The 56715-nt window shown below is 53.7% G+C and carries 56 protein-coding genes, 5 tRNA genes and 1 riboswitch (1 of these 62 running past the window's edge); of the genes, 47 read left to right on the top strand and 14 right to left on the bottom strand.

The window, feature by feature from the left end:
• From MKZ35_RS13730 to MKZ35_RS13700, 7 genes are all read left to right on the top strand, one after another.
• A protein-coding gene (locus tag MKZ35_RS13730; RefSeq protein ID WP_482513811.1) for an NAD-dependent epimerase/dehydratase family protein crosses the window boundary here: on the top strand, positions 1 to 741 show its 3' portion. The gene continues 285 nt to the left of window position 1, outside the view; only the last 741 of its 1026 coding nucleotides appear in the window; its start codon lies beyond the left edge, outside the window; the stop codon is at positions 739 to 741.
• 88 nt (positions 742 to 829) lie between these two features.
• Complete coding sequence (locus MKZ35_RS13725; RefSeq protein ID WP_482513810.1) at positions 830 to 2227, top strand: tetratricopeptide repeat protein; 1398 nt, start codon at positions 830 to 832, stop codon at positions 2225 to 2227.
• A gap of 104 nt (positions 2228 to 2331) precedes the next feature.
• Complete coding sequence (locus tag MKZ35_RS13720; RefSeq protein ID WP_482513809.1) at positions 2332 to 3162, top strand: phosphosulfolactate synthase; 831 nt, start codon at positions 2332 to 2334, stop codon at positions 3160 to 3162.
• A 182-nt stretch (positions 3163 to 3344) separates the two neighbouring features.
• Complete coding sequence (locus tag MKZ35_RS13715) at positions 3345 to 4676, top strand: PQQ-dependent sugar dehydrogenase (protein WP_482513808.1); 1332 nt, start codon at positions 3345 to 3347, stop codon at positions 4674 to 4676.
• A gap of 168 nt (positions 4677 to 4844) precedes the next feature.
• Positions 4845 to 5903 (top strand): bile acid:sodium symporter family protein, encoded by a 1059-nt coding sequence (locus MKZ35_RS13710; protein WP_482513807.1) that lies wholly within the window; start codon positions 4845 to 4847, stop codon positions 5901 to 5903.
• Positions 5904 to 5994: 91 nt separating this feature from the next.
• Positions 5995 to 6651 (top strand): DedA family protein, encoded by a 657-nt coding sequence (locus tag MKZ35_RS13705; protein ID WP_482513806.1) that lies wholly within the window; start codon positions 5995 to 5997, stop codon positions 6649 to 6651.
• Between the two features lie 114 nt (positions 6652 to 6765).
• Positions 6766 to 7506, top strand: a complete 741-nt coding sequence (locus tag MKZ35_RS13700) for a shikimate dehydrogenase family protein (protein ID WP_482513805.1) — start codon at positions 6766 to 6768, stop codon at positions 7504 to 7506.
• A gap of 106 nt (positions 7507 to 7612) precedes the next feature.
• Here the strand turns inward: MKZ35_RS13700 and wrbA are convergent, their stop codons facing one another.
• On the bottom strand, positions 7613 to 8227 hold the full coding sequence (gene wrbA / locus MKZ35_RS13695; RefSeq protein ID WP_482513804.1) for an NAD(P)H:quinone oxidoreductase: 615 nt from the start codon (positions 8225 to 8227) through the stop codon (positions 7613 to 7615).
• Between the two features lie 356 nt (positions 8228 to 8583).
• Here wrbA and MKZ35_RS13690 point away from each other — a divergent pair, with 356 nt between their 5' ends.
• From MKZ35_RS13690 to MKZ35_RS13630, 13 genes are all read left to right on the top strand, one after another.
• Positions 8584 to 9063, top strand: coding sequence for an RNA polymerase sigma factor (locus tag MKZ35_RS13690; RefSeq protein ID WP_482513803.1), 480 nt, complete (start codon positions 8584 to 8586; stop codon positions 9061 to 9063).
• 5 nt (positions 9064 to 9068) lie between these two features.
• Positions 9069 to 9266: an RNA polymerase sigma factor gene (locus MKZ35_RS13685; protein WP_482513802.1), complete on the top strand. Its 198-nt coding sequence runs from the start codon at positions 9069 to 9071 to the stop codon at positions 9264 to 9266.
• Complete coding sequence (locus MKZ35_RS13680) at positions 9247 to 10890, top strand: hypothetical protein (protein WP_482513801.1); 1644 nt, start codon at positions 9247 to 9249, stop codon at positions 10888 to 10890. Before MKZ35_RS13685 ends, MKZ35_RS13680 begins: the two co-directional genes overlap by 20 nt.
• An 18-nt stretch (positions 10891 to 10908) precedes the next feature.
• Positions 10909 to 11574, top strand: a complete 666-nt coding sequence (locus tag MKZ35_RS13675; protein WP_482513800.1) for a hypothetical protein — start codon at positions 10909 to 10911, stop codon at positions 11572 to 11574.
• 57 nt (positions 11575 to 11631) lie between these two features.
• Positions 11632 to 11979 carry a DUF6970 domain-containing protein gene (locus MKZ35_RS13670; RefSeq protein ID WP_482513799.1) on the top strand — a complete coding sequence of 116 codons (348 nt, stop codon included), beginning with the start codon at positions 11632 to 11634 and terminating at the stop codon, positions 11977 to 11979.
• A 166-nt stretch (positions 11980 to 12145) separates the two neighbouring features.
• Entirely contained in the window at positions 12146 to 14179 is a 2034-nt protein-coding gene (uvrB, locus tag MKZ35_RS13665) for an excinuclease ABC subunit UvrB (protein WP_482513798.1), read from the top strand.
• A gap of 184 nt (positions 14180 to 14363) precedes the next feature.
• Positions 14364 to 14795 (top strand): hypothetical protein, encoded by a 432-nt coding sequence (locus tag MKZ35_RS13660; protein ID WP_482513797.1) that lies wholly within the window; start codon positions 14364 to 14366, stop codon positions 14793 to 14795.
• A 448-nt stretch (positions 14796 to 15243) separates the two neighbouring features.
• Positions 15244 to 18309, top strand: a complete 3066-nt coding sequence (locus tag MKZ35_RS13655) for a T9SS-dependent M36 family metallopeptidase (protein ID WP_482513796.1) — start codon at positions 15244 to 15246, stop codon at positions 18307 to 18309.
• Positions 18310 to 18478: 169 nt separating this feature from the next.
• Positions 18479 to 19924 (top strand): hypothetical protein, encoded by a 1446-nt coding sequence (locus MKZ35_RS13650; protein WP_482513795.1) that lies wholly within the window; start codon positions 18479 to 18481, stop codon positions 19922 to 19924.
• A gap of 335 nt (positions 19925 to 20259) precedes the next feature.
• Positions 20260 to 21177 carry a L,D-transpeptidase scaffold domain-containing protein gene (locus MKZ35_RS13645; RefSeq protein WP_482513794.1) on the top strand — a complete coding sequence of 306 codons (918 nt, stop codon included), beginning with the start codon at positions 20260 to 20262 and terminating at the stop codon, positions 21175 to 21177.
• Positions 21174 to 21719, top strand: coding sequence for a L,D-transpeptidase family protein (locus MKZ35_RS13640; RefSeq protein WP_482513793.1), 546 nt, complete (start codon positions 21174 to 21176; stop codon positions 21717 to 21719). The genes MKZ35_RS13645 and MKZ35_RS13640 overlap by 4 nt, the downstream gene beginning before the upstream one ends.
• A 561-nt stretch (positions 21720 to 22280) precedes the next feature.
• On the top strand, positions 22281 to 23492 hold the full coding sequence (locus tag MKZ35_RS13635) for a PAS domain-containing sensor histidine kinase (protein WP_482513792.1): 1212 nt from the start codon (positions 22281 to 22283) through the stop codon (positions 23490 to 23492).
• 86 nt (positions 23493 to 23578) lie between these two features.
• The gene (locus tag MKZ35_RS13630) at positions 23579 to 24001 is read left to right on the top strand and encodes a response regulator (RefSeq protein ID WP_482513791.1); all 423 of its coding nucleotides are present in this window, start codon (positions 23579 to 23581) and stop codon (positions 23999 to 24001) included.
• Between the two features lie 457 nt (positions 24002 to 24458).
• Here MKZ35_RS13630 and MKZ35_RS13625 read toward each other — a convergent pair.
• Positions 24459 to 24531, bottom strand: a tRNA-Gly gene (locus MKZ35_RS13625).
• Positions 24532 to 24668: 137 nt separating this feature from the next.
• Between MKZ35_RS13625 and MKZ35_RS13620 the strand changes: the two genes are divergently transcribed.
• From MKZ35_RS13620 to MKZ35_RS13605, 4 genes are all read left to right on the top strand, one after another.
• Positions 24669 to 24932, top strand: a complete 264-nt coding sequence (locus MKZ35_RS13620) for a hypothetical protein (protein WP_482513790.1) — start codon at positions 24669 to 24671, stop codon at positions 24930 to 24932.
• A gap of 59 nt (positions 24933 to 24991) precedes the next feature.
• Complete coding sequence (locus tag MKZ35_RS13615; RefSeq protein WP_482513789.1) at positions 24992 to 25156, top strand: hypothetical protein; 165 nt, start codon at positions 24992 to 24994, stop codon at positions 25154 to 25156.
• Positions 25153 to 25527, top strand: coding sequence for a GNAT family N-acetyltransferase (locus MKZ35_RS13610; protein WP_482514749.1), 375 nt, complete (start codon positions 25153 to 25155; stop codon positions 25525 to 25527). Before MKZ35_RS13615 ends, MKZ35_RS13610 begins: the two co-directional genes overlap by 4 nt.
• 85 nt (positions 25528 to 25612) lie before the next feature.
• The gene (locus MKZ35_RS13605) at positions 25613 to 27070 is read left to right on the top strand and encodes an alpha/beta hydrolase family protein (RefSeq protein ID WP_482513788.1); all 1458 of its coding nucleotides are present in this window, start codon (positions 25613 to 25615) and stop codon (positions 27068 to 27070) included.
• 34 nt (positions 27071 to 27104) lie between these two features.
• Here MKZ35_RS13605 and MKZ35_RS13600 read toward each other — a convergent pair whose 3' ends face one another.
• The 4 genes from MKZ35_RS13600 to MKZ35_RS13585 form a co-directional block, all read right to left on the bottom strand.
• Entirely contained in the window at positions 27105 to 29426 is a 2322-nt protein-coding gene (locus MKZ35_RS13600) for a B12-binding domain-containing radical SAM protein (protein ID WP_482513787.1), read from the bottom strand.
• Positions 29427 to 29581: 155 nt separating this feature from the next.
• On the bottom strand, positions 29582 to 30151 hold the full coding sequence (locus MKZ35_RS13595) for a helix-turn-helix domain-containing protein (protein WP_482513786.1): 570 nt from the start codon (positions 30149 to 30151) through the stop codon (positions 29582 to 29584).
• Between the two features lie 184 nt (positions 30152 to 30335).
• Positions 30336 to 30680: a hypothetical protein gene (locus tag MKZ35_RS13590; protein WP_482513785.1), complete on the bottom strand. Its 345-nt coding sequence runs from the start codon at positions 30678 to 30680 to the stop codon at positions 30336 to 30338.
• Between the two features lie 32 nt (positions 30681 to 30712).
• Positions 30713 to 30898, bottom strand: a complete 186-nt coding sequence (locus MKZ35_RS13585; protein WP_482513784.1) for a thioredoxin domain-containing protein — start codon at positions 30896 to 30898, stop codon at positions 30713 to 30715.
• A gap of 164 nt (positions 30899 to 31062) precedes the next feature.
• Between MKZ35_RS13585 and MKZ35_RS13580 the strand changes: the two genes are divergently transcribed.
• Positions 31063 to 31368 carry a hypothetical protein gene (locus tag MKZ35_RS13580; RefSeq protein ID WP_482513783.1) on the top strand — a complete coding sequence of 102 codons (306 nt, stop codon included), beginning with the start codon at positions 31063 to 31065 and terminating at the stop codon, positions 31366 to 31368.
• Between the two features lie 145 nt (positions 31369 to 31513).
• On the opposite strand, the gene MKZ35_RS13575 is transcribed toward MKZ35_RS13580, so the two are convergent.
• Both MKZ35_RS13575 and MKZ35_RS13570 read right to left on the bottom strand, forming a co-directional pair.
• Positions 31514 to 32524: a YncE family protein gene (locus MKZ35_RS13575; RefSeq protein WP_482513782.1), complete on the bottom strand. Its 1011-nt coding sequence runs from the start codon at positions 32522 to 32524 to the stop codon at positions 31514 to 31516.
• A 26-nt stretch (positions 32525 to 32550) separates the two neighbouring features.
• Positions 32551 to 34524 carry a TonB-dependent receptor gene (locus tag MKZ35_RS13570; protein ID WP_482513781.1) on the bottom strand — a complete coding sequence of 658 codons (1974 nt, stop codon included), beginning with the start codon at positions 34522 to 34524 and terminating at the stop codon, positions 32551 to 32553.
• Positions 34525 to 34684: 160 nt separating this feature from the next.
• Positions 34685 to 34912, bottom strand: a riboswitch (cobalamin riboswitch).
• A 113-nt stretch (positions 34913 to 35025) separates the two neighbouring features.
• On the opposite strand from MKZ35_RS13570, the gene MKZ35_RS13565 reads away from it, so the two are divergent.
• Positions 35026 to 35631 carry a DNA-3-methyladenine glycosylase gene (locus MKZ35_RS13565; protein WP_482513780.1) on the top strand — a complete coding sequence of 202 codons (606 nt, stop codon included), beginning with the start codon at positions 35026 to 35028 and terminating at the stop codon, positions 35629 to 35631.
• A gap of 144 nt (positions 35632 to 35775) precedes the next feature.
• Here the strand turns inward: MKZ35_RS13565 and MKZ35_RS13560 are convergent, their stop codons facing one another.
• Positions 35776 to 36993 (bottom strand): class I SAM-dependent methyltransferase, encoded by a 1218-nt coding sequence (locus MKZ35_RS13560; RefSeq protein WP_482513779.1) that lies wholly within the window; start codon positions 36991 to 36993, stop codon positions 35776 to 35778.
• Positions 36994 to 37030: 37 nt separating this feature from the next.
• On the bottom strand, positions 37031 to 37612 hold the full coding sequence (locus MKZ35_RS13555; RefSeq protein WP_482513778.1) for a hypothetical protein: 582 nt from the start codon (positions 37610 to 37612) through the stop codon (positions 37031 to 37033).
• Between the two features lie 158 nt (positions 37613 to 37770).
• Here MKZ35_RS13555 and MKZ35_RS13550 point away from each other — a divergent pair, with 158 nt between their 5' ends.
• Both MKZ35_RS13550 and ahcY read left to right on the top strand, forming a co-directional pair.
• Positions 37771 to 38511, top strand: coding sequence for a DUF4397 domain-containing protein (locus MKZ35_RS13550; RefSeq protein ID WP_482513777.1), 741 nt, complete (start codon positions 37771 to 37773; stop codon positions 38509 to 38511).
• A gap of 124 nt (positions 38512 to 38635) precedes the next feature.
• Positions 38636 to 39946, top strand: a complete 1311-nt coding sequence (gene ahcY, locus MKZ35_RS13545; RefSeq protein ID WP_482513776.1) for an adenosylhomocysteinase — start codon at positions 38636 to 38638, stop codon at positions 39944 to 39946.
• A gap of 63 nt (positions 39947 to 40009) precedes the next feature.
• Here ahcY and MKZ35_RS13540 read toward each other — a convergent pair whose 3' ends face one another.
• On the bottom strand, positions 40010 to 41209 hold the full coding sequence (locus MKZ35_RS13540) for a hypothetical protein (protein WP_482513775.1): 1200 nt from the start codon (positions 41207 to 41209) through the stop codon (positions 40010 to 40012).
• 135 nt (positions 41210 to 41344) lie between these two features.
• On the opposite strand from MKZ35_RS13540, the gene MKZ35_RS13535 reads away from it, so the two are divergent.
• The 7 genes from MKZ35_RS13535 to nadD all read left to right on the top strand — a co-directional run bounded on the left by MKZ35_RS13535 (position 41345) and on the right by nadD (position 46682).
• Positions 41345 to 42112, top strand: coding sequence for a glycosyltransferase family 2 protein (locus MKZ35_RS13535; RefSeq protein WP_482513774.1), 768 nt, complete (start codon positions 41345 to 41347; stop codon positions 42110 to 42112).
• A complete protein-coding gene (locus tag MKZ35_RS13530; RefSeq protein WP_482513773.1) occupies positions 42109 to 43149 on the top strand; it encodes a glycosyltransferase family 9 protein in 1041 nt (346 codons plus the stop codon). Before MKZ35_RS13535 ends, MKZ35_RS13530 begins: the two co-directional genes overlap by 4 nt.
• 4 nt (positions 43150 to 43153) lie before the next feature.
• A complete protein-coding gene (locus MKZ35_RS13525) occupies positions 43154 to 44461 on the top strand; it encodes an O-antigen ligase family protein (RefSeq protein ID WP_482513772.1) in 1308 nt (435 codons plus the stop codon).
• A 76-nt stretch (positions 44462 to 44537) separates the two neighbouring features.
• Positions 44538 to 45182 (top strand): sigma-70 family RNA polymerase sigma factor, encoded by a 645-nt coding sequence (locus tag MKZ35_RS13520; protein ID WP_482513771.1) that lies wholly within the window; start codon positions 44538 to 44540, stop codon positions 45180 to 45182.
• Positions 45183 to 45204: 22 nt separating this feature from the next.
• The gene (locus MKZ35_RS13515) at positions 45205 to 45489 is read left to right on the top strand and encodes a hypothetical protein (protein ID WP_482513770.1); all 285 of its coding nucleotides are present in this window, start codon (positions 45205 to 45207) and stop codon (positions 45487 to 45489) included.
• Positions 45490 to 45498: 9 nt separating this feature from the next.
• On the top strand, positions 45499 to 46083 hold the full coding sequence (gene gmk / locus MKZ35_RS13510) for a guanylate kinase (protein ID WP_482513769.1): 585 nt from the start codon (positions 45499 to 45501) through the stop codon (positions 46081 to 46083).
• Positions 46083 to 46682 carry a nicotinate (nicotinamide) nucleotide adenylyltransferase gene (nadD, locus tag MKZ35_RS13505; protein ID WP_482514748.1) on the top strand — a complete coding sequence of 200 codons (600 nt, stop codon included), beginning with the start codon at positions 46083 to 46085 and terminating at the stop codon, positions 46680 to 46682. The genes gmk and nadD overlap by 1 nt, the downstream gene beginning before the upstream one ends.
• 55 nt (positions 46683 to 46737) lie before the next feature.
• Here the strand turns inward: nadD and frr are convergent, their stop codons facing one another.
• The 3 genes from frr to MKZ35_RS13490 all read right to left on the bottom strand — a co-directional run bounded on the left by frr (position 46738) and on the right by MKZ35_RS13490 (position 48748).
• Complete coding sequence (gene frr / locus MKZ35_RS13500) at positions 46738 to 47301, bottom strand: ribosome recycling factor (RefSeq protein WP_482513768.1); 564 nt, start codon at positions 47299 to 47301, stop codon at positions 46738 to 46740.
• A 99-nt stretch (positions 47302 to 47400) separates the two neighbouring features.
• A complete protein-coding gene (pyrH, locus tag MKZ35_RS13495; RefSeq protein WP_482513767.1) occupies positions 47401 to 48177 on the bottom strand; it encodes a UMP kinase in 777 nt (258 codons plus the stop codon).
• A 67-nt stretch (positions 48178 to 48244) separates the two neighbouring features.
• Positions 48245 to 48748: an acyl-CoA carboxylase biotin carboxyl carrier protein subunit gene (locus MKZ35_RS13490; RefSeq protein WP_482513766.1), complete on the bottom strand. Its 504-nt coding sequence runs from the start codon at positions 48746 to 48748 to the stop codon at positions 48245 to 48247.
• Between the two features lie 96 nt (positions 48749 to 48844).
• On the opposite strand from MKZ35_RS13490, the gene MKZ35_RS13485 reads away from it, so the two are divergent.
• From MKZ35_RS13485 to rplL, 12 genes are all read left to right on the top strand, one after another.
• Positions 48845 to 51445 (top strand): M1 family metallopeptidase, encoded by a 2601-nt coding sequence (locus MKZ35_RS13485; protein WP_482513765.1) that lies wholly within the window; start codon positions 48845 to 48847, stop codon positions 51443 to 51445.
• A 252-nt stretch (positions 51446 to 51697) separates the two neighbouring features.
• Positions 51698 to 51780 (top strand) — tRNA-Tyr (locus MKZ35_RS13480).
• A 95-nt stretch (positions 51781 to 51875) separates the two neighbouring features.
• A tRNA-Gly gene (locus MKZ35_RS13475) sits at positions 51876 to 51948 on the top strand.
• Between the two features lie 14 nt (positions 51949 to 51962).
• Positions 51963 to 52034, top strand: a tRNA-Thr gene (locus MKZ35_RS13470).
• Between the two features lie 173 nt (positions 52035 to 52207).
• A complete protein-coding gene (tuf, locus tag MKZ35_RS13465; protein WP_482513764.1) occupies positions 52208 to 53398 on the top strand; it encodes an elongation factor Tu in 1191 nt (396 codons plus the stop codon).
• A gap of 117 nt (positions 53399 to 53515) precedes the next feature.
• Positions 53516 to 53586, top strand: a tRNA-Trp gene (locus MKZ35_RS13460).
• 51 nt (positions 53587 to 53637) lie between these two features.
• Positions 53638 to 53832, top strand: coding sequence for a preprotein translocase subunit SecE (gene secE / locus MKZ35_RS13455; RefSeq protein WP_133271645.1), 195 nt, complete (start codon positions 53638 to 53640; stop codon positions 53830 to 53832).
• A gap of 11 nt (positions 53833 to 53843) precedes the next feature.
• A complete protein-coding gene (gene nusG / locus MKZ35_RS13450; RefSeq protein ID WP_482513763.1) occupies positions 53844 to 54404 on the top strand; it encodes a transcription termination/antitermination protein NusG in 561 nt (186 codons plus the stop codon).
• A gap of 129 nt (positions 54405 to 54533) precedes the next feature.
• Positions 54534 to 54977 carry a 50S ribosomal protein L11 gene (rplK, locus tag MKZ35_RS13445; RefSeq protein WP_084445961.1) on the top strand — a complete coding sequence of 148 codons (444 nt, stop codon included), beginning with the start codon at positions 54534 to 54536 and terminating at the stop codon, positions 54975 to 54977.
• A 21-nt stretch (positions 54978 to 54998) separates the two neighbouring features.
• Complete coding sequence (rplA, locus tag MKZ35_RS13440; protein WP_084445964.1) at positions 54999 to 55694, top strand: 50S ribosomal protein L1; 696 nt, start codon at positions 54999 to 55001, stop codon at positions 55692 to 55694.
• Positions 55695 to 55711: 17 nt separating this feature from the next.
• Entirely contained in the window at positions 55712 to 56266 is a 555-nt protein-coding gene (rplJ, locus tag MKZ35_RS13435) for a 50S ribosomal protein L10 (RefSeq protein WP_482513762.1), read from the top strand.
• Between the two features lie 68 nt (positions 56267 to 56334).
• The gene (gene rplL / locus MKZ35_RS13430; protein ID WP_084445969.1) at positions 56335 to 56715 is read left to right on the top strand and encodes a 50S ribosomal protein L7/L12; all 381 of its coding nucleotides are present in this window, start codon (positions 56335 to 56337) and stop codon (positions 56713 to 56715) included.

Below are 56715 nucleotides of genomic sequence, written 5' to 3'. Positions count from 1 at the left end.
GATGCCTGCCTGGAGCAAAGCTCAGATATCCGGCTGTGCCATGTGTCGTCGGTGGCGGCGTTGGGCGGGGCTTCAGTGGATATGAAGAAGGGCCGGGGGGCAAATATGATGGTAGATGAAACGGCCAAATGGGATTTGGGGGCTGGCCACAATGCGTACGCTACCTCTAAATACTTTGGCGAGCTGGAAGTGTGGCGCGGGATTTCAGAAGGTCTGTCCGCTGTTATTGTGAATCCTTCGGTAGTACTTGGGCCCGCCGATTGGCAGCGCAGCAGTACCCGACTCTTTCGTTACGCGCATCAGGAACATGCTTTCTATACCCCCGGCAGCCTGAATTATGTAGATGTGCGCGACGTTGTGGAGGCCATGCTTCGCTTAACTTTTCAAAGTGAAGTCGCTGGAGAGCGGTTTATTCTGAGCGGTGGCGTCGTGCCTTTGCGCGATTTTCTGGTTCAGGCGGCTAAATGCTTCGGCAAAAAGCCCCCCACGGTGGCTGTGCCCAACTGGGCGGCCGAAACGATCTGGCGCCTAGAGCATGTGCGCTCCGTGCTGACGGGTGCACGGCCGCTTATCACCAAGGATACAGCTCGAGCGGGCCGGCGACCAGTGGTATACAACGCGGCCAAAGTGAAGACGGCTACGGGCCTGCGCTTCCGGCCACTGGCCGAAACGATTAAGTGGTGTTGCGCAGGCCTGACAGCAGCGAACCAGCCTTCGCCCGGTGTGGTTATTGTATCTTAAGCCAGCAGTGTTATCTTCCGTGATTCCGTCGCCGGGCGCCAGCAAGTCTGCCGTTTTGGCGACCTTTGAGTCTTGCATACGAATGAGAATGAACGAAAACTTTGAAGAAAGGCAGCAAGTGCTGGATACCGTGCGCCGGTTTGAGCACATGGTAGCCCAAAACGAGTCTGTCTTTTTTGATTTGGCCGATTTTGAGAATATCATCGACCATTATACGACCAACACGCAGTATGACAAGGCGTTACACGCCTGTGAGACTGCTATAGCGCAATATCCGTTTTCCACTGAGCTGCTCATCGACCGCTCGCAGGTATTGGCCATGAAAGGCGAATACTCCGCCGCGGCCCGGCAGATTGAAGACGTAGCTCAACTCGACCCAACTAATCCAGATGTGGCCGTTACCCGCGGCATTATTGCCACGCAGAAAGGCGAGTTTGCCGAAGCGGTAGCTTTTTTCCATGATGCGGCCGAGCATTCGCCGGAGCGCGAGGATATCTATTTCAACCTCGGCCTGGCTTATCAAAGCTGGCAGAAGTTTAAGAGCGCGGCCAAGTACTACAAGATGAGCCTGCGCCTAAGCCCCGACAACGACATGGCGGTGCAGGAGCTGCTTTACTGCCTAGAGGTGAGCGAGCGGCTGGAGAAGAATCTGGAATTTTTCCGTCGCTTTACCGACGAGGATCCTTACTCCGCTACGGCGTGGTACAATCTGGGGCAGGCCTATTATCGGCTGGGGCAGTACGACCAGGCAGTGGCGGCTTTTGAGTACGCCATTCTGGTCGACGCTACCTTTTATGAGGCGCATGCTTTCCTGGCCAGCACGTATGTAAGCCAGGAAAAGTATCAGGAGGCTATTGCTGAGTTCAACCTGAGCTATTCTGCTGGTGAGCCTACGGCCGAAGCGCTGTGTAACATTGGCGAGTGCCACGAGAAAATGACCGAATGGGACCAGGCGCGGCGCAACTACCAGCGAGCCATTGATCTTGATCCGGAAATGGACGAGGCTTGGTTTGGTATGGGCGTGGTGCTGAATGCCCAGGAACGCTGGTTTGAAGCCGCTCATTTCTTCCGCAAAGCCACTACTCTTTACGACGAAAGCGTGGAGTATTGGCTGGCCTTAGCTGCTGCCGAATATCAGGTTGGCAATGTGGTGAGTGCGGTGGAATGCTACGACCGCGCTACGCAGGTGGGCCCTGACAATAAGGACGCGTGGCTGAACTGGAGTATTATTCTCTACGAGCAGGGCAACTACGATGGCGCCATTGATCTGATGCGCAACGCGGTGGAGATACAACCGGCTGAAGCTGAGCTACACTACCGCCTGTGCGCCTACCTGCTGGCCGCTGGCCGCTACCGGGAGGCTTACGAGAATCTGGAAAATGCGCTAGTTTTGGACTTCGATAAGCATCGTTTGCTTTTCGAGTACTTCCCTGAGCTGGAGTCGCAACGGGCCCTGGCTCGCCTGATTGATCAGTACCGGAAATAAATGGCTGAATGGTTAGATGGGTAAATGGCTGGTCGTTCTGTCACTTGTTGAACGACCAGCCATTTACCCATCTAACCATTTAGTAATAAAGTTATTCAACCCACATGAACTATCACCTCGATCAACTCCCCGAGCGTACCGCCAAACCCCGCGAACAAGGCTACACCATGGTTATGGATAAAGGCCTGAGTATTCGCGAAGTAGAAGACTTCCTGGAAGTTGGCGGCGAATACACCGACATCGTAAAGCTAGGCTGGGCTACCTCGTATGTAGTGCCCAATTTGAAGCGCAAGCTGGAAGTGTATAAAGCGGCCGGCGTGCCAGTGTACTTCGGTGGAACCTTGTTTGAGGCCTTTATCATCCGTAATAAATTCGATGACTACCGCCGGCTGCTGTCTGAGTTTGGAATGGAGTACGCCGAGGTTTCGGACGGCTCTTTGGAGTTGCCCCACGATAAGAAGTGTGAGTATATCCGTACGCTGGCCAAAGACTTGAACGTGTTGTCGGAGGTTGGCTCGAAGGATGCGGAGAAAATTATTCCGCCCTACAAATGGATTGCCCAGATGCAGACCGAGCTGGACGCTGGCTCTATCAAGGTAATCGGGGAGGCGCGTGAGGCCGGCAATGTGGGCCTGTTTCGGAGTACCGGCGAGGTGCGCTCGGGTCTGGTAGAGGAAATTCTGACCAAGATTCCCTTCGAGAAAATTCTGTGGGAAGCCCCCCAGAAGGCTCAGCAGGTGTGGTTTATTAAGCTACTTGGCAGCAACGTGAACCTGGGCAATATTGCGCCCAACGAAGTGGTGAGCCTGGAAACCATTCGGTTGGGCTTGCGCGGCGACACCTTCACGCATTTCCTAGATATGGACGCCGTAGATCCTATGTTTAAGCCTGAAATCAAAACCGGACGGCCCGGCACCTCTATGCCGCGCGGCTAGACTGTTTAGCTTTATTCCATCAAAAAAGCCCCCCAGCCGCTGTAATGCACAGCAGTTGGGGGGCTTTTTTGCGTCAGCTGGCAAGGCACGGCCCTGATAAGACAGAAGCAACAGTATTAACTCTATAGGCAGGAGTGCGTAAGCGGGTGTTGCACATAAGCAACCCTTGCTTACTTCTTGCCATGAAAAACTACCTGCTTTATCTACCGTTAGCGGCCTTATTAGCTTGCAACCAATCGTCGCCTCAGACGGAAGAAACAGTGGCTGCTACTACCTCTACAGATTCGGTGGCCACGCCGGCACTGCCCGAGCCATACGCCACACCGTCGGCAAAGAATTTCAGCAAGGTGATTGGCTGGCCGGAGGGCAAAATGCCCACGGTACCGACCGGGTTTACTATCACGGAATACGCCGCTGACTTGCAGAATCCGCGCTGGATGTATGTGGCTCCCAACGGCGATATTTTTATTGCCGAATCTAACTCAGTCCCAAAAACCTCCACGGCCAAGGGCGAGAAGGCGAAAGGCCTGAAACAGTCGGGGTCGATGAAGGAAACCAGCGCCAACCGCATCACACTGCTGCGCGACGCCAATAAAGATGGCAAGCCGGAGGTGCGCGAAACCTTCCTGACGGGCCTGAATCAGCCTTTCGGGATGCTGGTGGTTGGCGACAACTTCTATGTAGGCAATACCGATGCGGTGCAGCGCTTTCCTTACAAAGCTGGTCAAACCAAAATAACGGCTGGGGGGCAAAAAATCCTGGATTTACCCGTCGGCGGCTACAACAACCACTGGACCCGTAACCTGTTGGCCAACGCCGACGGCTCCAAGATCTATGTGTCGGTGGGCTCGGGCAGCAACGTGATGGAGAAGGGCGAAAAAAACGATGAGGGCCGGGCATTGATTCTGGAGATAAACCCCGATGGCTCCGGTAAGCGCGTGTACGCCAGCGGCCTGCGCAACCCCGTAGGTATGGATTGGCAGCCCGGCACGCAAGTACTCTGGACGGCCGTGAATGAACGCGATGAGCTGGGCGACGACCTGGTGCCCGATTACATGACCAGCGTGAAGGAAGGCGGCTTCTATGGCTGGCCTTACTCGTATTTTGGCCAGAACGAAGACCCACGCCGCAAAGGCGAGCGGCCTGACTTGGTGGCAAAAGCAATAGTGCCCGATGTAGCTTTGGGACCGCATACGGCGTCGTTGGGTCTGGCCTTTTATGATGCTAACGCCTTCCCAGCCAAATACCAGAGCGGCGCTTTCATTGGGCAGCACGGCTCATGGAATAGCTCGGAGTTCACCGGATATAAGGTCGTATTCGTGCCCTTTCAGAACGGTAAGCCCGCCGCACAGCCCGAGGATTTTATGACGGGGTTTGTAGCGAATGAAAGCACGAAGGAAGTGTATGGCCGGCCGGTTGGCGTGACGGTTTTGCCTGATGGCGCTTTGTTGGTGGCCGATGACGCGGGGGGCAAAATATGGCGCGTAACCGCAAATCAAGGCACGAAGTTATAAGTTGAATTGGGCATAACGTTGAATAAGCACGTCATGCTGAAGAATCGAAGCATCTCTATTGGTTAGTAATCAGATGAAGCGGTAGAGATGCTTCGATTCCTCAGCATGATCGGCTTGTTTTTAGCTTAAAACTTTAATTCAAAATGTGTTTATAGATTCAACATCTTCATGCTTCCATTTGCCCCAACCGCTAAAAAGCCCCCCAGCAGTCCGGTGCGCCGCCTGCGGGAACTCGCGCAGCGGGCCGGACTCGATGGGTTTCTCTTGGGCCTGATCGGGGTTATCGGCTTGGCTTATTTGTGGCCGGAGTTTGGGGCAGAAGATGGACCGCTGCCGCTGGGGCGCATTGCGCACTATGGCGTATCTGTTATTTTCTTTTTCTACGGCCTGCGCCTGAGTCGCGAAAAGCTAAAGGCCGGCTTGAGCAACTGGCGCTTGCACCTGGTAGTGCAGGGCACCACTTTTCTGCTGTTTCCGCTGCTCTTGCTGGCTGTGCGGCCGCTCTTCGATGCTGAAAAAAATCAATTACTGTGGCTGGGGGGCTTTTATCTGGCTGCCCTGCCTTCCACGGTTTCCTCCTCCGTCGTGATGGTTTCGATTGCCAAGGGCAATCTGCCGGCGGCCATTTTCAATGCCAGTATTTCCAGCTTGCTGGGCGTATTCATTACGCCGGTTTGGATGGCCTTATTTCTAACTCCCGGCACCTCCGGCGGCCTGGGTTCCACCATTCTCGATCTGGCCTTGCAGGTGCTGCTGCCTGTAGCGGTGGGCATTGTGTTACACTCGCGCCTGCACCAGTTTGCACAGCGCTTCGCCGGGCCCTTGCGCCTGCTCGATCAGGCAATTATTCTGCTCATTGTCTATACCTCGTTTTGCGAGTCGTTTGCCCAGGGCATTTTTCGGGGCTACTCGGCGGCCAACCTTATTGGGCTGGGCGCGGCTATGCTGACCTTGTTTTTCCTGGTGTATGGCTGCGTGCTGCTGCTGAGCCGGCTGGTAGGCTTTAACCGCGAAGACACCATTACAGCGCTGTTTTGCGGCTCCAAAAAGTCATTGGTTCAGGGCACCGTAATGTCGAAGGTGCTGTTCCCGGATGCCCGCACGGCCGGCCTGATTCTGCTGCCCCTGATGATCTATCACGCCCTCCAAATTCTGGTGGCCAGCATTGTAGCCCAAGCCCTGAGTCGGCGGGCCGAAAATCAGGCACCCATAAGCCCTGCTATGTAATAAAGCCGCTCGAAAAAGCTCCCCGGTCAGCAACTTTGGTGGCAGCCTGCTTTCTTTGCGGTATAATATCTTCGTCTACTATTCCTGTTTCATGGAAATCCTCAAGGACATCATTGAATTCATTCTTCATCTCGATAAACATCTCGGGGCCATTATCCAGGACTACGGTACGTGGACGTACGCTATCCTCTTCCTGATTATTTTCGTGGAAACGGGCGTCGTGGTATTGCCCTTTCTGCCCGGCGACTCGCTGCTGTTTGCGGCTGGCTCGCTGGCGGCGCTGCCCGGTTCGCCCCTGAATGTGTGGGTGATGATGGGCCTGCTCATCGTAGCGGCGGTGCTCGGCGACACGCTCAACTACCATATCGGCGACTATCTGGGGCCGCGCGTGTTCCGCGAGAATTCCCGCTTTCTGAAGCGGGAGCATCTTATTCGTACCCAGCAGTTTTATGAGAAGCACGGCGCCAAAACCATCATCCTGGCCCGCTTCATTCCCATCATTCGCACGTTTGCGCCCTTCGTGGCCGGCGTAGGCACCATGAGCTACACCAAGTTCCTGTCGTACAATGTGGTGGGGGGCGTTTTGTGGGTTGTTCTGCTCACGGGCGCGGGCTATTTCTTTGGCCAAATTGAAATAGTGCAGAAAAACTTCTCACTGGTCGTATTAGCCATTATCGGCTTGTCGATACTGCCGGTAATATTCGAGTTTGTGAAGTCGCGCCAAAGCAGCCGTCGGCCAGTAGCTTAATTCCGGATATTTATTTTTCAAATAAACCGCCCCAATGGTAATCCGTTGGGGCGGTTTTCTATTATTGCACCCGGTAAGCTTTTGTGGTCAGTTTAGCTAGTGTGTAATTAGTATATGAAGGAGTTCGGCCTCATTGGCAAGTCGCTTGTCCACTCGTTTTCGCAAACCTATTTCACCCAGAAATTCGAGAATCTGGGCCTCCAGGATCACCAGTACGAACTCTTTGAGCTGCCCACTATCTCGGCCTTACCGGAGCTGCTGGCCCAGCACCCCGATTTGCGGGGCCTCAACGTAACCATCCCGTACAAAGAGCAGATATGGCCGTATCTGAGCGAGATATCATCAGCGGCGGCCCGCATTGGCGCTATCAACGTCATCGACTGCACACCCGATGGCCTCTACATTGGGCATAACACCGATTATATCGGCTTCCGCGAATCACTGCGCAGCTTTTATCCCCTGCGCGGCTCTCAGGCGCGGGCGCTGCTACTCGGTACAGGTGGTTCGTCGAAGGCAGTAGAGGCGGCCCTGCGAGAGTTGGAAATTCCATATTGGTTGGTGTCGCGCAACCCACTCGGCACCGGCCTCACCTATAGTGAACTAACGGCCGACGTAATCGCGGGCCATTCGCTGATCATCAATGCGACACCGCTGGGCACTTTTCCGCAGGTAGATGCCTGCGCACCGATTCCTTATGAGGCGCTCACACCCGCCCACTACCTCTACGACCTGATTTATAATCCCAGCGAAACATTGTTCCTGCAAAAAGGCCGCGAAGCTGGTGCTCAAACCAAAAATGGCTTCGAGATGCTCTGTTTGCAGGCGGAGGCCGCCTGGAAAATTTGGAGTAAGTAAAGAGCGAAGACCATACTAGTGGCTTAAAACACAACAAGCCACCCCAAAAGGATGGCTTGCTGGTTGTTGCAACGTGTGTGTTCAGGATATAGGCCGCAAGTAACGCTTATTTTCTGGAAAGCTTGCTGGCAATTTCTGCGGTGTACTTGCCTTGGTGACGAGCACCTTCCAGTTCGTTCTCACTAGGCTGACGCTCGCCCTGGCCGCCGGCCACGGTGCTGGCGCCGTAGGGCGTGCCGCCGGTTACTTCTTCGTGGCCCATCTGACCCTGCCAAGCGTAAGGCAAGCCCACGATGACCATGCCGTGGTGCAATAAGGCCGTGTGCAAGGCGCGCAATGTCGTTTCTTGGCCGCCGTGCTGGGTAGCGGTGCTCACAAATGCTCCGCCTGCTTTGCCCACGAGGGCTCCTCTGGACCACAAAGCACCAGTCGAGTCGAGGTAGGCCTGAATCTGGCCGCAGGCGTTGCCGTAGCGGGTGGGCGTACCAATGATGATGGCATCGTATTGCTCTAGCTCCTCGGGGGTAGCGACGGGCACATGGTTGAAAGCCTGCTGCGCCTGCGTGGCTCCAATTTTATCGAGAACTTCTTTCGGCAGCGTCTCGGGTACGCGCTTCACAACTACGTCATTGCCTTCCACCTGGCGGGCACCTTCAGCAATGGCCTCAGCTAATTTCCACACGTGGCCATACGTGGAATAGAACAGAACGAGAGTTTTCATGAGGAACAAGTAAAAGATGGAAAGTGAGTTGGGATGAAGGTAAGCCGTTTGGAAAGGCAACTTAAGGAAGTTACCAGCAAATATATGTATGTACATTAAATGTATTGACATTGTTTTGTAAAAAATATTTTTGCTGCTAAAAATGCCCCCCAGTGTTATACAGCGGCTTTAAAAAATATTCGGGCATACGCGTGCAACCCCAAAGGCAGGTAGTAGCCTCTACTCACCAAAGCCCGCCAGTATTCGCGGATTAGTTTATTAATAAGCTATTACGACTCGCAGCGTATGCAGCCACTTTATCCTGGCCCAATCGACTTTATGGTAAGCCACAACGGCCCAGGCGGCCACCCCAAGCGATGAGCGCCCTATCGTTTGCGATGGGTGGCGCAGGGTTGCGCAATTTGCTGGCGGGGGGCAATTCTTCAGCTTCAGTTGCTGCTGTGCCTCCACCTGCTTCTGTCCGTTCGCTCGTGCCACCTTCCCAACTCACCGAAGCCGAAATAATCGACGGTTGCCTGGCTGGGAGCCGACTAATGCAAAAACATTTATATGATCGGTTTGCGGCCCGCATGATGGCTGTATGTCTGCGCTACGCCCAAACCACCTTTGAGGCGGAAGATGTATTGCAGGAAGGCTTCGTAACAGTGTTTACCAATCTCAGCAAATTCCGCCGCGAATGCCCCCTGGAGTTCTGGATTCGGCGCATCATGATAAACGCGGCCCTGCGCCAGCACCGCCGCAACAGCAGCCTGGTGGCTATGAGCGAGGGCGAGTACCCTGAGGATCTGGCGGGGAGGAGTTTACGCTCTCCAACTATGCTTTTGAGGAGCTACTAACGCTGGTGCAGGAGCTGGCGCCGCGCTACCGCATGGTGTTCAACCTATTCGCCATCGAAGGCTATGGACACAAAGAAATTGGCGAGCTGCTGAGTATCTCCGAAGGCACCAGTAAATCGCAGTACTCCCGGGCCCGGGTCATCTTGAAAACTAAACTAGAGCGCCTCGACGCGCATCGCAGCAATGGCACTTTCCGCAAATAATCATACACCCAACGAGTCCCGGCCCACCGGCGACTTGGAGCACTTGTTCCGACAGAAGCTCGGCGAGGCAGAAGTAGTGCCTCGTCAGCACGTCTGGGAGCAGCTCGACCACGAGCTGTTGGTTCGGCAGAACGACTCGTATAGGCGGCGCTTACTGCTGCACCGTTGGGTGGCAGCTGCCTGCGCCCTGCTGGTATTGGGCTGCGGCAGCTGGCTGTTGCTGCACAACGCCCCACATTTGCCCCCCGGCACTGAAATAGCGGCCACTGCGCGTCCTGAGGCAACTGCTGAGACTCCGCTAAGCACACCGCGTAGCAGCGCCACCAATAGCCAGGCGCGCAAAGGCGCTACTACATCTACTGATATGGCAGCAGCTAGCCAGCAGTCAAATTTAGCTTCTACGGCTTCGGCAACCCAGGCTGCAACGCTGCCATCAACAGCGGATGATGTAGCAAGCACCCTGTTGCGGGCCGCTAAATCGGCGGTGGGAATTACAGAGTCTGAGTCAGGTAGCAGCGTGGCTGCAAACAACACCCCATCAGGCTCAGGGAGCGCTACTGGCAGTTCACTTACTGCTACTGAGCGCCAGGCGGGTAATGGTGCCTATGGTTCTGGCTTTGCGCCATCGGTGCTAAGCATAGAAGGCTTGCAAAATGAGCGGGGGGCAAATTGGCTACCCGCACGGCCAGTACCTGCGGCTGCTGAACAAAATACGGTGGCAGCCGCGTCTCAGCGCCCCGAAACGCTACAAGCCGAGTCGCTTCCAGCATTAGCCAGCCTGTTAGGCCAAGCCGCAATAAATGCCACCCAGGAAACCGCCAAAGAGGAAAAACCAGAACGTACGCGTAGCAAATGGCGCCTCAGCGGTGCTTTTGCAGCTAGTGCCTACAATCCGAATATTGATTTTGCCAGCGTAAGCAGCGGGAGCCTTAGAAACTCATCAGGAGGTATAACCCTAAGTAATAACCTTCCTTCCTCAGCCGATTTCCAATTCCAAAACTCTTATCAGGACGGGGCAGCTGAGTACCGCGACAACCTCCAGGCTGGCCCGGCGCAACGTATTGCTTTAGCAGCTGCTTATCCTGTAACTGAGCGTTTGACGCTGGTTACCGGCATCGAAACGGCGCAGCAACGGGCTTCGTCCAAAACCTCTTATGCGTTTAACAATAGTAGCTCAGCTTTCGCTGCACGCTCTGGTTCAGCTCAATCGTACATAGGCCAACGCAAGACGGAGTTTAATTATCGCACGGTGGGGGTGCCAGTTGCTATCCGGTATGGCTCGGCCAAGACGGGCTGGTCAGTGTATGCTAAAGTTGGGGCTGCTGTAAACCTGCTCCTCAAGAGCCGCACGGAAGTAGCCGATAGCGCTGCCTCCGCCCGAAGCTATACCCTCTCATCCTCCGATTCGCCCTACCGCAAGGTCTTGGCGTCGGTGCGGGGCGGCGGCGGCGTCCGCTATCAGCCCACCGATGCTACCTGGAGCCTGGCCCTCGGGCCCGTCGCTGAAGCTGGCTTGAATACGCTCAACCAAAACCCCGGTGGTTCTTTTTTCAGGCGCTCCCGGCCGTATTCTGTCGGTCTGGAGGCCAGCGTGGAGTTTGGGGGCAAAAATCGCCAACGGTAATACGCTAACAGTACAACTATGAAGATTCAATTCTATTTGTTTGCTGCCCTACTAGGCTTGTGCGCTTGTACAAAGAACGATTTAGACGATGTGATTTTGGTTGGGAAGGGCTGTATTAAGCAGGTTGCGACTTCCTCTGATGCGCATGGGATAACCAAGGCAGAGCAGGCAACAGCCGTACGTCTTTTTCAGCAAAACAATATCAGCCTGAAGGATTTACGCTTTACCCGCTTCAGCGAGGAAGACTTGGCCTTGGACGGGAAAACCAACCACTACGTACACGTACACGTTGCTCAGTATGCTAGTGGACTGCCTGTCTTTACTGGTGAGTTAGGCTATCACTTTAAAGAGGGTAAGTATTATTTCCTCATGGGGGAAAAATTTACTACCACAACTTCCCCTAAACCCACTTTGTCCTTAGCTCAGGTGAGGTCATTATTTTTCCAAGAGTTCGTAAACTATAATAAACAGTCTACCAGTTATAAAGCAGAAGATTTCAAGGATGAATGCTTGACTGCGGAGTTAGGCTACTATACATTTCGCAGTAGTGAAACGCCAACCAGAACTGTGCTGGCCTGGCATGTGAAACCCAAAGGTGAAGATTATCCGGAGTCGTATATTAATGATAGTGAGAGCACCACCATCCAATTTTTTGATGGGGTTTGGACTTTCATGCCCAGATAGTTGGTTCTGCTTTGGGGAGCTTGATATTCCCTAAGTCACTATAAATCAAATTTCCCCATGAAACGGCTATTCACGCTTTTCCTTCTAACAAGTCTCCTCAGCGCCTTCCAGTGCGGTGACGAGAATACGGCAGCCTGTCCCAGCTTTGTTGACGCCAAAGTAGCGGAGCTACAGGCCAAGCCCAAGCAGAACCCCGCCGCCGAAATAACCGAGTACACGTTCCAAGGGCAGACGGTTTACCTCGTCTCCAGCGACTGCTGCGACCAGTTTAACTACCTCTACAACGCCTGCGGAGATGTTATTTGCGCCCCCAGCGGCGGAATAACGGGTAGAGGCGACGGGCAATGTCCGGATTTTTCTACGCAGGCCACCAATGCTCGCATGGTATGGCGCGACCCGCGCTAAGGTTCAATTACTCGCCGTCGGGACTGTATGCCTGTTTCTGCCAAAATTTGCCCCCCAGCACCTTCAAAAGCCCGACTGATTTAGTCGGGCTTTTTTTGTTTCCCGGAAACCTCTACTCACGCTACGTAGTTATCATGGGCTATCATTTCTGGCTATATTTCCCTGCATGGAATACAAACTTACTTCCGAGTTCAAGCCTACCGGCGACCAGCCTAAAGCCATTGCCCAACTCGTGGCCGGCGTAGAAAGCGGGGAGCCGGCGCTGGTACTGCTCGGAGCCACCGGCACCGGCAAAACCTTCACCGTGGCCAACGTGGTGGCCCAGACTGGCAAGCCGACGCTGGTCCTCTGCCACAATAAAACTCTGGCGGCTCAGCTCTACGGCGAGTTCAAGGCGTTTTTCCCGAACAATGCCGTCGAGTACTACATCAGCTACTACGACTACTACCAGCCCGAGGCCTACATTGCCAGCACCGATGTTTTCATCGAGAAAGACCTCGCCATTAACGAGGAAATCGAGAAGCTGCGGCTGCACTGTACTGCTACGCTGCTCAGCGGACGCCGCGACGTGATTGTGGTGGCCTCCGTATCGTGCATTTATGGCATCGGTAACCCGGAGGAGTTCAGCAAAAACGTCATTTATATGGCGCCCGGCCTGCGCTACTCGCGCAATAACCTGCTGTACCAGTTCGTGCAGATTCTATACTCTCGGACGGAAGTAGAGTTTACGCGTGGCACGTTCCGGGTGAAGGGCGACACCGTGGACATTTTTCCCGCTTACGCTGATTTCGCGTACCGCCTGTTCTTTTTCGGCGATGAAATAGAAGCCATTCACCGCATCGACCCCGACAGCGGCAAGAAGCTGGCCGATGAGGAAAGTGTGACTTTATATCCCGCCAACCTCTTCGTGACCGGCAAAGACACCTTGCACCAAGCCATTAAGGAGATTCAATTCGATATGATGGCCCAGCAGGGCTACTTCGTGAAGGAGGGCCGCGATCAGGAAGCCAAGCGCATCACCGAGCGCACGGAGTTTGACCTGGAAATGATTCGGGAGCTGGGCTACTGCTCAGGCATTGAGAACTACTCGCGCTACTTCGATGGTCGGACGCCCGGCTCGCGCCCGTTCTGCCTGCTCGACTATTTCCCCCAGGACTATTTGATGGTCATTGACGAGAGCCACGCCACCATTCCCCAGATTCGGGCGATGTGGGGCGGCGACCGGAGCCGCAAAACGGCCCTGGTGGAGTACGGCTTCCGCTTGCCTTCGGCTATGGACAACCGCCCCTTGACGTTCAACGAGTTCGAGAGCATGTATCGGCAGGTCGTCTTCGTGTCGGCTACGCCTTCCGATTATGAGCTGGAAACCAGCGGTGGGGTGATTATTGAGCAGATTATCCGGCCTACTGGTCTGCTTGACCCCGAAATCGATATTCGGCCTAGTACTAATCAGATCGACGACCTGCTGGACGAAGTGGACAACCGCGTGAAAATGGGCGACCGGATTCTCGTGACCACGCTCACCAAGCGTATGGCCGAGGAGCTACAGAAGTATATGGAGCGGCTGGGCATTAAGTCGAGCTACGTGCACTCCGACGTGAAAACCCTGGACCGCGTGGAGATTCTGCGCCAGCTGCGCCTGGGTGTAATCGATGTGCTGATCGGGGTGAATCTGCTGCGCGAAGGCCTGGACTTGCCCGAAGTAAGCTTGGTAGCGATTCTGGACGCTGACAAAGAAGGCTTCCTGCGCGACCAGCGCAGCCTGATTCAGACCATGGGCCGCGCCGCCCGAAACGATAAAGGCAAAGTCATTATGTACGCCGACCGCATCACCGGCTCCATGCAGCGCGCCATCGACGAGACGAATCGGCGCCGCGACGTGCAGATTGCCTACAACGAGGCGCATGGCATCACGCCCCGGACGGTGCGCAAATCGCACGACGAAATCATGGGTCAAACGTCGCTGTCGGATATGCGCCGCATCGAGCCCGCCGCCTACGCTGGCCCCGATACCGACACTTTGACATTGGCTGCCGAGCCGGTCATTGCGCTCATGAAGCGCGATGAGCTGGAAAAAGTCATCAAGAAAACCGAGAAGCAAATGGAAGGCGCCGCCAAAGACCTCGACTTCCTACAAGCCGCCAAGTACCGTGATGAACTGGCTCAACTTCGCCAAATGCTAAAGACCAAGAGAGATTAACAAGAAACTATATAGCACTTCAATTCGCCTTTATTTTTACAAAAAAGCCCCCCAGGTACTTCATTGAGGGGTTTTTTTGTGTTTTATGCAACCTTGATTATAGATTCAGGCCAGAAAATTGATGTTTTCCAGTGCAGTGACCAGCTTGTCTAATCACTGAGGAGTTTAAAAACGAGCCGCTTCTATGTTAACCGCTACCGCACTGCGTGTCTACTTTGAAAATCCGGTTGGCCGGATATTAGAACACCCCGATGGCTACGCCTACGTAATTTATAATGCGGGCGTTCGTAAGCTTGACCATACGAAAGCTTTCCTGACCCATACGAGTCAGCTGCTACAACGGCGCGGGTGGTATAAGCTGTTGGGCGACCAGCGCCTGATGGCACCTTTCACGGAAGAAGAACGACTCTGGATTGTAGATTACTGGATAACGCGCACCGCGGAAGGAAGCCAAATTTATGGGGCCGTATTGATCCCTCAGGATGTATTCGCTCGTTTGTCGGTAAGCCAGATGATGGTAGAAGCCCGGGAGGCCGCCATGACTTACCGGCTTTTTGAAGATGAACTATCGGCGGCAGCGTGGCTGCGCCAGCTGCCCGCTACAGTCATATTGTAGCCTCAACAGTTTATAGTAAGGGGTATTAGTAATTAATAAATAATAAAAAATACAAAAAAGCCCCCCAGCAATTGTGCTGGGGGGCTTTTTTTATGTGGCTTATTAATCTTATACCCAGTGAAAATCCGAATTTTATTCCTGTTGTAATAGTTAATAAACTACTAGTCAAATAGATATGAGTTTATTCCAGCAAAGAAAACGTTCTTTCTCCGCTGGATGACTATAAGAATGTATTATTAAGATATTATAATGTACATAATTATGTTAAATGTAATAAATTATAAGAATGGCTATATAAAAATGATACTTTCAGGGCACTTATTCACCTAATAGCTATAAAATGAAGAAACACTTACTGTATTTAGCGAAGCCAGTGCTCTGGGCTGCTTTGCTAATTGGGGGCCACAACTCATTCAGTCAGAACCAAATAAGTTCTGAGCAAAAACTAGTGCCTCAAGCAGCGCTTCAACACCTGAAAAAAAACAAGGAGGCGCTTCAGCTGACGGATCAGGACATTGCCGACGTGAAGCTCAGCAGTGAGTCCTTCTCAAAGAAAAGCGGCGTAAAGCATCTGTACCTGCAGCAGACGTATCAGGGCATTGCGATTCACAATGCCGTTGCCAATATGAGCCTGGGCAAGGATGATAAGGTCGTGCAGGTAAGTAATAATTTTACGACGGGCGTCAGCAAAAAAATAAAAGCGGCGAAGTCAAGCATGACGGCTCAGGCAGCTGTAGCCGCAGCGGCCAAGCACCTGAATGTGGCCGTCAGCAAACCGCTGTCTGTGCTGAAGAAAGAAGGCGGCAAAAATGAAGCGGTGCTTTTGTCTTCGGGGGGCATTTCGCTGGAGTCGATTCCGGCTAACCTGGTGTATCAGCCCATGCCGGACGGTACCCTGCGGCTAGCCTGGGAGGTGACGATTCATAACCTGGACGCGCAAGACTGGTGGGTAGTGCGCGTAGATGCCGCCACGGGCGAGTTCTTGGAGAAAGACAACCTAGTGGCCCACTGTGAGTTCGACAACGACGGACCCGGCGGCGTGCCCATAACCGACAGCTATAGCTACAAGCGGGCGGTAGAGCCTAAGTCGCTCAACTTCGCGACGACGGGCCTGGCGGCAGACCCTACGACCAATGTATACAACGTATATCCGCTCCTAACGGAGAGCCCCAGCCACGGACCGCGCGTATTGGTAAGCACGGACGCTGCCGACAAAAATGCCTCGCCAAAAGGGTGGCATTATTCTCCGGAGGGCACTTTTACGACCACGCGTGGTAATAACGTGTTTGCCTACGAAGACCCAGACAACAAGAATAACTACACTACCAGCTATAGCCCGGACGGTGGCGCAGGCCTCAATTTCAACTTCCCCGTTGACTTGACCAAGCAGCCCGTAACGTACCGGGATGCTGCTATTACTAACCTGTTCTACTGGAATAATATTGTCCACGATATGTGGTACCAGTACGGCTTTGATGAGGTAAGCGGCAATTTCCAGTACGATACCTTTGGCAAGGGTGGCGCACCAAATGACCCGGTACTGGCCGAAGCACAGGACAGCAGAAATATTCCTGTGCCTCCTCCCGGAGTAACTACTCGTAACAACGCAAACTTCGGAACGCCCCGCGACGGCTTTGCCCCCGTCATGCAGATGTACCTGTGGAATGGTATTCCCGACCAGAACCGGTTTCGCGTTACGTCGCCCTCCACGTTGGCTGGCGCGTACCAGGCCATAGAGGCTGCCTTCAGCCGGCCCCTGACGTCTACGCCCGTAACCGGCAAGCTCGTGGTGGCTGTGGCCCCCGTCACGACGCCGACTGGCAAGAGCGAAGAGGGCTGCGGCGCGCTCACCAACGCCGCTGCCATCAATGGCAACATCGCCGTAGTATATCGTGGTACTTGTGGCTTTGCTGATAAGGTGCAGAACGCGCAGATTGCCGGCGCTATTGCCGTGGTCGTCATTAATAACGCTCCTGGTGCGCCCATCATCATGGGTGGCACCCCAACAGTACCGCAGCCCGCCATCATTATTCCGGCGGTGATGATCAGCCAAGCCGATGGGGCTGGTATTCGCAGCCTGCTGGATGCCCAGACGGAAGTAACGGTTGCACTCAAAAATGACGGCGCCGGTCCTGAGATTGACGGCGATTTTGATAACGGCATCATTGCGCACGAGTACGGGCATGGCATCTCTAACCGCCTCACGGGTGGTCCGGCAAACGTTACCTGCCTCAACAACGCCGAGCAGATGGGCGAGGGTTGGAGCGACTGGTTCGGTCTGATGATGACCATCAAGCCCGGCGACACGGGCAGCAAAGTACGCGGTATCGGCACGTATGCTTCAGGCCAGCCAACCACTGCCCGGGGAATTCGGCCCGCTCCCTACAGCACCGACTTTAGCGTGAACAACGTCACGTATGCCGCTACCAACAACACGGCTGCTATCAGCCAGCCCCACGGTATTGGCTTTGTGTGGTCTACGATGCTCTGGGACATGACCTGGGAGTTGATCAACAAGTACGGATACGACGAAGACCTGTACAACGGCACAGGCGGTAACAACATGGCAATGCAACTGGTCATCGACGGGTTGAAGCTGCAAGCGTGCCGGCCCGGCTTCGTTGATGGCCGTGATGCTATCCTTCTGGCCGACGTTCAGAATAGTGGTGGGGTTGACCAAGAACTGATCTGGAGGGCTTTTGCTAAGCGTGGTTTGGGTTTCAGTGCCAAGCAGGGCTTAAGCACTAGCCGCATCGACCAGGTAGAAGCCTTCGATTTGCCCCCCATATATGCCTGCGCAGCTCCTGTTGTTACCGTGACCCCGATCGGTGGTACCTCGGTTGAGCCCGGCCGCAGCACTATTTACCTGGGCTATGGTCCGCAGAGCATCAGGTTGGAAGCCAGCGGTGATCCTACGTTCACGTATAGCTGGGCATTTGTTCCCGGCCTGAGCGACCTCTCAAGCGCCAGTACCGTATTCACTCCCCGAACTGCCGGAACCTACGAACTCATCGTAACCAGCACCAACAAGGATGGTTGTGCCCGCACAACTACTATACGTGTGGTCGTTCTTGATGTACGCTGTGGCTTTATCTTCCTGCGCAACAAAGTGCTGGTGTGCTATAACGGCCGGCCAATGTGCGTCAATATGGCTACCGTAGCCGACCACTTGGCGCGCGGTGCCTCGCTGGGCGAATGCCAGCGCACATCAAATTCCGGCTTAGTGGCCGAGGCGCAGGTGGCTGCTGAGGAAGTGCTGACCCTGACGGCTACTCCTAACCCCACGAGTGACCAAACCTGGCTTGACTTTACCCTCACCCAGACCGGTAACTATCGTCTGGAGGTAATGAACATGCAGGGAACCGTAGTAGGTGTGGTAGCGGAAGGAACCGGCCGGGCCGGAGAAAACTTCTCCTTCAAGTTTACGAAAGGCCGCTTGGCCGCCGGTATCTATATGGTTCGCCTAACTTCCGGCAAGCAGAACAAGTTTACCCGCATTGTCTTGCAGGACTAATCCGGTAAACAACTAGTAGTATAAAAAAGCCCCCCAGCTATAATGCTGGGGGGCTTTTTTTGTTCGGGCAAACTAAGTCGCACGATATAACCGCTACTTACCTTTGCCTCGTCTTTCCAATAGCAGATTACCTTCCTCAGCGCTTGCCCGCTTCTATTACCAGCTTTACATGAACAAACGGTACGTAGTGTGGCTCTGCGCCCTATTCGTTTTGCTTGACTTAGGCTACTCGGCCATTCAGAATTATCAGATACCGCTGGAGGGCGACTTAGCTGCCATCGTGCTGCCAAGCACTTGGTATAGCCAAGTGCTGCAAGACCCTTTTGGCTGGGCGGTAATAGCCAAAAACGAGGTGTACGCGGGCCCTAACCGGTATTTTGCCCACGCGGCCATGGCTGTCTACTTCAAGTCGGTTCCGCTTTGGCTCCAGCGCTTCACCGAGCCTATCAGTAGCGTTTACGTGGCCTGCGCCTTATTCAAAACGGCTGTGCAGGCGCTGCTGTTGTACCTGCTGGCGGTGTATAGCACCGGAGCGCGGCGCCTCACCGACCGGCGGCTGTGGCTGCCCGCAGCGCTGCTGGTGCCGCTGTTTCAAACGGCTGGCTACAATGGACAGATGGGCGTCATCGACCATTCGGTTACGTACACTTTTTTCTACGCTTTCCCTTTGGCCTTGCTGCTCTTGTTGTTGTTGCCCTTTTACCGGGCTGCCTTCCATCAGCAACGCTTGCAGTTACCGTGGTTTGTCGTTCCTTTGTTCGCCGCCCTCATGGTGGTGCTGGCCTTCAACGGGCCTATCGTGACAGGAGCAGTGCTGGTACTGTTTGTGAGCCTCGGGCTGTACTGGATAAGAAGGTATTGGCCAGCAACTCTGGGCCGGTCAGATGCAATAGGGTGGCTGCTTCAGGCGAAACGAGTGCCTCTTATTTCAGTGCTGTTGTTAGGCCTATTCGGCATTCTGTGCCTGTACTCGCTTTACATCGGCCGCAACAACTTCGAAAACCTGACGGCCACGCTGCCCGTGTGGGAGCGGTATAAATTGGTGCCGCAGGGCGTATTTCGCCAACTCACTGGCAAGCTCGGCTTTCCGCTGCTTGTGCTGATAGGGCTGGTCAATGCTCAGCTAATTCGTCGGTTTTTGCCCCCCAGTGCCGCCAGCCAGCGGTGGCTGCGCATTGGGCAACTGCTGGGCCTATTCACGCTGATCTATATTCTGTTGCTGCCGCTTGGGGGCTACCGCAACTACCGGCCCCTCATCCTGCGCCGCGATTCTATTCTGCCCATTATTCTGGGCCTGATGTATTTCTACAGCGCTTCCACCTATTACCTGCTGCAATATTTAGAGGGGCGGCCTCGCCGCTGGTATATAGGAGGAGTGGTGCTGTTTGCGGCCATCTTTATGAATGCCGATAAGCTCAGGATGACCAACAACAACCAGTGTGAGCGCGCCGCTTTGCAGCAGCTGGCCCATTCGCCCGAGCCAATTGTTCAGCTCGACAGCGATTGCACCGTAATGGCCTGGGAAAAGATAAACGATCCGCTACAATCGGATAATAACGCGCAGCTGCTGGAGTTTTGGGGCGTGACTAAAGGCAAGAAGCTCTATTATCAGTGACCTAAATTCATACAGCTTACAATCGGAGAGCAGTAAAGAAAGTGTAGCAAGGCTTCCACTTTCGCACGAATTTATTCGCGCTGGGCCCTTTCACTTATGGCTGCGATTCGGTAAATTGAAGATATGTAAGAAGCTGATATATGCGGTGTTAAGCTAAGCCGTAATGGGCCTGATTCCTGAGTGGCAATACTATTTGGTAAAGCAAATTGCCGTGTTCATGTGGCTAAAAGCGGCGTTGAAAGAAAATGTCAGCTTAGAGGCTGCCATTGTGGTACTTTTAGTCATAATCATATTTAATAGTTAAATATTGATAATACTATTTATCCCTTTCGGTTATGTTTCCTCGCCTACGCTTCACGTATGCTGTTGCTCTGTTAGTGCTGTTTAAAAGCATCGGTTTAGAGGCCCATACCGTCAGCGATGCTGATGAGCTGTCGGCAGGAGGAGGCCAAACAACGACCGATGTCGCGGTTCAGCTCCGCCAGCTATACGCCACCAAATCTTTATCTGCTGAAGCTAGTATTCAGGAACAAGTTCAGCTGTTTTATACGCTCGTCGATTTCAGGCCGGTATGGACCACCGACGCTGGCCCAACTGAGAACGCGCAGGCAGCGCTTACCCTGCTGTTGCAGGCCCGGCGGTACGGGCTCAAGGCCTCCGAGTATGAGGCCGCTGCCCTGCAATTTTTGCTCGATTCACTACGGACAACGCCCACGCAGGTCCGGCAACGCCTGGCAGCCGAAACCCGCCTTACGGCGGCGCTCATCCTGTTTTCCCAACATCTGAGCCACGGCCGAATACAGGATAGCACGCTTCGGCCCTCGCAGGTGACGGAGAGCGAACTCATCAACGTCGCTATTCACCTTCATCAAGCGCTTCAAAGCAACAATTTTGAGCAGCATATGCTGATGGCGCAGCCCAAGAGTCGGAGCTATGTGCGGCTGCTGTGGGCGTGGCAGCGCTTATTGGCGTCGGATACGGTGGCGGCCCGTACAATGGCGCTTTCCGTGGCTCTCAACCTGGAGCGGCTACGCTGGGAGCCCCGCGCCGATTCTATCTATCTGGTCGTTAATATTCCTGCCTATAGTTTACAGGTGGTGCGCGGCCCGCAGGTAGTGCGCAGCCACCGGGTAGTGGTGGGCAAAGCCGCTACGCCAACGCCTGAGCTGTACAGCGCAATCAACTTTTTCAGACGGCACCCGAATGGCGGATGCCGCATAGCATTGCCACCAAAGAAGTTTTGCCCAAGTTGAAGCGCAATCCTCGCTACCTGAGCTCCCGCCACCTCCGGCTGTACAACCAGGCCGGAGAACGTGTGAATGCCTCGCGGGTGAACTGGAAAACAGTCACACCCGCTGCGTTTCCGTATCAGATCAGGCAGGCGCCTTCTTCGCGCAATGCCCTGGGAAACGTGGTATTTCGCTTTCCCAACCCCCACGAAGTATACCTGCACGATACTCCTGATCGGGAGTTGTTTGAGGCCAACACCCGTGCCCTGAGCCACGGCTGCATCCGGGTGCAGCATGCGTGGGCACTGGCTCGCTTTCTGGTGGAGCGTGATGCTGGCAAGGCGAGTAGCAATTGGGTGGAGAAGATGAGCGATAGTCTCAACGAGGGAGAAACCAGGTACTTTGGGCTGTACGCCTCCGTTCCGCTAATGATACGCTATCAAACCTGCGACGCCGATGGCAGTCAGCTCCGGCAGCTACCCGACATCTACGGCCTCGATAAGGTATTGGCAAAAGCGTGGGATACTACTGTCAGTGAGAACTTAAGCGCAGCCGCTAACCACTAAAGAGGCTTGGCGCTTACACTGTTAAGGATTGCATTGAAAAAAGCCCCCCAACGGCACAATTGGGGGGCTTTTTTGTGTATGAGCGAGAAATGAAGTTCAAACTCGCGACCCCCAGTTTAGAAAGCTGATGAGACGTACCAACTGCTCGCTAAGAAGTATTCTTATGTGGCCTCCAGCATCTTTTCCGGATAGGTAGCTGCCCTGCTTTTACCTTGTCGGCCTCATTAGCAGCTAAGGCTAGCCGCGTGGTCTACGCTCAGAACATGAGTAAGACGACTGATCACGAGGAAGGCAAGGCTACCGTGAGCGTGGTTTACAAAACCTGCCCTAGCCGAAGGCACTCATACCTTTCTGGTGCGTACTACCAAAGACCAAAAGCAGGCTTATGCTTTAGCGGGCTTCCGCTCTATCCCGTTACTGGAACGCGGAGGGGTAAAAGGTGCGGCGGAGTTACCTCAAGGACCAGCGCAAGAGGCTGTTGGCGGGTTGCCGGCTTGATGGGTTCACCTGCCATACCCTCAACTAAAGCCGTACCTTACAGGCCAACTCCTGCTTCTCTTTATGTCTGACGCTCCCTTCCCACCACCCAACCCTGAGTCTCACGAGGCTGAAATCCATGTGCTACGCGAAGAAAACGGTGAACTCCGTGCGGGCCAGGCAGCCGCGGCAGAGCAGGAGTCCCAAAACGATCGATATCAGCAGAGCCAAGCGCGCTTTCGCACCGTGTTTGAAAACTCGCCGCTAGGCCAGAAAATCATTACCCCTGACCTGATGATCCGCCAGGTTAACCTGGCCGTGGTGACCATGTTGGGTTATACCCGGCCCGACGAACTCATCGGTCGGCGCATCCTCGAGTTTGCTCACCCCGACCACCGCGCCGACTGGCACGAGTTGCAGCAACGCTTGTGGAAGCACAAGCTTCCCTATTTCAGCTTGGAAACCTGCCTGGTACGCGCTGATGGTTCTTCCTTTTGGTGCCAGGTTACGTCCGTGCTGTTCCCCGACGAAGGAGCCGAGCTGGGCTATACCATCCTGGAGGATATCTCCGAGCGCAAGAGCTTGGACGCCAAGCTTAAACGCCTCTATGACTCGCAGGAGACTATCCTGCACCTGGCCACCCACGACATGAAGGGGCCCATCGCCCACATCGAGTTGCTCGTCGATTTGCTGCAGCGGGAGGTGGCGGGCCGGGCCGGAGAAGGACCACCGCCCCCGGAAATGGTCCACTACCTGGGCCTCATCCAGCGGGCTTGCGCTCACGCCACTAGCTTGCTCGAAGACGTGCTTTACGTGGGAGACCTCGACCAGCACGGGTTGGACAAGCGCCCGACGGATCTAAGCGCTTACTTGGCGACGCGGCTCGAGTTGCACCGCTTGGCCGCGGAGGAAAAGGGGGTAGCCTTGGCCCTAGACTTGCCGGCGGAGCCTGTACACGGGCGACTCCACCTCGAGAAGTTCGGCCGGGTGCTGGACAACCTGCTGAGCAACGCGCTCAAGTTCACCCCGGCCGGGGGCACCATCACGGTAGGCGCGCGGGCGCACGAGGGCAAGGTTCGGCTGACGGTGCAGGACACGGGGATTGGTATTCCCGGCAAGCTGCATAGCAACCTGTTCGACAAGTTTAACCCCACGCGACGCGCGGGCCTGCAGGGCGAGACTACGACGGGGCTGGGGCTGTTCATCGCCAGGCAAATTGTGCAGCTGCACGGCGGCGACATCTGGCTCGAAAGCCGCGAGCAGGAAGGCACCACCTTCTTTATTGAATTGCCCTAGCGGGCCGCCCCGGCATTACTTTTGCTGCTGCGCGTTTTCTGCAACCCGTTGGTTACGGCCAGCCTTTCCCGGTGTTCTGCTTCTTTATGGTAAAGCTTTCCAGTGTGCTGCTGGTCGACGACGACCCGCTCACCAATGACCTCAACGAACGCCTGCTCAAGCAGCTCGGCGTAGCCGACCATTACCTGGCGGCCACCGACGGCGCGGATGCACTAACCGCTTTGGATCATCTGAGCGCCAACGCGAATCCCAGCAGCCCGGTTCTGGTCCTGCTCGATGTGAAGATGCCGGGTATGGATGGCATGGCCTTCCTCGACGCTTACCAGCACTTGCCCGCGGCTCAGCAGCAGGCTGTGGTTATTGTTATGCACACCGCTTCCATGAGTTCCATCGATCTGGGCCGCATGGAGTCTCTGCCCATTGCCGGCCTGGTCAGCAAGCCTCTGACCAAAGAGAAGATGGATACCATCCTCAAGCTCCACTACCAGCGCCAGTTCGCAATCACGTAGCGCTACGCTTTTCCGCAGATCAACGACGAGCGGCCCGTCCGCTCCGCTCGTTCAGTGTCGCGCCGAACCCTGCTGTAGGCATCTGGTTCCGCCATCATAAGGCTGCTCCTCGCCTTGTCCCTGCTGGCTGTGTAAGATGCGCGCACTTGACAGCTTCGAGCTTCTGGATGCACGCGTAGCTGTCGATGGCCCATCTGCATGAAACCATCATTATCGTCATACTTATCTGTCTCCTCGCATGGGCGGAACGTGCAACGGGTGCAGGAACTTAATATTGCCACCTTTCTCAGCAAGCCTCCTACCCGCGACAAGGTAGATGCAGTCTTGTGAGCCTACTTCGACCAGCACTAGAAACCGGAATCTCTTCTTTTACAATGACTGGAGGAGAAGCTTGTAGGCACTGCCATGAATACCAAAAAGCCCCCCAGCAGTGCTGCTGGGGAGCTTTTTATGCATGAGCGAGAAACGAGGCTCGAACTCGCGACCCTCAGCTTGGGAAGCTGATGCTCTACCAACTGAGCTACTCTCGCGGGGGCTTGGTAGAACAAAAATACGTTGCATAAATCAATTTACAACTACCGCGCGTATCGGGTGGGGGAGGCGCTGCGTTAGAGCAGCGCTTGTACCCCTGAGTTGCCCTCGGGGGGCTTTTGTTTGATGTTTATCTTTGAATGCATCCGCTATGGCTGATTTGCCGGCTAATCGTTCGCGTAGCTATTTGTATCTGATAGCGGGAGTCACGCTGTTTGTGCTTCAGCTTATTCGCCTGCCCGGCCATTATGCTGCCTGGCAAAGCAACACCCTGGATACGTTTCGCCTGACAATGAGTGTGATAGCCTTGGTGGTGGCAGTGCTCATGATCCGTTTTGGCTGGCGAATGCGCCGCGATGGCAAGGCTTCCGACGAGCCCGGCGACCACTCCATCTCCTGATTTTGCGGCGGCTGCCTGCGCCCGGTGTAGCTTTGCACCGTTTTTACTCCCGGCTTACTATGTCTTCTCCGCTCCGCATTACGGTGGCCAAACGTACCGCTCCGGTAGCTGCTCAACTGGCTGAATTAGGGCGCCAAACCTTCCAGGCTACCTTCGCTGCTGACAATCGGCCGGAGGATATGGCCGCTTATTTGGCCGAAAACTTCAGTTTGGAAAGCAACTGATTGAGCTGCAAAACCCGCAGACTACATTTTTGCTGGCCCATATGCAGCAGGAATTGGTGGGCTATGTCAAGTTATCGCTGAACTCTGTTATGGGCCTCGAAGAAGGAAAGGCAGCAACTGGCCGTCTGGAAATTGAGCGTTTATACGTGCGGGAAGATTGGCTGGGCACGGGCTTGGGCGCTACGCTCATGCGCCGGGCGATAGAGGAAGCGCGAACGCACAACTGTCGCACCATCGTTCTGGGGGTCTGGGAGCATAATCGCCGGGCAGTAGAGTTTTACAAGCGCTTTGGGTTCAAGGAGATAGGTCGCCATGAGTTTCAGTTGGGCGATGATATTCAGAACGATTTGATCCTGCGCAAAGGATTGTAAAAGCCCCCAAGCTGGATGGCTGTGCTCCTGTATTAGGCAGTCATTTAATACACTTGTCCAGCAGCTCAATAAGGCAGAAGAGGAAGTGCAGACGCGTCTTCCGCGCCAACTGCGTTACTTTGCCGTACTGCTCACCAAACCTCCTGCTGTGCGAAAAGACCGGCGCGCTACCTCTTTACAGTCCATTTTATCAGCCCAACCACTTCACTGGTGGCTGCCGTTTCTGCTGGTTTATCTGCTCAGTGGCTGCTCTACCGACGGGCGAGAAGCGGCAACCTTACCGCCACCTACCGGGCATTTTGAGGGGCCGATTACCTATCAGGGCACGGAGCTGCGCGCCACTCTCGATCTGCGGGAAGTAAAGCCGGGCCAGCTGCAAGGCGAGGTGCGCTTGGCTGATCGGCAGAATCTGAGCCTGCCAGTGCAACAAATAACGTATCATCATCCGCGCCTCACGGTGCGCTGGGCCACGGGCGCAACCACTGATTTCGTTATCAACTTTACCCGCGAGGGTGATTTTCTGAAAGGAAAATTTACCGCTGACTCTACGGAGGCCGAAATTCTGATGGTGCGTCGTGGGGAGGCCGAGCCGTTGCCCTATCTCGAACAGCCGTTGCGTGTACCGAGTAGCGGCAGGATGCTGCCGGCAACGGTACTCATGCCAGATGATACGCTGCAAGTGCATCCGGCTGTTGTAATGCTGCAAAATGTCCCCCAGCGTACTCCATTGGCCATGCAGATACTTACTGATTTGCTGGCGCGGCGCGGCGTGGTGGTTATGCTGGTGGCTGGGCGTCCGGCTACGGCTGGTGCCAGCGTCAGTCCCGATTCGCTGGCAACAGATATAGTAGCGGCTGCTCGGGCGCTGAAGCGCGTTGCGGGCGTCGATACCACACAGATTGGCTTGGTAGGTAGCGGCACCGGGGCTACCGCGCTGGCAATGGCGGCCAGCCAAGACGATAAGGAGAACGGTTTAATAAAATACGTCGTGGCTTTGGGCGCGCCCGGAACCTCCAATGCAGCCCGAGACACCGAACAAATTGATCGTGCCTTGCGAAAGCAGGATGCCAGCGCGGCCGACCGCCGCTTGGTTGCGCTTGCCCGCACCCAGCTGGAGCAATATGTGCGGCGCGAAGGCCGGGGCGACACAACAAAGCTGCACCGCAATCTGCAGAAAATTGCCCCCCAGTCGTGGGCGGCCAGTACTGGTCTGCCCACCTGGGTGCCCAGTCGAGACGAGCTGAAGCAGCCTAAATGGCAGGAACTATTATTTGACCCCCAAGCAGTTTGGCAGCAGGTGCGTGTACCCGTACTCCTGCTGTATGGCGGGGCCGATACAGCCCTTAATGTGCAGGTCAGCGCCAACCGCTTACGGGGAAACGCCGACCGCCGTCGGGGCTCCGTGGTGCGGATATATACTGGCGCCGACCAGCAGCTCTTGCTGCCAGCAGGCACCCAAAATGGAAAATGGCAATGGCCGCGGCCGGTGCCCAGCTATGTGGACGACCTCACCGCCTGGCTGCGCGAGCGACTGGAGCAATAAAAGGAGTGGGGGGCAAAAGCCCACTTGGTAGCCCTTAAAACAGCAATAAACCCTTCTCTCGCAGTTTCAGCCAAGTGGCCGAACTCAGGAAACGCTCGAAGGAAAAGCCAGCTTCTGCCGTTGGAAAACTGCTGGCCACTTCTTTCAACAGCACTTTGGTGTCGTAATCGGTGGTGAGCTGGGTGCAGAGCGTGTGCAGCCATTGGCCCAGGGCGGGCGTCGTCTTTATTTCGAAGTCCTCAGCTTGCTCGTAGAAAGTTAGCACGGCCTGGGGGGCTTTTTTGCCTGACTCCAGCCGAAGCTCCGGGGCATTGCCGAGCCAAAACAGGCGCAGGTTCTGCTTCGCGAAATCCGGCTTGGGTGCTTCCTCCACGGCCTGCTGAATCAGGTGGCGCGGCAGGGTAGGGCGCGGTACTTTGAAATCGAACCAGAAGGAAAGCGGCTCGACCAGATTCACGCCGTGCAGATAATTGTAAAGCGCCTTGGCCAGGCCCGGCCCAAACTGCTCGTGGTCGGCGCCGGTAGGGTCGTCGTGCCAGAGGTCGTTCCAGGCAAAGTCGCCGGGCTCCGGACCAACAGGCACTACCTGGTACTTCGCCGGGTTCTTACCCACAGGGCTATGCGCCGTCATGGAAAAGCGGTGCCAATAGCCCGACTGAATGACGCCCACCGCAAATAGCTGGCGTACTACTTCCAGCGAATCAATTGTTTCCTGGGCGGTTTGGGTCGGGAAGCCATACATCAGATACGCGTGCACCATGATGCCCGCCTGAGTAAAGCCATCCGTTACGCGGGCCACTTGGGCAATGGTGACGCCTTTTTCCATCAGCGCCAGCAGCCGGTCGGAAGCTACCTCCAAGCCACCTGATACGGCAATACAGCCCGAAGCTGCCAACAAGCGGCACAGGTCGGGAGTGAAGGTTTTCTCGAATCGGATATTACCCCACCAGGTAATATTGGTGCGACGCTTCAGTAGCTCCACGGCCAAATCGCGCAGGGCAAGAGGCGGGGCGGCTTCGTCTACGAAGTGAAAACCCGTTTGGCCGGTTTGCTGCACAATCTGCTCGATGCGGTCGGCAAGGAGGGCAGCAGGGGCCGTTTCGTAACGGGAGATATAGTCGAGCGTGACATCGCAGAAGGAGCAGCGCTTCCAGTAGCAGCCGTGGGCCACCGTGAGCTTATTCCAGCGGCCATCACTCCAGAGCCGGTGCATGGGGTTTAGCACCTCAATTACCGACAAATACTCGCTCAGCGGCAAGTCGCTATAGTCGGGCGTACCTACTTCGTGGTGCGGAATATTGGGAGCCTCGGTATTATTCAGGTATTCTACCTCACCAGCTTCATTGCGTAAAAACGTGCGTTGGAGAAGATTTTTGCCTGCATAGCTGTCTTGCTCAGGAAGAGAACGTCTTGCGTCTTTAATTGAATTAGTACTCCCGCTAAACACGCGAGATGCTTCAACAAGCTCAGCATGACCGGCTAACAGCTCTGCCTGATTATCTTTCTCCGCCGTTAGATATTCCAGCAGCCGCAACCACGGTCCTTCGCCATCATCCAGTGTGAGGTAATCGATATAGTCGAAGAAGCGCGGCTCCCGGATCTGGCGCAGCTCAGTATTGGGGTAGCCGCCGCCCATGAGAGTCTTGGCTGCCGGCCGTAGCTCTTTCACCCGCCCCGCGAGGCGCAATGCGCCATATAGATTGCCTGGGAAAGGCACCGTGAAACCTACTACATCGGGTTCAACGCGAGCCACCAAGTCGTCGAATGATTCCAGCAGCAGCTCATCCAACAAATTGGGTGGGGCTTGCAGGGCTTCATAAAGCGGCTCAAAGCTGGTAGCGGACAGCGCCAGCTTTTCGGCGTAGCGCGAAAAGCCAAACTGCGGCCCTACAGTTTCTTTTATTAAGTCGGCGAGGTCTTCGAGATAAAGCGTAGCCAAGTGGCGCGCCTGATCGGTGAGGCCCATGGTGCCAAAAGCCGTATCCAAGTCAGCTACGTTATCGAAGCGGGAGGCTTCGGGCAGAAAGCGCCCGTGACAGATGCGCGGGGCCAGCGTGTTGTCTTTGTTCTGCAAAAACCGGATAACCGGCTCAACGGTAGCCAAGTAGCTGCGTTGCAGCCGCACCATCCGCCGGGCATTATCGGAAAGCTCAAAGCTCCCGGCCTCAATAGTCGCAAACACGCGCCGCAGCCCCGCCTTCGAGAAAAGCTTCAGTACCAGCTCCAACCCCAGATCAGCTTGGGTGCTGGCGTAGCCGCGCGCACTCAGAAAACCCTTCAGGTAAGCAGTGGCCGGATACGGCGTGTTAAGCTGGGTAAGCGGCGGGGTTATAAGAAGAATGCGAAGACTGGTCACGACGGCAGAACAACGGAAAAGGGCATAAAGATACCGAACCGAGACAGCGCGCGAATCCGTTCCGCCACCCTGCCATTGTTTTGCGCAGGAGGTATAGTTTATGTGTCTGGCAGCTTATGCCCGGACGCTGGGGGGCTTTTTGCCCCCCAGCTTTCCTATAATTCGTCCAGCGACATGCGCTTGGGCATCAGGTCGCGGCGAAATTCGCTGACGGAACGGCCTGTTACCTGCCGGAACTGATTGCTCAGATGCTGACCGCTGCTATAGCGCATATGGTCAGCTATTTCACTGAGCGTCAGCTCACCGTAGCTCAACATCTCCTTGACGCGCTCAATTTTGAGGCGAATCAAGTATTTCTCAATGGTGAGATTGGCGGTGCGCGAAAAGACTTTGCTCAGGTGCGAATACGTAGCCGAAAACCGGTCGGTGAGGAAGGCCGACGTAGTGAGCGGCATGCGCGCGGTGCGCAGGTGCTCCAGGTATTCGCCTAACGACGTTTTAATTTGTTCGGTAAGCTGCTCGGCTCGGCCAGTCAACACGTCGAAGCCGGCTTCACGAAGCAGCGGCGCCACGGTCGCGGGGTCGACGGGCGTGGAATGATTTAGTTGGGCGTGGCCCAATTTTACTTCTGTTGGCTGATACCCAGCTTGTTCGAGCAGATGATGCACGGCTTCGATGCAGCGCGGGCAAACCATGTTTTTGATGTAGAGCAGGGTAGTCTTCACGGGCGAGGTTTTGGTTTTTGGTCTGAGCGCGGGGCCAGACGAGCCGGCTTCCGCGATGGGGAGTTAGGAACTGCAACTGAACGCGCACGCTGATCGGATTTAGGCTGATCTACTGCCCAACCCGGACCGAACCAATTAGCTGCTGCCCAATTAATAAAGGGGACAACACCTAAAAAGGTAACGGCTAAGAGCCAGAAAAATAAAAAAATGCGCCAAACACACGGACCAACAATTCATTCTGTACACCGAATACGTAAACAACCAGCAAAACGGCGAGTACCAGACTTATGCCCGCAATTACGCTCGTACGGCGCAACAATGGACGATAAGTGACTAGTACAGAGCGACTGGAAGGCATTGCAAAAGAGTAAGCAGAACGACAAAGATATTGTTTCCAGAACTTTTGAGCCCGCCACGCGGCTACCAGATCCAGTAGCTTGTGTTGCGGGAACTGTGCCTGGTCCTCATCGGGCCAGGTATTCAGTTGCTTGATAAGCTGCGCGATGGGCAAGCCGACCTCGGCATGCAAACGGTGAGATAACGCTTCGGCCGCTATGGGCCCTAGGTGCCCAATTCGGTAAGAGTAGCGGCATCCGGACAGATAAGCTCGGAGGTGCTGATTTGGCCGTCAGACTGATAGGCAGCCATCAAGATAGGATATTCTGAGCGAAGCAGGACGCGGAGGTCAATATGACCGTCGGATTCCTCAGCTAAACGTCCCCCCAATGGGGTTGAAGAAGAAGGCATAAACGAAGGGTTGAGGTTCGGTTTGCGGATTCTAATGTACATACATTCATTTGAATTTTCTAGTTCGGCCCGGGATAGTCTTCGCTGGAAACCAACTACCACCCCAAACTGCCGTATCATAGTCTGACCCTTTTTATTGCCTTGTATATCCTTGTACCCAGCCCATGAAAACCTCTTTTTTATCTCTAATTACGCTCCTGGGGAGCATTTTTGTCGCCTCCCTTACTAGCTGTGGCAGCACTGGCACCGACCCCGGCGATACGAACGTAGAAATCGGCTCCGCGAAAGAGCAGATAAATGAAAACAGAGCGGATGCCAACGACCCGGACGATAAGCTCTACACCACCTCCGATGCCGCCACCAACGGTACTGCTTCCGATACCTCGACCGTAAAAACCGGCAAGCAAGTGTATGACGAAGCCGCTGACCGCCGCGACGAAAACGTGGATGGCAAGGCTGGCCCGCAGTAAATAACACGGTACAAAAAAGCCCCCCAGACCAATTCTGGGGGGCTTTTTTGTACCGTGAAAACCAGGTTCTAATAAAATACAAAGCTGTTCGGGCCAATGTTCACGCCAAATGAATCGATGGCCATGCCCGTGGGCTGATAGCGAATTACCTTGCCCGTGGTGGTGAAAGGGGCGATAGAGCCGTAGATCGTGTTGTCCTTAGGATCAATGCCGAGGCCGTAGAAGCTGCGACGAATAAGGGGATTTGTTGGCAGTGTGCTGGCTCCGGCCGCGAGTTGGTATACCCCCCGCGGTAGCGGTAATATAGCTGATCCTTATTGCCGTTGGTAGTCAGGCTACTGGGCCCGCCAGTGGCAAACGGCAGACTCGTTTGAGTGGCCGGGGAACTGGGATTAAAGCGAATCAGGCTGCCAGTGGTGGACGAAACCACGGCAAACGTAGGAGCCGGGCCGTAGCGGGTAATACCGGTGCACGCTACCCACACATTACTGCTTTTGTCCTGCACCAAGCTGCTGGGCCCATCCTGCACCTGAATCGAGGATTCTACTATATCAGTGCTTGGGTTGATGATGCTGACCGTATTTTCGTCAGAGTTCGTGACGTACACCTTCCCATTGGCCAGGAGGAGCTGCTCGGGCTGACGACCCACGGGAATGGTCTTGGTTATGGTGTTCGTGCGCAAGTCCAGGACGGCTACGCGGCCGGGCTGGCCCCGCTGCACCCATTCCGTGACATAAGCCTTGTCGGCATTCACCGCTATCAGGTAGCGAGGTTGCTGGAAACCCGTAATGGTAGCCACCGCCTGAAAGTTAGCCATTGTCACGACTTCCACCTTGCCCGTCGCATTCACTACCAGGTAACCCCGGTCGCCCACCACTGTCATGGACTGCACTACATCTCCAAGTGGACGATTATTTGCGCTAGTGAACAGGTTGTTGTCGACTACAGTGCCGGAGGTTTTGCTGAACAGGCTGATGGCGCCGTTGGGCGTGTTGAATTGCCCTTCATTCACAATATAAACGTTGGTACTGTTGCCGGCCGGGGCGGGAGGGGCACCCGGACCATCACTATCCGGGTCGCAGCTGGCTAATGTGAAAGTCCCGATGCCGACTAGCAGCGTGCGGGTGAGAAAATGGGAAAGACGTGGTTGAAACATAAAAAAGAGGTAAGAGAGGGAAATTATTAGCGCCAGGTTAGGCGTAGGCTGAGGGTGGCATTGCGCGGCGGCATAGCCCGATAGGCATAGACCTGATAGTCGCTATTGGTGAGGTTGAAGCCCTGGGCCAGTACCATCAGCGCCCAAGTCGGAGTAATGGGCAGTGTCCGGCCCAGGCTGGCATTGAGCAGGGTGTAAGACGGCAGGAAATCGACGGCCGAAGCGTCGGTGTAGCGGTAGCCGGTGAACGTGAGCCCCGTGGTAAGCTGCCACTTATGCCAGCTGTGGTCGGTAGTAAAAGCCAACGAATGCAGCGGCACGTAGGGCAGCTGTCGGCCCGCGGGGTCAGGGTCTTCGGCGCGGCCTTTTACCTTTTCCGATTGAGTGAAGCCATAAGCTGCGCGAGCCGTGAGCGAATAAGCCCCCCAATGCCCGGTCAGCTGGGAGCTGGCTTCCAGGCCACGGGCGCGCACCTGGCGCAGGTTGCGGGGCGTGTAGGCGCCTTGGTTATTAGGCAGCCATTGCACCCAGTCGTCTATCAGCTGGTGATAGGCCGTCAACTCCGTTTGTACACTCCAGGGAGCATTTTGGGTGAACTGATGCCGCAAGCCAGCTTCGTAGCCACTGCCGTTTTCGGGCCGCAGATTTGGGTCGCCGGTACGCCAGAAACGCTCGTTCAGGGTAGGAGCGCGGTAGCTGCGCGAGGCACTGACTTTCAGCGAAACCTGCTGAGCCGGAGTTTGCCAAAACTGCCATTCGGCTCCTACCGTGGGAGCAAGTGGTGGCCGCCGGCCCGAGATGAACGCCTGCCGCAGATTGGCTGTGAGCTGCAAGCGAGGAATAGGGTCGTAGCGCAGCAGCCCAAAGCCCGAGAACCGGTTTTCGGATACGGACCGCCCGTAGCCATCTACTGCGGCCGCGAAGTGCTGGGCCTCACCGCCTACGCGCAAGCTGGCTTTTGAGTTGAAAGTGAAGGTGTGCTCGGCCTGAGCCTGGGTCGTGCGAACCCGCGAATTGCTCATCAGGTCGTCATTTTGATAATTAATAACATCCTCAAACCACGCCACCCGCACCGCCGACTCATGACGCCCGGAAGCTACATGACGATAGCCGGCCAGCAGACGGCGGCTTTGGTCCCGCTCGCGAGCGTGGTTGTTGCCCGAGCCAATGGCGGGCTGCAGCTGCCGGTCGGCATCGGTGAGCCAAACGGCGGCAGTTAGCTCGCCGCGCTCGCCCAGGCGCAGGGTAGCATCCTGGCTGAGGCTCCACTGGCGGGTCGCCGCGTTCTGCTGGCGGCGCCGCACCAAGCCCGTTATTTCGGGTGAGCTGTAGGGAAAGTCATTGGGGGCTTCGCGGTAGGAGGCCGCCGTACGCATAGCTACTTTTTGGTTGCTAAAGCGGCCTTCAAGGCTACCCGCGCCTAAGCCATACTGGCCAGCATCGAGCTGCGCGCTTACTTGTGCGCCCGCTCCCCAGCGAATAGGGGAAGAAAGCAATACGGTGCCGCCCACGGCGCCGGTGCCGTAGGTAGCGCCGGCCGGACCATGCTGTACATCTATGCGCGTATTGGCCCCAGCAGGTAATAAGGCAAAATCAGCTTCTCCTAGAGAAGGCAAGGTGATATTGAAGCCATTCCACAGCACCGCCGTGTGCCGGGCCGACGTGCCTCGGATGGTAATAGATGATAGCTGGCCGGGCCCGTAGTTCTTGATATACAACGGCGTGCGCGCCGCCAATACATCCGTAAGGGTACCAGTCCGATATTGGCTTAACGCCACTGAGTCGACGGTGGTGAGGCGGCTGCCTACGGCAAACCGACCAGGGCGCGCGGCCTGCACCCGCACGTCGGGCAGCACCTGAACGGTGGAAAGCTGGCTGGAATCGGGAGAGGAAGACGCGTTGGCGTTTGACTGGGCCTGACTGGGAAAGGCGCTCAAAACGCCCCCCAGCAACCCAAACGCTACTAACGGCTCGTGCCGCCAAAATCTGTGTGTACTCATGATCCGAACTAAATTTTCGGTTTAGGAAAATTCAGTTCAAAACCCCGCATAACTTCCTCCAAAAGCAGGAAACCACCGCGAAGCCGAGGCCGAAAACAGGAAAACCGACCGCACACAGCGGCCACTGCATTCGTTCTCCGCCTTTCCTCCGAAAGCGCTGAACATTGAACTTGTACAGGCAGGTCTCCTGGCTTGCTTCGGGTGGTACCGCCTTCCCATTTCTCGGGCTCCTGATACAGCAGAAGCTTTCAACGAAACAGTGGCCGGGGGATTGGCCCACCATCCTATGAAGCGTACAGTTGCGGGGACAGCTCCCGATTTGAACGGGATTCCCTTTTCAGCCTCGCCCCACAATCGGGGTCTGGCCACCTATAACGGGCGCAAAGATAGCGGCATTCAGCCGAATATAACGCTGGTTGTATGATGAAGATGCTCCCGCAAGCAAGTACCAACATGCCTGTAGCCGTATAGAAGTTGAAAAACGACCTGATAGAATAGACTATGGCCACTAAATTGCCCCCCAGCTTCTACCGTCGCCCCGATCCGGTGCAGATTGCCCGCGAGCTACTTGGTAAGCATGTGTTTTCAAACCTGAACGGCGAGCTGACGGGTGGCCGCATCGTGGAAGCCGAAGCCTATTCTCACGTCGGCGACCATTCGCTGACAATGCATATCAAGCGGCGTGGAACTCATGCTCAGGCCCTTTTGGAGCCGGGTGGGCGTGCTTACCTCTACCAGGTGTATCAGCGGCATACCTTGTTCAACATCAGCACCAATGAGGCCGATAAATCTGATACAGTCCTTATTCGGGCCATTGAGCCCTTGGAGGGTATAGAAATAATGCTTCAGCGGCGGAGCCAGACGGTAGTTTCGCCGAAGCTGACTGCTGGTCCGGGCTTGCTTACACAGGCGCTGAACATCACGCCCACCCTCACCGGCACCGATTTGCAAGGCGACGTGCTTTGGCTGGAAGACCATGGCGAAACAATACCCGAAGAGCAGGTGAAGCGCAGCCCGCGCGTAGGCCTGGCCTATGCCGGTGATGAAGCAGCCACCCTGCCTTGGCGCTTTCGCATTATTGGTAGCGCGTGGACAAGTAAGGCCTGACTACGAATTAAGCTGAGCTGGCTAACTTATACAGAGTTTTACCTCTTTTATGAACAGCTAAAAAAGCCCCCCAGAATTATTCTGGGGGGCTTTTTTAGCTGTTTAGATAGAACTGGTTTTGAAAGCTAATTACACACTTGCCAATCAATCTGTCCAGTCAGAAAAGTCTGTGGTTTGGCTTTTCTCGCAGACGAGCACCATCAGACGGCCGCGCAAATCGGTGGTAGCAAACAGGTACGTGTCGCCACCCTCCCGAATACCGGTTCGGAGGCGAAACTCAGCTACCGAGTCAGGAAAGTTGCGCGTGGTGACGTGGGCGCGCGCTTCAGGGCCCAAGTGGGGTAGGAGGGCATCGCGGTCGTAGCGCTCGGTGGCCCGAATGCGGAAAATGCGGCCGGGAAAGTCGGGTCGGAGCGTGTCGGCGGTGTATAAGTGGCTGTGCTGATGAAGCTTTAATAGCTCAAAGGCTGTACCTATACTTTTGAAACCACCGGCTTTGAGAACTGCCACGTTAGGCTCGTACAAATACTGTTGGGGCTCAGCGTAGCGCGGTATAGCGCGTGCCTCACGGGCCCTGTTCAGCCTAAACTCCTGCTGCTGACCGTTACGCAGCAAGTTGACAGTAAAGCGCTCCGGATCTACGGCCGCCTCTGGGCCCAACTCATATAATACCTCTTTGCACTCATTGTCAACGGCTACCACCCACAGGCGACGAACCTGGCGCAGCTCACTCAGAGCTTGCTCAATATCGAGCATGGGCGACGTTTTGAGCAGCACCCGCCGGCTTTTATGGAGCAGCAAAGGCAAAAGACGTAGCACATCCGGCTCGCAGTCCTGCAGGCGGAATATTTTCCGAGCTGCCGTGTCGCGCCTAGCCGGATCGAGATAGATCCAGTCAAACGTATCCGGGGTGTTCTTGAGAAAGTCTACTGCATCAGTGGCATGGCAGTGCACCGTTTGAATACCTAGCTGCGCCAGATTATATTCTACCACGGCTACTAGTTTGGGGTCGCGCTCTACGTAATGCACCTCCGGTATCCGGGTGGCAAAATACGTGGCGTCAACTCCAAAGCCACCGGTTAGATCGGCAAGGCGCTGTCCGCTTACAAGGCTGGCCTTAAATGCTGCGGCGCGGGCTGAGGAGGCCTGCTCAACCGAAACTGCGCTGGGAAAAATCAGGTCTGGGTTATCAGCCCAAGCCGGAATCTTGGTGCGAGCCTTCTGGCGCGCCTGGATCTGGCGCACCAGATCGGGTACTGGCAGGCCCGGAAAGCGCCGGGCCTGGAGGGCAAGTTGGGCGGGGTCGTGGTGCAGGTGGTCGGCAACGTACTGCCGGGCCGCGTCGGGCAGCGGAAAGTCCATGGCTATGCTTACGCAAAAACGGGCTCTTTAGCGCAATCTAGCGCAAATTCCAGCGCAAAGCGAGGTGAGGCTGTCCCGTCGGAGCTGCGGTGAAACCTACGGCAGCGGGCGATAGACGCTGAAAAACGCCTCCGCGAGCGGCGGGCCAACTTGCGTTGTGTGCCTCTACTGCCCGTTGGAAATGGGTGTTCGTATTACGGCTGATGAACACATTAGCCAGCAAACTGGCGGCGGCTACGCCAATGGCAACCTTTTGCGGATTGCTGAAATAGCGCTGCTTGCCTTCGCCCGCCATCACCTGCTGCCCATAGAAGCCCAAAGCACCCATAAAGGTCAGACGCTCAGCCAAAAACAGCCATTTCTGCTGCCGGTAGCTATTTAAGTGGTCCAAAGCCTGTTCATTGCCGGCTAAGTAAGGGCGCAGGCGTTGCCCGAAAAAGCCGGCATTCTGATAGTCATCAGTGCCCTGGGGGGCAAAATAGAAGTTCTTCTGAGCACCATTCAGGGCACGGCCCTGGTCCTCGGGGCTGAGACGCAGAATACTGGGTGTTTGTTGAGCGTGCGCTACACTAAAAGCTGATGAGCAAAGGAGCAATAGGGCAAAGGAGCGAAGATTCATAAACGAGGGAGGAGCAATAAGCAGGTAGAAGTAAGGGACTTCAGGGCGAGGTAATTAGTTCAGTGAAAGCCAAAACTTTCGGCCCTCTACTCAACAAAAGGGCCAGGGTCTACGTTCTGAGGCCAGTTTACTTAGCTTTTTCACCTGTTAATTTGATTATGACAACTTTCACAACTGCTTTTCGCCGCTACCTCCTGCTGGCTACGATGCCTGCCGCCGCGCTAGCCTTTTCCGGCTGCGGCGACGATGATGATAATGGCCCTGGTAATGGCCAGGTAATGGCCATCCATGCTGCTGCCTCAGCCAACGTGCGTGTAAAAGTGCTGGTCAATAACTCGGAAATTGGCCAGCTTAATTATGGCGAGAGCTCTAGGTACTTGAATGCTCCAGCCGGCGCACAGGAGGTGAAGATCAACGTCGCCGCCTCTGACCAAAACGCTACGACGCAAACTGTTACCATTGAGCGCGACAAGAGCCAGTCGTTGTTCGCTTATGCTCCAAGCACAACAGCCAATGCCGTTGCGCTACTAGCGGTATCCGATGATTTGACGGCCCCAGCGACTGGTCGCGCCAAAATTCGTTTGGTGCATTTAGGGCAGGGTGCTCCTAGTCCCGTAAACTTAGCGCAGGCCTCAGCATCGGGTGCTCCGGTGAATGTTATTTCTACAGTGGCGTTCCCTACAGCTTCAGCCTTCGTAGAGATAACACCCGGTGATTACAACTTTGTAGTGACGAACAGCACCAATGCCACTGTGACCTCGGTAGGCAATGGAACTGGTGCCGGTACCGGCACCAGAAATTATGCTCCCGGCAAAATTTATACAGTATTAGTGCGCGGTGTAGCCAGCAGCCTCGATCAGACCTTGCAGCCACGAGCCACAGTAATTGAAAATAACTAGCTCATTAGTAACTAGTAATAAGCAACTAAAGAACCTGTTCCTTGTCGGGGCAGGTTCTTTGTTTTTTACCTTCGACTAACAATTTGCTTACCTTTGCAGTTGAATAGCAAAAACACACTATATCATGGTTGATACGACCTACGTTCCTTACAAAGTAAAAGACATGTCGCTGGCCGAATGGGGCCGCAAGGAAATCCGTTTGGCAGAGGCTGAAATGCCGGGCCTAATGGCTTTGCGCGAAGAGTTTGGCGCTTCGCAGCCGCTCAAAGGTGCCCGCGTTGCCGGTTGCCTGCACATGACCATTCAAACCGCCGTACTCATCGAGACGCTCATCGCGCTTGGTGCTGACGTGACCTGGTCATCGTGCAATATCTTCTCGACCCAGGATCACGCTGCTGCTGCTATTGCTGCTGCTGGTATTCCGGTATATGCCTGGAAAGGCATGAGTGAGGAGGAGTTCAACTGGTGCATCGAGCAAACCCTGTATTTCGGTGAAGACCGTCAGCCCCTGAACATGATTCTGGATGATGGCGGCGACCTGACCAACATGGTGCTCAACAACTTCCCTGAATTAGCTGCTGGCATTAGAGGCATTTCGGAAGAAACCACCACTGGCGTACTGCGCTTGCTGGATCGGGTGAAAAACGGCAGCTTGCTCATGCCCGCTTTCAATATCAATGACTCCGTAACCAAGTCGAAGTTTGATAACAAGTACGGCTGCAAAGAGTCGGCAGTAGACGCTATCCGTCGGGCAACTGACGTGATGATGGCTGGCAAAATTGCCGTTGTAGCTGGCTACGGCGACGTAGGTAAAGGTACTGCTGCTTCGTTGCGCGGTGCCGGTGCTCGGGTTATCGTTACTGAAATCGACCCCATCTGCGCCCTGCAAGCTGCCATGGACGGCTACGCGGTGAAGAAAATGTCGAACGCTATTAAAGAAGCTGATATCGTAGTCACTGCTACCGGCAACTGCGACATCATCACGGAAGAGCATTTCCGCGCTCTGAAGGATAAAGCTATCGTCTGCAACATCGGCCACTTCGACGATGAAATCGATATGGCTTGGCTGAATGGTAACTACGGCCACACCAAAGACACGGTGAAGCCCCAGGTTGACTTGTACAACATCGATGGCAAAGAGGTAATCATTCTGGCCGAAGGTCGCTTGGTGAACCTGGGTTGCGCTACTGGCCACCCTTCGTTCGTGATGTCGAACTCGTTCACCAACCAGGTATTGGCGCAGCTGGAACTGTGGCAGAACGCTGATCAGTACGAGAACAAAGTATACACGCTGCCTAAGCACCTCGACGAGAAAGTTGCTTATCTGCACCTAGCCAAAATCGGTGTGGAGCTGGATGAGCTGAAGCCCAAGCAGGCGCAGTACATCGGCGTAGACGCACAAGGCCCGTTCAAGTCGGACCTGTATCGTTACTAGAATTTAGCTTTAATCAGAAAAAAGCCCCCCAGATAATATCTGGGGGGCTTTTTTGTTGCGCTTTTATTCAACGACCGTAAACCACGGCACATTTAGCTGGCCCGGCATCAGGTATATTTCGACGGTCTCGCCCACCTCTGTTTGCTCATAATAGTCCTGAGTAACGGTCACATCTTCGTTGGCTGTGCGCGGTCCCCAGGGAGCAACTTCCAAGTAGTAAGTGGTGGTTTTGCCGCTGCTTATATGTTTGCTGATCACCTGCGCCTCATACTTAGTAGCCTGACTTTCATCAAACGCACAATTGTAAGCGAGTGTACCAGCAAATCCATATAGGGCAGCCGTAAATAGTATCGCAATTAATAAGCTTATTCGCGACTCATTACTATAGAGGGAGGTGCGGCTAACTACCAATAACACTAGAATAACGATAATTGCTACAAAGCCCGCTTGAGGCCACAGAGGGCTATACTCCAGAACTTCAAAATCCAGAAATACACGCATCATCAGTAACAGCAGCGGCCCGAGGATGGCCGTGGTTAATCCGGGATAAGCACTGTTCTTTTTTTCGTCAAACCTGATAGCACCTTGGTGTAGCCATAAGGCTGCCATAGCTATCAAAGGCATAAGTAAGCCGGCAGCTATGGCCCATTCATAAGGCTGAGGTCGTAAGAGTAGCCATGCCGTTACTATACCTCCAATAATATTCAGCCATTTGGCGGTACGTCGCGCTTTCTCCAGCGTTTCTTGCCGCTCAGTCGGTGTCCTGCCCAAATCGTGTTCTTCCAACACCTGAGCGGCTTCTTGCTCCTGCTCTACTATATCCAAATCGGGATAATGGTCTGTGAACCATTCTTGCAACCCCTCATAATTCTCGCTGGTGTAGCCTATCTGGATCTTTGGATCAGATGCATTTCTTGGGAAGATGTGTATGTATTGCTCACTAATTCGATAGCCTTTAATATTATCCAATAGCAGCTCTTTACGCCGGAATACGCCTGCATAAATGAGCTTATCAGCGGTAATAATATGTTTGGCTTTAATAGTTTCTAGTAGACCGTATACAAGAAAAGCAGCCATCCCTATCATTAAAACAGAAAAGCTAATCGTTAGCCCCAGCCCGAGTTCTTCGCTTTTATCCCAACTCAGAAAGGGCAGAGCTAAAAACAAAAGGATAAGGGGTGGAGCTAAGATGTACATGAATAGGCGCCAACCTTTGGCAGTGCCATATTCTTGCTGCGTTTGCGACTGTTGGGTGGTAAGCATGATCTGATAAAGCTGTAGAATAGGGAAGGGAGTAAATGAAGTGGTAATTATGGGTTGCGAAACTGAGGCCAATAATATACTTGGGCTACTAAATCAGAATAATAAGCTGGCCTTAATTCTGGATATTTGCCCCCCATGCCCGTTCCCCTCTCCATCGTCATCATCACATTCAATGAAGAGCACAACATTGGCCGCTGCTTGGATGCGCTCGGCGACATAGGCGACGAGGTAGTAGTAGTCGATTCCTTCTCGATCGATGCGACGGTAAGTATCTGCGAAAGCCACGGCGCGCGCGTCGTTCAGCACGCTTTTGCCGGCTACGTGGAGCAGAAGAACTTTGCCACCACTCAGGCGAGCTACAACCACGTGCTCCAACTAGACGCCGATGAAGTACTGACCGACGAGCTGCGCCAAAGCATTCGGGAGGCCAAGCAAAACTGGCAGGGCGCGGGCTACACCTTAGCTCGCCTCACCAACTACTGCGGCACCTGGGTGCGCCACGGCGGCTGGTACCCCGACCGTAAGCTGCGCCTCTACGACCGGCGCCTGGGCCGCTGGACTGGCTTGCTCCTGCATGAGCGCTATGAAGTAACTGGGGGGCAAAATATCGGCACCTTATCCGGCGACCTGCTCCATTATTCCTACGATTCAGTGGCCCAGCACATAACGCAGCTCAACCGTTTTACCAGCATCGCGGCCGAGGAGTTGGCGTTGCGCGGGAAAGGAAGCGCCACGCTTTTTCACCTGCTCCTCAAACCTACCTGGAAGTTCGTACACGGTTACCTTTTGCGTCTGGGCTTTTTAGATGGTTTTGCTGGTCTGTGCATTGCCAGCATCTCTGCGGGGGGCGTTTTTTTGAAATACGCCAAGCTGCGCACTCAGCCAAGACCTGACGCTACATGAAAACCTTTCTGGTAAGCCGGACTGATGCCATTGGCGACGTCGTACTGACCCTGCCCGTTTGTGGCCAGCTGAAGCGCTTATTTCCGGGGTGCCGGGTCTTACTGATTGGCCGCACGTACACGCAAGCAGTGGCGGAGGCCTGCCCGCAGGTTGATGGGTTTATCAATGTGGATGAGTTGCTGAAAAAGCCCCCCAGCGCACAGGTTGCGTTGCTCCAGGCAGAGGAAGCCGCTGCTATTATTCACGTTTTCCCAAATAAAGCCTTAGCCCAACTGGCGCAGAGGGCCGGTATTCCGCTGCGTATCGGAACCCGCAACCGCTGGTTTCACTGGCTAACTTGTAACCGGCTGGTTGCTCTGAGTCGTCGCCACTCCCCTTTGCATGAGGCCCAACTAAATCTGCAACTGCTAAGCCCGCTAAATGCTCCCCAAGCCGGTCTGCCATTAGCCGAAGTAGCGACACTGAGTAGATTGCAGCCAGTGGAGCCGCTGGGGGGCGATTTCAAACAGCTTCTCCAAGATCGTAAAGCCGGGCAGCTCAATATCATTCTGCATCCCAGCTCGCGAGGGAGCGCACGCGAGTGGAGCCTCGACCATTTTGGTACCTTAGTCCAGCTATTACACCAAGCCGGGCACTGCGTATTCATCACTGGAACTGCCGCCGATGGCGAAATGCTACGGCCTTGGCTAACGACTCACGCCGCTGCCCTTGCTGACCTAACCGGACAACTCTCCCTGCCCCAGCTTTTGGCCTTTATTCACGCCGCCGATGGCTTGGTAGCTGCCAGCACAGGCCCGCTGCATTTGGCTGCTGCGCTGGGCCGACATGCGCTAGGCATCTATCCACCCTTGCGGCCCACCGATCCTGGTCGTTGGGCCCCATTGGGCCCCTATGCCGAATATCTCGTGTTCGACCGCCCCAACTGTACCGATTGCCGGACGCAGCCGGCGGCGTGTACTTGTGTACGGGCTATTCAGCCGGCGCAGGTGTTGGCACGTATTTCGGGCTGGCAACCGTTAGCTATTTCCGCATCCTGATATTTTGGCTTTAACCTCTCATTCTGCTCCTCCCACTTCCTTATTGCCAGGCCTGCGGCTAGCCTGGCGGCAAGGCCGCTTGTCCCAATACCTGTTACTGCTAGCCTGTGTAGCTGGGGTCGTAGGTCTTTTCACTTCTCGGGCGTTGGTGGCCCTGAGCCCGCTGGTGGGTGTAGCCGCCGCAGTGGTTAACCCAAATGTGCGCTTGGCCTTATCGCAGTGGCTTCGCAATAAATCAGCCTGGAGTTTAGCGCTCCTTTACTTTTTGCTGGTAGTAAGTGGTTTATATACCGAAGACTGGTCAGTTTGGCAGCATCAGATATATCGGCAGCTTCCCTTGATAGGGGTGCCGTTGTCCTTCGCTCTGGCTGTGCCGCTGAGCGCCCGGCAGCGCTATACAGTTGGTTGTCTATTTGTAGCTGGGGCGACGTTTATAGGCGGCGCTACGGTTATTCGCTATTTGCTAAACCCGCTTGCCAACAATGAGCTGATTATGGTTGGCCAAAACACGCCTTCGGTAACGGGTATCTTTCACATTCACTTCGGGCTGATGCTGGCCTTGGCTGCTTACTTCGGCCCGTTATTGAGTCGTAGTGTTTATGCAGGGAAGGTAACACGAGTGCTGCTGGTGCTGGGGGGCATTTTTTCGGCTGTAGCCCTACATGTGTTGGCCTACCGAACGGGTCTACTGGTGCTTTATGCCGCTTTGCTGGTAAATGGGGTTATCCTTATTGTTGGGCAGCGACGCTTCCTGCTGGGGGGCATTTTACTGGCTTTCCTATTCATTGCGCCTTTCATAACCTATAACTTCCTCACCTCTTTCCGCTACCGAGTGCTGGGTACGGCTTATGATATGGCGCAATTTTCAGCTGATCGGAATATCAATGATTTCTCCGTGTCACAGCGCTTTGCCGCCTGGGAAACTGCCCGCGTATTAACCACCCTCCGGCCCTGGGCGGGCGTGGGCTTGGCCGATGTTCGGGCTGAGATGATGCGCCAATACGAATGGCGCGACTACGGCTTGGAGCCGGCCAACCGCGTCATGATTCATAATCAATACCTGCACTACTTAGTTGGGGGCGGCGTCATCGGGTTATTTCTTTGGCTACTGGTTCTGCTTGGACCGCTGGCGCAACCTAGTTTGCGTAGAAACCCGTACGTGATACATTTCCTAGTCGTAATGGGCACCGGAATGTTGGTTGATTCACTGCTGGAGCTCCAAATTGGCTTCAACTTATTCGTGTTTCTCTACAGCTTTCTACTGGTGGCTGGTGAGCGCCGTAGCCAACAAGTCGCCGCGAACCTTCCCTGAGCGAACAGGTATAGAAATATACGTTTCTTGGCTGATTGTCCTTTTTTGGTGATATTCGGCCGTAATTTTAGCCTCCATGAGCGATTCTCCCGAACGGGTACCCAAGCTGAGCAAGGAAGAAAAAGACCGGCGGTTTCAGGCCGAACTGATGCCGGTGCTCGACCCGCTCTACAACTTTGCCTACCGCCTTACTCTCGACGAAGACGACGCCAACGACCTCGTGCAGGAGACCTATTTGAAGGCCTATCGGTTCTTTGAGTATTTCGAACAGGGAACCAACGCGAAAGCGTGGCTGTTTCGCATCCTGAAAAACTCGTTCATCAACGACTTCCGAAAAAAGAGCAAGCAACCCGCCAAAGTCGACTACAGCGAAATTGAGGGTTACTACAATACGGAAGATGTGGAGGCCGAGGGCGACGTGGGAAGCACGTCGTCGGATATGCGGCAGCAGTCTGTGCGCGACCTCATCGGCGACGAGGTAGCCAGCGCGCTCAACTCGCTGCCCGTGGATTTCCGCACTGTCATTATTCTCTGTGATCTGGAAGGATTCACTTATGAAGAAATGGCCAAGGTGCTGGATATTCCGATCGGTACGGTGCGTTCCCGTTTGCACCGGGCTCGCAATTTCCTGAAAGAGAAATTAGAAAAATACGCTAAATCAATGGGCTATGGCAACGACGGAGAAAACGAAGCTGACGCTCTCATCACAGACGAAGATTAACAACAATACTTCTGGCTCCCTTATGGAAACTACTTCTACCACAGCCCCCAACCAGCAAGTCGCCGCTTCTGGTCCCGATTGCGAACGTGTAAACACGATTCTCGACCAAATTATTGTGGGGCAGGATCCCAATGAGGAGGATGAAGAATATTTCATCAATCACGCCGAAGATTGCTCTCCCTGCTTCGATAGCATTGATAAACAGCAGGTTTTCGTTGGTTTCATCAACGAGAAAGTAGGCCGTAAGGGCGCTCCTACTTCCCTTCCCCACACCATTATGGCGCGAGTTCAGGCAGAAATGGCCTAATTTCGCTTCATGCAGGGTAAAATCATCGTGTTTTCGGCTCCTTCCGGGGCCGGCAAAACTACTATAGTCCATCGGCTGCTGGAGCGGATTCCAGAGCTAAGCTTTTCAATTTCGGCCTGTACCCGCGACCGGCGGGGGCGTACTGAGGCCAATGGCAAGGACTATTATTTCATCTCCGTTCAGGAATTTCAGGAGAAGATCCGCCACGATGAGTTTGTTGAGTGGGAGGAAGTCTACGAGGGAGCTTTTTATGGCACCCTCAAGTCTGAGATTGAGCGCATCTGGGACAGTGGCAAACACGCTGTCCTAGATGTTGACGTCAAAGGAGGCTTAAGTATCAAAGAGTTTTACAAAGATCGTGCACTAGCAGTTTTCGTAAAACCGCCCTCCCTGGAAGTACTAGAGCAGCGACTCAAATCGCGCGCTACCGACTCGGCAGCCAGTATTTCGGCCCGGCTGTACAAAGCCAACTTCGAGTTGACATTTGAAGATCGATTCGATATAACGGTCATCAACGACGACCTCGACGAAGCAACGGCGCAGGCTCAAAAGCTAGTACATGACTTCATAACTGCCGAACCTGCCATTCTGTGATTTCTGGCCCTCAGTCAGAGCCCAAGAAAGTAGGATTGCTCTTCGGTTCTTTTAATCCTATCCATACGGGCCATCTCATTCTGGCTCATTTTATGGCCACCCATACCGACTTGAATGCGGTGTGGTTGGTAGTTTCGCCTCAAAGCCCGTTTAAGGTAGGCCAAGAAATGCTGCCTGAAGAGGAGCGTTTAGCACTGGTCGAATTGGCTATTGCCCGCAATGACCGGTTGCGCGTTCTCGATATTGAGACGCATATGCCTAAGCCCAGCTATACAATCGACACACTTGACGAATTGGTCCGGCGTTATCCGCAACATCGGTTTGTATTGCTGATGGGTGAAGACAATTTGCCTGCTTTACCACGGTGGAAGCAAGCAGATCGTATTCTGGCCGAGCACGAAATATATGTTTATCCCCGGCCCGACGTTGATTCCACAAACTTGAAAGCGCACCCAAGTGTAAAGATAGTGGAAGCTCCTTTGCTTGATATTTCAGCCACATTTATCCGCGACTGTGTGCGAGAAGGCAAATCAATTCGTTACCTCGTGCCTGATGTAGTAGAAGACAGAATCTTAGCTTCTGGCTATTGGCAGCAATAACAAAAAAGCCCCCCAGATATTTTCTGGGGGGCTTTTTTATTGAGAATGAGATGGCTCAAACCGTCATAATCTCAGCTTCTTTTTTACTCATCAAGTCATCAATCTTGGTGATATAGCTGTCAGTGGCTTTCTGCACTTTGGCTTCGGCATCCTTCACCGAATCTTCGGCGGCGCCGTCCTTCAGCAGCTTACGCAACGACTCGTTCACGTCTTTGCGAATGCCCCGAATACGGACCTTGCCGCCTTCCGACTCGTTCTTTACTTGCTTCACCAGGTCGCGGCGGCGCTCCTCCGTCATCGGCGGAATGCTCAGCCGGACACCTTCCGCATCAGATTGTGGATTAAGGCCCAAGTCACTGTTCTTGATAGCCTTTACGATTTCACCAACAATATTTTTTTCCCAGGCTTTGATATAGAGCGAACGAGCATCGGGGGCAGAAATATTTGCTACTTGGCTGATAGGAGTAGGTGTACCATAGTAATCTACGCGCAAACCCTCCAGCATGGCCGGTGAGGCTTTGCCGGCCCGAATGCGGCTCAGCTCCAGACTAGTGTGTTGCAGGGCCTTCCCCATCGATTCCTCCGCCTCGCTCAGATAAAACTGAATTTCTTCGTCCATTGTGGAAATGTGTGAATGTTTAAAGTTGAATTCTGAAGAAGGACTACTGATTAATTCGGTATCCCTATTCAGAACTCATGACGTCAGGTATGCAAATTATTAAGCTTTTGAATTAAGGTCAGGTTGTAGGCTACTATGCTTGGCATCCAGGATTTGCCCCCCAGCGCCTTCCATTGATACCCGCGTACCGATATTCTCGCCGTCAATCAGACGCTGCAAGTTGCCGGTTTTGTTCATGTCAAATACAACGATGGGGAGGTTGTTTTCCTTGCAGAGCGTGAAAGCAGTCATATCCATCACGTTCAGGTTCTTCTCTATCACCTCGTCAAATGAGATTTCGGGGAAGCGCACCGCAGAGGGGTCTTTCTCTGGGTCAGCTGAGTAGATGCCATCTACACGAGTACCTTTCAAAACCACATTGGCCTCAATCTCAATGGCCCGCAAGGAAGCTGCTGAGTCGGTTGTGAAATAAGGCGAGCCAATACCAGCCCCAAAAATAACTACTCGGCCTTTTTCCAAATGCCGCAAAGCGCGCCGCCGGATGTAGGGCTCGCACACCTGCTGAATGGTAAGGCCGGAAAGCAGGCGGGTGTTCACCTCAAGCTTCTCAAGGGCACTTTGCAAAGCCATAGAGTTGATAACCGTGGCCAGCATTCCCATGTAATCACCCTGCACCCGATCAAGACCAAAGGTTTCGGCCTGCACGCCCCGGAAGATATTGCCGCCCCCAATCACAACCGCTAACTGCGTGCCGGTAGCCGCTACAGCTTTAATTTCTTCAGCATACTGCATCAGTCGAGTGGCATCGATGCCGTATTGCTGTTGGCCCATCAGCGCCTCGCCGCTTAGCTTGAGCAGGATTCGTTTGTACTTCAAAATGGTGGGAGTTGGTGAATAAGATGCTTACAAAAAAGGTAGCCTTTACTACCCATTCTAAACGCATTCAAGTGAACTGTACGAGCACTTGACCCTTCTGCACGTTATCACGCAGATTTATTTTGATGGCGCCAATCGTAACGTCGCTCGGCGCTTTTAGAATATTCTCCATTTTCATCGCCTCCAATACGAGAAGTGGGTCACCCTTCTGCACCATTTGGCCAGGCTCCACCCGAATATCCACGATCAGACCCGGCATTGGAGCTCTCAATTCGTTCACCTTGCTGGCCATGGCATTGCTCATGCCCAGCTTGTCGAGCAATAAGTCGAAGCGGTCTTTAGCCTGCACCTCCACTAGATGGTTGTTCAACTTTAGCTGAAGCGTTTTGGCCATATACTCAACGTTGATTAGCTCAGCAGAATAGGAACGGCCTTCATAAAGAATATGGTAGTGTCCAAAGCCCAGCGGTACAATATCCCAATTAAAAGGCTCATTATCTACGCTAACAGAACCGTTGGCCTGGTAATCAATGTCCCATACTTGATTGGGTCCGGTGCGTACTTGCAGCATAGGGGAGGGGCAGTAAAGACGGAAAAGGGCTTAAAGATAGGCCAAATCTGAAATAATTTCGGAACTTTAGCCGTCCTTTCCTTACTGCCACCCAGCATGAAATACTCGGTCCTCGGCGCTCTTAGCCTGGTCCTTACGTGTCACTTCGGGGCTCCGGCTCAGGCGGTGAAATCCAATAAGCCGGCGGCGACTAAAACGGCCGTCAATAAGAAAGCTCCTTCTACTGCTGCCTCGCCAACTGCTCAAACGGCTCCAGTTGCCCCTATAGTAGTGCCTTCCTGGTTGCCGCCCAGCAACCCTATACAGCCATCAGCCACCATCCTCACCGACGTACTTGACATGAAGCTCGACGTACGGTTTGATTGGGCCAAACAACAATTGCTTGGCACAGCTTTGCTCACGCTTCGTCCGCACTTCTACACCCAAAATCAAGTTATGCTCGACGCCAAAGGCTTCGACATCAAAAATGTACGTTTAGTTACGGGCAATAAAGATAAAACCCTTACCTACGGCTACGACAAGCGTAAGCTGACCATTAACCTGGACCGCCAATACACGCGTTCCGAGACGTATCAGGTCCGCATCAACTACGTCGCGAAGCCCAATGAATTGCCTACCAGCGGTAGCGCGGCTATTACCTCCGATAAGGGCTTATATTTCATAAATCCGCTGGGAACCGAGAAAAATAAGCCTAAGCAAATCTGGACGCAAGGGGAGACTGAGGCTAACTCGTGCTGGTTCCCGACTATTGACAAACCCAATCAGCGGATGACGCAGGAGATTGCAATAACAGTGGAGGCGCAATACAAAACGCTTTCCAATGGGCTGTTAATCTCTTCCAAAAAGAACTCCGATGGCACCCGTACTGATGTATGGAAACAGTCATTGCCTGCCGCGCCTTACCTGACTATGCTGACCGTCGGCGATTTTGCTGTGGTAAGCGACACATGGCGAGGTAAAGCCGTGGAATACTACGTCGATCCACAGTTCCAAAACACAGTCAAGGCAGTATTTGGTAATACGCCCGAAATGATGGAGTTCTACTCCCAAAAGCTGGGCGTAGACTTTCCGTGGGAAAAGTACTCTCAGGTTGCTGTCCACGATTTCGTGTCGGGGGCGATGGAAAATACGACTGCCGTTACGTTCGAACAGTCCATTGTGCAGCGGTCGGCCCGCGACATTCAGGACATGAACTACGACGCCGAATCGACTATCACCCACGAGCTGTTTCATCATTGGTTCGGTGACTACGTAACAAGCGAGTCGTGGGCTAATTTACCCCTCAACGAGTCGTTCGCCGATTATTCGGAGTTTCTGTGGGCTGAACACAAATACGGCGCAGATGCCGCCGCTTTAGTACAGCAAAAAAGCCTGAGCCAGTATTTGGACGAGGCCCGGAGTAAGCGTGAGCCACTTGTGCGCTACCAGTATGCCAGCCAAGAAGATATGTTTGACCGCCATTCCTATAATAAGGGGGGACGGGTCCTGCATATGCTGCGTAAACAGGTAGGCGATGAGGCCTTCTTTGCTTCCTTAAACCGTTACCTCACTCAACACAAATACACATCCGTTGAGCTATCGGAGCTGCGTACGGCATTCGAGGACGTGACCGGCGAGGACCTTATGTGGTTCTTTAATCAGTGGTTTCTACAAAGGGGACATCCAGAACTGCGCGTCACTCACAGCTATGCTGGGGGGCAAATTGCGCTACGCGTCCAGCAACTCCAGGATTCTACTTTCTCACCCATCTACCGTTTGCCCATCATCGTTACAACGTGGGTAAACAACCAGGCTACTGACCATCGAATCGTTGTTACGAAGGCTAACCAAACCTTTCAAATTTCTGCTAATCAACGCCCCGCCTTGGTAAAGTTTGATTCTGGGGGGCAATTATTAGCTGATATTGATGAAGAGCTAACGCAAGATGAATTGCTTTATCAATACTACCATGCTCGTAATTACTTGCAGAAATACGAAGCTATTGAAAAGCTGCGCCCAAAGCTGGCCGATCTAGCCGTGAGCGGCATGATGCGTAATGCTCTAAACGACAGCTTTTGGGCCGTGCGCCAAGCTGCGGCAGAAGCACTACGGCGATATAAAGGATCGGAAGGAAATGCTGTACGAACTGAGCTACAGCGAGTAGCAGCTAGGGACAAAAAAAGCCAAGTGCGTGCTGCGGCCTTAGCAAGCCTTTCTTCGTTCCAAAATGAGGATTTTGGGTCCGTGTACATGGCTGCTCTCAATGATAGTTCCAATCTGGTAGTTGGCGCTGCTATCAATGCGTTAGCCAAAGCGCCTACTATTGAATCAAGGGCTCAAATAAATAAGCTGCAGGGCAACGCTAGCCCTAGCTTATTAGGTGCTTTGTCAAACTATTATGCCCTCAATGGTAGTAGTGAGCAATACCAATGGTATTTGGGGCGTATGAGCGAAGTGAGCGACGAAGATCTATATGAATCTTATCTGCAAAACTTTGCCACCTTCATGTTGCGGATGCCTCCGGTTGAGCGAGATAAAGGGATTCAGCGTTTAGAAAATTATGCCCGCTCCCACTCGCGTGATATTGTTCGGCTCGGCGCATATAAGGCATTAAGCACAATGGCTCCCAGTATGCCTACCTTAAAAGCGACGCTTCAGGACATTCGCACAAAAGAAAAAGACCCCAACCTAAAGACCATGTATACATTGCTTCAATAAAGCGAAGAAAATCCTTTGTAGCTCTTAGGCAGGCAGTTGGCTTTAAAAATATCCATTCTACTACAAAGTCGTGGAGGACAATTCCTGAAGGTTGCCCCCACGGCCAAAAAATATATTGAAAGCTTTTCGCCTGTGAGCTTGACTTACATCAGAAAGCCGTTAATTTTGCAACTCCTTTTGCCACCCTACCACTTCGAGGTAGTTCTTTTTAAAGGGAAAAGCTTCTCTATAGATGGTAGAGAAAACACACTTGGGGAGGTTCCAGAGCGGCCAAATGGGACAGACTGTAACTCTGTTAGCGTAAGCTTTCGAAGGTTCGAATCCTTCTCTCCCCACAGAGTTAGTTTGAGAAACTAGAAATTAGGCCGATAGATAAGTTAGCTGCAAGCAAGTCTTTGTCTTCTAAGGCTTAGTTTTTAAACTTAGTATTGCGGGAGTAGCTCAGTTGGTAGAGCGACAGCCTTCCAAGCTGTAGGTCGCGAGTTCGAACCTCGTCTCCCGCTCATCAAGTAAATAAGCCGTTTTAGCTCAGTGGTAGAGCACTTCCTTGGTAAGGAAGAGGTCATGGGTTCAAATCCCATAAATGGCTCATTATATTCAGTACTAATACCGGCGGAGCAGCGCGACTGCACCGTTTGGATCTGTCAGCAAGGTGAAGCGATATGCAGAAGCTTTTAAAATAGCACTGCGTTTCGCTTTCTTGTGGATTAGTTCAGTCGCGTTTTCCTCTCATCCCCATTACATTTCTCTAATCTAATTACAATGGCCAAAGAAAATTTTGATCGTTCCAAGCCACACGTGAACATCGGTACGATCGGGCACGTCGACCACGGCAAAACAACCCTGACCGCTGCTATCACTATGGTACTGGCGGGCAAAGGTTTGGCCGCAAAGCGTGACTTCTCCTCAATCGACAATGCTCCTGAGGAAAAGGAGCGTGGTATCACAATCAATACTTCCCACGTAGAGTACGCTACCGAAAACCGCCACTACGCTCACGTTGACTGTCCCGGTCACGCTGACTATGTGAAAAACATGGTGACGGGTGCTGCTCAGATGGACGGTGCTATCCTAGTAGTAGCTGCTACTGACGGCCCAATGCCCCAGACCCGTGAGCACATCCTGTTGGCTCGCCAGGTAGGTGTACCTCAACTAGTAGTGTTCATGAACAAAGTCGACATGGTCGACGACCCTGAGCTACTCGAGCTTGTTGAGATGGAAATCCGCGAGCTGCTCTCTTTTTATGACTTCGACGGCGATAACATCCCAGTTATTCAGGGCTCGGCTCTGGGTGGTCTGAATGGTGATGCCAACTGGGTTCCTAAGATTGAGGAGTTGATGGCAGCTGTTGATAGCTTCATTCCGATTCCAGCTCGTCTAACCGACCTGCCCTTCCTGATGCCTGTAGAGGACGTATTCTCTATCACAGGTCGTGGTACGGTAGCAACTGGTCGTATCGAGCGTGGTATTATTAACTCTGGTGAGCAGGTTGATATCCTCGGTATGGGCGCTGCTCCTGGCTTGAAGTCGACAGTTACGGGTGTGGAGATGTTCCGCAAAATCCTTGACCGTGGCGAAGCTGGTGACAACGTTGGTCTATTGTTGCGTGGTATTGAAAAAGAAGCCATCCGTCGCGGCATGGTTATTTGCAAGCCAGGCTCAGTAACTCCTCACCAAAAATTCAAGGCTGAAGTTTACGTTCTGTCGAAAGAAGAAGGTGGTCGTCACACTCCCTTCTTTAATAACTATCGTCCTCAGTTTTATCTGCGTACCACCGACGTTACTGGCATTATCACCTTGCCAGAAGGCGTAGAGATGGTAATGCCTGGCGACAACATCACTATTCAAGTGGAGTTGATCAGCAAAGTAGCTATGGAGAAAGGTCTTCGTTTCGCTATCCGCGAAGGTGGCCGTACTGTAGGTGCTGGTCAGGTTACCGAAATCCTCGACTAATTATTAACAGTCAAGACGATCCGCCTCCGATTTTTCGGGGGCGGATTTGTTTTGAACCTATATTACCTTACATTTGCACTCCCAATTGAGACTTTTGTTTCGTGGGGTGTATTTTCTACGGGCGTAGTTCAAGGGTAGAATAGAGGTCTCCAAAACCTTTGATGGGAGTTCGAATCTCTCCGCCCGTGCGAAAAGGCCGCTTGTACGGCCAATCTTTAAAGCCTAACCTGGCTCCAGACATGAGTAAGCTGACAAATTACATCCGCGAGACTACTGAGGAGATGCGCTACAAAGTAACGTGGCCTTCTTTTGAAGAACTGCAGAAGAGTGCTGGTCTGGTGCTGCTTGGTTCACTCATCTTTGCAGCTGTCGTTGGTCTGATGGACTTAGTGTTCAACACAGGCTTGGAAGCTTTTTACAATTCATTCCGTTAATCGGCTGATCAATGGGAGAGTTGAAGTGGTATGTAGTTCGCTCCGTAAGCGGGCAGGAGAAAAAGGCTAAGCAGTATCTGGAAACGGAACTTGGCCGACACAATCTGACGGAGATGGTCCCACAGGTACTAATTCCAATTGAGAAAGTCTTCGAAATGCGCAACGGTAAAAAGCGCGTTCGGGAACGTAATCTATATCCAGGTTATATCATTATCCATGCTGACCTCACCCACGGCGAAGTCGATCACATTATCACTAGCACTCCAGGAGTTATTGGTTGGGTTGGTGCTAAGGACGGCAAAACTGCTTCCAGCAAACCTGCTCCATTACACATCACAGAGGTTAACCGCATTCTGGGTATTGTAGATGAGCAAGAGGAGCAAACCGCTTCACTAGAGACTCCTTTCATTACAGGTGAACTGGTTAAGGTAATTGATGGTGCATTCAGTGGATTCTCAGGTACGGTTTCCGAAGTGTTTGAAGAACGTAAGAAGCTTAACGTAATCGTTAAGATCTTCGGCCGTAGCACTCCGATGGAATTGAGCTACACTCAAGTAGAGAAGGAATCATAATTGTAAGACTTTATCGTTGCTGGCTAGTCGCTTCGAGCCAGTGATGCTTCCACCTAGTAATTCGAAGCAAATTTTAAAACTGAGGGCCTATGGTGTTACGACCTGCAAGCCCGAAGCCTTTTAACCCCAATGGCCAAAGAAATTAGAGGTTATCTGCGACTGCAGATAAAGGGAGGCGCTGCGAATCCTTCGCCGCCGGTTGGACCTGCACTTGGTAGTAAAGGCCTTAACATCATGGAGTTTTGCAAGCAGTTCAATGCTCGCACCCAAGATAAGGCCGGCCAAGTATGTCCCGTTTTGATCACCATGTACACCGACAAGTCATTTGACTTTGTGGTGAAAACGCCCCCCGCGCCGGTATTGCTGCTAGAAGCAGCCAAGATCCAGAGTGGGTCGAAAGAGCCTAACCGTAACAAGGTAGGCTCGGTTACCTGGGATCAGGTACGCCAGATCGCTGAGACCAAAATGGCTGACCTCAATGCTTTCAAGATTGAGTCGGCCATGAAGCTTGTTGCTGGTACAGCCCGCAGCATGGGTATCACCGTCAAGGGCGATTCTCCTTTCGCAAACTAACTTTTAAACCTAGAAAATCTCATGGCAAAAGTTAGCAAAAAACGCAAGGAAGCCCTTGCTAAGCACGACCTGACGCAAGTTCGCTCATTAGTTGAGGCAGCGAAAGTAGTGAAGGATATCACCTACACTAAGTTTGACTCATCTGTTGACATTGACGTGCGTCTAGGCGTTGACCCCCGTAAAGCCGACCAGATGGTGCGTGGCGTAGCTACGTTGCCCCATGGTACTGGCAAAACCGTTCGTGTACTAGCTCTAGTTACACCTGATAAGGAAGCCGAAGCTACTGCTGCTGGTGCTGACTTTGTTGGCCTTGATGACTATATCTCGAAAATCGAGAAAGGTTGGACTGACATCGACGTGATCATCACGATGCCGTCAGTAATGGCTAAAGTCGGTCGTCTGGGTCGCGTGCTCGGTCCTCGTGGCTTGATGCCTAACCCTAAGTCGGGTACTGTTACCACTGACGTAGCCAAGGCTGTACAGGAAGTAAAAGCTGGTAAAATCGACTTTAAAGTTGACAAGACTGGCATCATTCACTGCAGCGTAGGCAAAGTATCTTTCGACGATAATAAGCTCGCTGAAAACGCTTTTGAAGTAATTCAGACGCTGACGCGTTTGAAGCCTTCGTCAGCTAAGGGTACTTACATCAAGAGCATCACGCTTTCAAGCACTATGAGCCCGGCTGTTCCGGTAGACACGACGGTAACTTCCGCCTAACTAACTGACGACGAACTATGACCCGGGAAGAAAAACAAGACCTCGTCAACGAGTTGAGCGAAAAGTTTCAATCGCACAACGCGTTCTATATCACGGATGCCTCTACGATGTCCGTGGCGAAGATCAACGATTTCCGTCGCCTGTGCTTCAACCGCGGGATGGAGTACAAAGTGTACAAGAACACGTTGATCCGCAAAGCACTCGATACCCTCGGTGGTGATACCACTGAGATGGATGAGGCTTTGAAAGGCCAATCAGGCATTCTGTTCTCGAAAGAGTCAGGTAATGCACCGGCCAAACTGCTAAAGGATTTCTACAAGCAGCAGAACTACAGCAAAACTGCAGTTCCTAAGCCAGCCCTAAAGGGCGCTTATATTGACAGCGGCGTTTACGTTGGAGTCAATCAGTTGGAAATGCTCAGCACGCTTAAAGGCAAGCAGGAACTCCTCGGTGAAATCATCGGCTTGCTGCAATCGCCCGCCAAAAACGTTATCTCCGCTCTGTCGAGTGGCGGCAGCAAATTAGCTGGTATCCTCAAGACACTTTCCGAAAAAGAAGAGGTTGCAGGCTAACCGCTGCTCATCTTTTTCACTTTCAATTTCCAAACGATTCAATAACCTTTTTTTAACAATCTACAGAAATGGCAGATTTGAAAGCATTCGCTGAGCAGCTCGTTAGCCTGACGGTGAAAGAAGTAAACGAACTAGCTACTATCCTGAAGGACGAGTATGGCATTGAGCCTGCTGCGGCTGCTCCAGTAATGATGGCCGGTGGTGGCGGTGGCGCTGCTGCTGAAGCTCCTGAGGAGAAAACTTCGTTCGACGTAATCCTGAAGGCTGCTGGCGGCGCTAAGCTGGCCGTAGTTAAATTGGTAAAGGACCTGACTGGTCTTGGCTTGAAAGAAGCCAAAGAACTAGTTGACGGTGCTCCTAAGCCTTTGAAAGAAGGTGTTACCAAGGACGAAGCCGATACGCTGAAGAAGCAACTGGAAGAAGCCGGTGCTGAAGTAGAAGTTAAGTAA

This window comes from Hymenobacter sp. R533113 (assembly GCF_056835965.1).
This window is presented reverse-complemented; position numbering and strand designations above follow the sequence as displayed.

Coding starts and splice junctions, on each gene's coding strand:
- MKZ35_RS13535 (WP_482513774.1), top strand. CDS start 41,345: ATGCCCGTTCCCCTCTCCATCGTCATCATCACATTCAATGAAGAGCAC.
- MKZ35_RS13630 (WP_482513791.1), top strand. CDS start 23,579: ATGGTAAAGCTTTCCAGTGTGCTGCTGGTCGACGACGACCCGCTCACC.
- tuf (WP_482513764.1), top strand. CDS start 52,208: ATGGCCAAAGAAAATTTTGATCGTTCCAAGCCACACGTGAACATCGGT.
- MKZ35_RS13660 (WP_482513797.1), top strand. CDS start 14,364: ATGTTAACCGCTACCGCACTGCGTGTCTACTTTGAAAATCCGGTTGGC.
- MKZ35_RS13720 (WP_482513809.1), top strand. CDS start 2,332: ATGAACTATCACCTCGATCAACTCCCCGAGCGTACCGCCAAACCCCGC.
- MKZ35_RS13580 (WP_482513783.1), top strand. CDS start 31,063: ATGAAAACCTCTTTTTTATCTCTAATTACGCTCCTGGGGAGCATTTTT.
- MKZ35_RS13520 (WP_482513771.1), top strand. CDS start 44,538: ATGAGCGATTCTCCCGAACGGGTACCCAAGCTGAGCAAGGAAGAAAAA.
- MKZ35_RS13650 (WP_482513795.1), top strand. CDS start 18,479: ATGAACAAACGGTACGTAGTGTGGCTCTGCGCCCTATTCGTTTTGCTT.
- frr (WP_482513768.1), bottom strand. CDS start 47,301: ATGGACGAAGAAATTCAGTTTTATCTGAGCGAGGCGGAGGAATCGATG.
- nusG (WP_482513763.1), top strand. CDS start 53,844: ATGGGAGAGTTGAAGTGGTATGTAGTTCGCTCCGTAAGCGGGCAGGAG.
- uvrB (WP_482513798.1), top strand. CDS start 12,146: ATGGAATACAAACTTACTTCCGAGTTCAAGCCTACCGGCGACCAGCCT.
- MKZ35_RS13690 (WP_482513803.1), top strand. CDS start 8,584: ATGAGCGCCCTATCGTTTGCGATGGGTGGCGCAGGGTTGCGCAATTTG.
- gmk (WP_482513769.1), top strand. CDS start 45,499: ATGCAGGGTAAAATCATCGTGTTTTCGGCTCCTTCCGGGGCCGGCAAA.
- MKZ35_RS13485 (WP_482513765.1), top strand. CDS start 48,845: ATGAAATACTCGGTCCTCGGCGCTCTTAGCCTGGTCCTTACGTGTCAC.
- wrbA (WP_482513804.1), bottom strand. CDS start 8,227: ATGAAAACTCTCGTTCTGTTCTATTCCACGTATGGCCACGTGTGGAAA.
- MKZ35_RS13550 (WP_482513777.1), top strand. CDS start 37,771: ATGACAACTTTCACAACTGCTTTTCGCCGCTACCTCCTGCTGGCTACG.
- MKZ35_RS13585 (WP_482513784.1), bottom strand. CDS start 30,898: ATGCCTTCTTCTTCAACCCCATTGGGGGGACGTTTAGCTGAGGAATCC.
- MKZ35_RS13680 (WP_482513801.1), top strand. CDS start 9,247: ATGGCACTTTCCGCAAATAATCATACACCCAACGAGTCCCGGCCCACC.
- secE (WP_133271645.1), top strand. CDS start 53,638: ATGAGTAAGCTGACAAATTACATCCGCGAGACTACTGAGGAGATGCGC.
- MKZ35_RS13725 (WP_482513810.1), top strand. CDS start 830: ATGAACGAAAACTTTGAAGAAAGGCAGCAAGTGCTGGATACCGTGCGC.
- MKZ35_RS13530 (WP_482513773.1), top strand. CDS start 42,109: ATGAAAACCTTTCTGGTAAGCCGGACTGATGCCATTGGCGACGTCGTA.
- ahcY (WP_482513776.1), top strand. CDS start 38,636: ATGGTTGATACGACCTACGTTCCTTACAAAGTAAAAGACATGTCGCTG.
- MKZ35_RS13635 (WP_482513792.1), top strand. CDS start 22,281: ATGTCTGACGCTCCCTTCCCACCACCCAACCCTGAGTCTCACGAGGCT.
- rplK (WP_084445961.1), top strand. CDS start 54,534: ATGGCCAAAGAAATTAGAGGTTATCTGCGACTGCAGATAAAGGGAGGC.
- rplL (WP_084445969.1), top strand. CDS start 56,335: ATGGCAGATTTGAAAGCATTCGCTGAGCAGCTCGTTAGCCTGACGGTG.
- MKZ35_RS13675 (WP_482513800.1), top strand. CDS start 10,909: ATGAAGATTCAATTCTATTTGTTTGCTGCCCTACTAGGCTTGTGCGCT.
- MKZ35_RS13710 (WP_482513807.1), top strand. CDS start 4,845: ATGCTTCCATTTGCCCCAACCGCTAAAAAGCCCCCCAGCAGTCCGGTG.
- MKZ35_RS13490 (WP_482513766.1), bottom strand. CDS start 48,748: ATGCTGCAAGTACGCACCGGACCCAATCAAGTATGGGACATTGATTAC.
- MKZ35_RS13575 (WP_482513782.1), bottom strand. CDS start 32,524: ATGTTTCAACCACGTCTTTCCCATTTTCTCACCCGCACGCTGCTAGTC.
- MKZ35_RS13715 (WP_482513808.1), top strand. CDS start 3,345: ATGAAAAACTACCTGCTTTATCTACCGTTAGCGGCCTTATTAGCTTGC.
- MKZ35_RS13705 (WP_482513806.1), top strand. CDS start 5,995: ATGGAAATCCTCAAGGACATCATTGAATTCATTCTTCATCTCGATAAA.
- MKZ35_RS13570 (WP_482513781.1), bottom strand. CDS start 34,524: ATGAGTACACACAGATTTTGGCGGCACGAGCCGTTAGTAGCGTTTGGG.
- MKZ35_RS13560 (WP_482513779.1), bottom strand. CDS start 36,993: ATGGACTTTCCGCTGCCCGACGCGGCCCGGCAGTACGTTGCCGACCAC.
- MKZ35_RS13615 (WP_482513789.1), top strand. CDS start 24,992: ATGTCTTCTCCGCTCCGCATTACGGTGGCCAAACGTACCGCTCCGGTA.
- rplA (WP_084445964.1), top strand. CDS start 54,999: ATGGCAAAAGTTAGCAAAAAACGCAAGGAAGCCCTTGCTAAGCACGAC.
- MKZ35_RS13555 (WP_482513778.1), bottom strand. CDS start 37,612: ATGAATCTTCGCTCCTTTGCCCTATTGCTCCTTTGCTCATCAGCTTTT.
- rplJ (WP_482513762.1), top strand. CDS start 55,712: ATGACCCGGGAAGAAAAACAAGACCTCGTCAACGAGTTGAGCGAAAAG.
- MKZ35_RS13700 (WP_482513805.1), top strand. CDS start 6,766: ATGAAGGAGTTCGGCCTCATTGGCAAGTCGCTTGTCCACTCGTTTTCG.
- MKZ35_RS13565 (WP_482513780.1), top strand. CDS start 35,026: ATGGCCACTAAATTGCCCCCCAGCTTCTACCGTCGCCCCGATCCGGTG.
- MKZ35_RS13645 (WP_482513794.1), top strand. CDS start 20,260: ATGTTTCCTCGCCTACGCTTCACGTATGCTGTTGCTCTGTTAGTGCTG.
- MKZ35_RS13670 (WP_482513799.1), top strand. CDS start 11,632: ATGAAACGGCTATTCACGCTTTTCCTTCTAACAAGTCTCCTCAGCGCC.
- MKZ35_RS13515 (WP_482513770.1), top strand. CDS start 45,205: ATGGAAACTACTTCTACCACAGCCCCCAACCAGCAAGTCGCCGCTTCT.
- MKZ35_RS13540 (WP_482513775.1), bottom strand. CDS start 41,209: ATGCTTACCACCCAACAGTCGCAAACGCAGCAAGAATATGGCACTGCC.